The 57,233-nt window shown below is 62.5% G+C and carries 55 protein-coding genes (2 of these 55 cut by a window edge); 30 read left to right on the top strand and 25 right to left on the bottom strand.

Annotation, left to right across the window (positions count from 1 at the left end):
• On the top strand, nt 1-10,319 hold the 3' portion of the coding sequence (locus tag AC0L2V_RS08165) for a LysM peptidoglycan-binding domain-containing protein (RefSeq protein ID WP_473519856.1). The gene continues 1,045 nt to the left of window position 1, outside the view; 10,319 of the gene's 11,364 nt are visible here — the last part of the coding sequence; its start codon lies beyond the left edge, outside the window; its stop codon occupies nt 10,317-10,319.
• Here the strand turns inward: AC0L2V_RS08165 and AC0L2V_RS08170 are convergent.
• Nucleotides 10,292-11,254 (bottom strand): LysR family transcriptional regulator, encoded by a 963-nt coding sequence (locus AC0L2V_RS08170; RefSeq protein ID WP_473519857.1) that lies wholly within the window; start codon nt 11,252-11,254, stop codon nt 10,292-10,294. The genes AC0L2V_RS08165 and AC0L2V_RS08170 overlap by 28 nt on opposite strands.
• Before the next feature lie 39 nt (nt 11,255-11,293).
• Nucleotides 11,294-12,031 (bottom strand): L,D-transpeptidase, encoded by a 738-nt coding sequence (locus AC0L2V_RS08175; protein ID WP_473519858.1) that lies wholly within the window; start codon nt 12,029-12,031, stop codon nt 11,294-11,296.
• Nucleotides 12,032-12,404: 373 nt separating this feature from the next.
• On the opposite strand from AC0L2V_RS08175, the gene AC0L2V_RS08180 reads away from it, so the two are divergent.
• The 18 genes from AC0L2V_RS08180 to AC0L2V_RS08265 all read left to right on the top strand — a co-directional run bounded on the left by AC0L2V_RS08180 (nt 12,405) and on the right by AC0L2V_RS08265 (nt 30,427).
• On the top strand, nt 12,405-12,881 hold the full coding sequence (locus AC0L2V_RS08180; RefSeq protein WP_473519859.1) for a type III secretion protein: 477 nt from the start codon (nt 12,405-12,407) through the stop codon (nt 12,879-12,881).
• A gap of 20 nt (nt 12,882-12,901) precedes the next feature.
• Nucleotides 12,902-13,564, top strand: a complete 663-nt coding sequence (locus AC0L2V_RS08185; protein ID WP_473519860.1) for a hypothetical protein — start codon at nt 12,902-12,904, stop codon at nt 13,562-13,564.
• Between the two features lie 15 nt (nt 13,565-13,579).
• Complete coding sequence (gene sctJ / locus AC0L2V_RS08190; protein WP_473519861.1) at nt 13,580-14,413, top strand: type III secretion system inner membrane ring lipoprotein SctJ; 834 nt, start codon at nt 13,580-13,582, stop codon at nt 14,411-14,413.
• A gap of 47 nt (nt 14,414-14,460) precedes the next feature.
• Nucleotides 14,461-15,033, top strand: coding sequence for a SctK family type III secretion system sorting platform protein (locus tag AC0L2V_RS08195; protein WP_473519862.1), 573 nt, complete (start codon nt 14,461-14,463; stop codon nt 15,031-15,033).
• Between the two features lie 5 nt (nt 15,034-15,038).
• Complete coding sequence (sctL, locus tag AC0L2V_RS08200) at nt 15,039-15,659, top strand: type III secretion system stator protein SctL (protein ID WP_419696456.1); 621 nt, start codon at nt 15,039-15,041, stop codon at nt 15,657-15,659.
• Entirely contained in the window at nt 15,656-17,014 is a 1,359-nt protein-coding gene (locus tag AC0L2V_RS08205; RefSeq protein WP_473519863.1) for a FliI/YscN family ATPase, read from the top strand. The genes sctL and AC0L2V_RS08205 overlap by 4 nt, the downstream gene beginning before the upstream one ends.
• Nucleotides 17,015-17,027: 13 nt before the next feature.
• Complete coding sequence (locus AC0L2V_RS08210) at nt 17,028-17,489, top strand: hypothetical protein (protein ID WP_473519864.1); 462 nt, start codon at nt 17,028-17,030, stop codon at nt 17,487-17,489.
• 31 nt (nt 17,490-17,520) lie between these two features.
• Nucleotides 17,521-18,615: a type III secretion system cytoplasmic ring protein SctQ gene (gene sctQ / locus AC0L2V_RS08215; protein ID WP_473519865.1), complete on the top strand. Its 1,095-nt coding sequence runs from the start codon at nt 17,521-17,523 to the stop codon at nt 18,613-18,615.
• Complete coding sequence (sctR, locus tag AC0L2V_RS08220; RefSeq protein ID WP_473519866.1) at nt 18,608-19,261, top strand: type III secretion system export apparatus subunit SctR; 654 nt, start codon at nt 18,608-18,610, stop codon at nt 19,259-19,261. Before sctQ ends, sctR begins: the two co-directional genes overlap by 8 nt.
• An 18-nt stretch (nt 19,262-19,279) precedes the next feature.
• Nucleotides 19,280-19,549 carry an EscS/YscS/HrcS family type III secretion system export apparatus protein gene (locus AC0L2V_RS08225; protein WP_287205261.1) on the top strand — a complete coding sequence of 90 codons (270 nt, stop codon included), beginning with the start codon at nt 19,280-19,282 and terminating at the stop codon, nt 19,547-19,549.
• A 9-nt stretch (nt 19,550-19,558) separates the two neighbouring features.
• Nucleotides 19,559-20,371: a type III secretion system export apparatus subunit SctT gene (gene sctT, locus AC0L2V_RS08230; RefSeq protein WP_473519867.1), complete on the top strand. Its 813-nt coding sequence runs from the start codon at nt 19,559-19,561 to the stop codon at nt 20,369-20,371.
• Nucleotides 20,372-20,529: 158 nt separating this feature from the next.
• Nucleotides 20,530-21,351, top strand: a complete 822-nt coding sequence (locus tag AC0L2V_RS08235; RefSeq protein WP_287138848.1) for a D-glutamate cyclase family protein — start codon at nt 20,530-20,532, stop codon at nt 21,349-21,351.
• 267 nt (nt 21,352-21,618) lie between these two features.
• Nucleotides 21,619-23,010: an endo-1,3-1,4-beta-glycanase EglC gene (eglC, locus tag AC0L2V_RS08240; RefSeq protein ID WP_236388236.1), complete on the top strand. Its 1,392-nt coding sequence runs from the start codon at nt 21,619-21,621 to the stop codon at nt 23,008-23,010.
• An 84-nt stretch (nt 23,011-23,094) separates the two neighbouring features.
• Nucleotides 23,095-24,849 carry a type I secretion system permease/ATPase gene (locus AC0L2V_RS08245; protein ID WP_473519868.1) on the top strand — a complete coding sequence of 585 codons (1,755 nt, stop codon included), beginning with the start codon at nt 23,095-23,097 and terminating at the stop codon, nt 24,847-24,849.
• Nucleotides 24,849-26,159, top strand: a complete 1,311-nt coding sequence (locus tag AC0L2V_RS08250) for an HlyD family type I secretion periplasmic adaptor subunit (RefSeq protein ID WP_473509722.1) — start codon at nt 24,849-24,851, stop codon at nt 26,157-26,159. Before AC0L2V_RS08245 ends, AC0L2V_RS08250 begins: the two co-directional genes overlap by 1 nt.
• Nucleotides 26,160-26,241: 82 nt before the next feature.
• Nucleotides 26,242-26,535 carry a hypothetical protein gene (locus AC0L2V_RS08255; RefSeq protein WP_473509723.1) on the top strand — a complete coding sequence of 98 codons (294 nt, stop codon included), beginning with the start codon at nt 26,242-26,244 and terminating at the stop codon, nt 26,533-26,535.
• Nucleotides 26,536-27,095: 560 nt separating this feature from the next.
• The gene (locus tag AC0L2V_RS08260; protein WP_473519869.1) at nt 27,096-27,758 is read left to right on the top strand and encodes a dienelactone hydrolase family protein; all 663 of its coding nucleotides are present in this window, start codon (nt 27,096-27,098) and stop codon (nt 27,756-27,758) included.
• Between the two features lie 122 nt (nt 27,759-27,880).
• Nucleotides 27,881-30,427 carry an NAD-dependent epimerase/dehydratase family protein gene (locus tag AC0L2V_RS08265; RefSeq protein WP_473519870.1) on the top strand — a complete coding sequence of 849 codons (2,547 nt, stop codon included), beginning with the start codon at nt 27,881-27,883 and terminating at the stop codon, nt 30,425-30,427.
• A gap of 103 nt (nt 30,428-30,530) precedes the next feature.
• On the opposite strand, the gene AC0L2V_RS08270 is transcribed toward AC0L2V_RS08265, so the two are convergent.
• Nucleotides 30,531-30,785 carry a DUF982 domain-containing protein gene (locus AC0L2V_RS08270; protein ID WP_091590175.1) on the bottom strand — a complete coding sequence of 85 codons (255 nt, stop codon included), beginning with the start codon at nt 30,783-30,785 and terminating at the stop codon, nt 30,531-30,533.
• A 113-nt stretch (nt 30,786-30,898) separates the two neighbouring features.
• Between AC0L2V_RS08270 and AC0L2V_RS08275 the strand changes: the two genes are divergently transcribed.
• The 8 genes from AC0L2V_RS08275 to AC0L2V_RS08310 all read left to right on the top strand — a co-directional run bounded on the left by AC0L2V_RS08275 (nt 30,899) and on the right by AC0L2V_RS08310 (nt 36,280).
• Nucleotides 30,899-31,498, top strand: a complete 600-nt coding sequence (locus AC0L2V_RS08275; protein WP_473513140.1) for a metallophosphoesterase family protein — start codon at nt 30,899-30,901, stop codon at nt 31,496-31,498.
• Between the two features lie 384 nt (nt 31,499-31,882).
• Complete coding sequence (locus tag AC0L2V_RS08280; protein ID WP_473513138.1) at nt 31,883-33,037, top strand: DUF3182 family protein; 1,155 nt, start codon at nt 31,883-31,885, stop codon at nt 33,035-33,037.
• Between the two features lie 55 nt (nt 33,038-33,092).
• Complete coding sequence (locus AC0L2V_RS08285; protein WP_473519871.1) at nt 33,093-33,497, top strand: SpoIIAA family protein; 405 nt, start codon at nt 33,093-33,095, stop codon at nt 33,495-33,497.
• Between the two features lie 20 nt (nt 33,498-33,517).
• The gene (locus tag AC0L2V_RS08290; protein ID WP_473513137.1) at nt 33,518-33,739 is read left to right on the top strand and encodes a hypothetical protein; all 222 of its coding nucleotides are present in this window, start codon (nt 33,518-33,520) and stop codon (nt 33,737-33,739) included.
• Between the two features lie 118 nt (nt 33,740-33,857).
• A complete protein-coding gene (locus AC0L2V_RS08295; protein ID WP_245268652.1) occupies nt 33,858-34,031 on the top strand; it encodes a hypothetical protein in 174 nt (57 codons plus the stop codon).
• Between the two features lie 188 nt (nt 34,032-34,219).
• Nucleotides 34,220-34,747, top strand: coding sequence for a YciE/YciF ferroxidase family protein (locus AC0L2V_RS08300; RefSeq protein ID WP_023799488.1), 528 nt, complete (start codon nt 34,220-34,222; stop codon nt 34,745-34,747).
• 275 nt (nt 34,748-35,022) lie between these two features.
• Nucleotides 35,023-35,574, top strand: a complete 552-nt coding sequence (locus AC0L2V_RS08305; RefSeq protein WP_245268651.1) for a hypothetical protein — start codon at nt 35,023-35,025, stop codon at nt 35,572-35,574.
• Nucleotides 35,575-35,716: 142 nt separating this feature from the next.
• Nucleotides 35,717-36,280: a sigma-70 family RNA polymerase sigma factor gene (locus AC0L2V_RS08310; protein ID WP_027153520.1), complete on the top strand. Its 564-nt coding sequence runs from the start codon at nt 35,717-35,719 to the stop codon at nt 36,278-36,280.
• Here AC0L2V_RS08310 and AC0L2V_RS08315 read toward each other — a convergent pair whose 3' ends face one another.
• Nucleotides 36,281-36,463, bottom strand: a complete 183-nt coding sequence (locus AC0L2V_RS08315; protein ID WP_023801247.1) for a hypothetical protein — start codon at nt 36,461-36,463, stop codon at nt 36,281-36,283.
• A 269-nt stretch (nt 36,464-36,732) separates the two neighbouring features.
• On the opposite strand from AC0L2V_RS08315, the gene AC0L2V_RS08320 reads away from it, so the two are divergent.
• On the top strand, nt 36,733-36,948 hold the full coding sequence (locus tag AC0L2V_RS08320; RefSeq protein ID WP_473513135.1) for a hypothetical protein: 216 nt from the start codon (nt 36,733-36,735) through the stop codon (nt 36,946-36,948).
• Here AC0L2V_RS08320 and AC0L2V_RS08325 read toward each other — a convergent pair.
• From AC0L2V_RS08325 to AC0L2V_RS08415, 19 genes are all read right to left on the bottom strand, one after another.
• On the bottom strand, nt 36,945-37,979 hold the full coding sequence (locus tag AC0L2V_RS08325; protein WP_473519872.1) for a class I SAM-dependent methyltransferase: 1,035 nt from the start codon (nt 37,977-37,979) through the stop codon (nt 36,945-36,947). The genes AC0L2V_RS08320 and AC0L2V_RS08325 overlap by 4 nt on opposite strands.
• Nucleotides 37,976-38,965, bottom strand: coding sequence for a GNAT family N-acetyltransferase (locus tag AC0L2V_RS08330; protein WP_473513133.1), 990 nt, complete (start codon nt 38,963-38,965; stop codon nt 37,976-37,978). The genes AC0L2V_RS08325 and AC0L2V_RS08330 overlap by 4 nt, the downstream gene beginning before the upstream one ends.
• 9 nt (nt 38,966-38,974) lie before the next feature.
• Entirely contained in the window at nt 38,975-40,039 is a 1,065-nt protein-coding gene (locus AC0L2V_RS08335; RefSeq protein ID WP_473513131.1) for a glycosyltransferase, read from the bottom strand.
• A complete protein-coding gene (locus AC0L2V_RS08340) occupies nt 40,036-40,887 on the bottom strand; it encodes a PIG-L deacetylase family protein (protein WP_473513130.1) in 852 nt (283 codons plus the stop codon). Before AC0L2V_RS08340 ends, AC0L2V_RS08335 begins: the two co-directional genes overlap by 4 nt.
• Before the next feature lie 7 nt (nt 40,888-40,894).
• On the bottom strand, nt 40,895-41,827 hold the full coding sequence (locus AC0L2V_RS08345) for a glycoside hydrolase 5 family protein (RefSeq protein WP_287217076.1): 933 nt from the start codon (nt 41,825-41,827) through the stop codon (nt 40,895-40,897).
• Nucleotides 41,820-42,581, bottom strand: a complete 762-nt coding sequence (locus AC0L2V_RS08350; RefSeq protein ID WP_473513129.1) for a TIGR04290 family methyltransferase — start codon at nt 42,579-42,581, stop codon at nt 41,820-41,822. Before AC0L2V_RS08350 ends, AC0L2V_RS08345 begins: the two co-directional genes overlap by 8 nt.
• Nucleotides 42,582-42,583: 2 nt before the next feature.
• Nucleotides 42,584-43,387, bottom strand: a complete 804-nt coding sequence (locus AC0L2V_RS08355) for a sugar phosphate nucleotidyltransferase (protein WP_023801255.1) — start codon at nt 43,385-43,387, stop codon at nt 42,584-42,586.
• Nucleotides 43,387-44,502 carry a CgeB family protein gene (locus tag AC0L2V_RS08360; RefSeq protein WP_473513128.1) on the bottom strand — a complete coding sequence of 372 codons (1,116 nt, stop codon included), beginning with the start codon at nt 44,500-44,502 and terminating at the stop codon, nt 43,387-43,389. Before AC0L2V_RS08360 ends, AC0L2V_RS08355 begins: the two co-directional genes overlap by 1 nt.
• Nucleotides 44,503-44,515: 13 nt before the next feature.
• Nucleotides 44,516-45,112, bottom strand: a complete 597-nt coding sequence (locus AC0L2V_RS08365; protein WP_473513127.1) for a histidine phosphatase family protein — start codon at nt 45,110-45,112, stop codon at nt 44,516-44,518.
• Entirely contained in the window at nt 45,109-46,212 is a 1,104-nt protein-coding gene (locus AC0L2V_RS08370; RefSeq protein WP_473513126.1) for an inositol-3-phosphate synthase, read from the bottom strand. The genes AC0L2V_RS08365 and AC0L2V_RS08370 overlap by 4 nt, the downstream gene beginning before the upstream one ends.
• Before the next feature lie 161 nt (nt 46,213-46,373).
• A complete protein-coding gene (locus AC0L2V_RS08375; RefSeq protein WP_084646751.1) occupies nt 46,374-46,523 on the bottom strand; it encodes a hypothetical protein in 150 nt (49 codons plus the stop codon).
• A 161-nt stretch (nt 46,524-46,684) separates the two neighbouring features.
• Nucleotides 46,685-47,731, bottom strand: coding sequence for a UDP-glucuronic acid decarboxylase family protein (locus AC0L2V_RS08380; protein ID WP_473519873.1), 1,047 nt, complete (start codon nt 47,729-47,731; stop codon nt 46,685-46,687).
• A gap of 23 nt (nt 47,732-47,754) precedes the next feature.
• Nucleotides 47,755-48,864 (bottom strand): CgeB family protein, encoded by a 1,110-nt coding sequence (locus AC0L2V_RS08385; protein ID WP_473519874.1) that lies wholly within the window; start codon nt 48,862-48,864, stop codon nt 47,755-47,757.
• Nucleotides 48,861-49,955 carry a CgeB family protein gene (locus AC0L2V_RS08390; protein ID WP_473519875.1) on the bottom strand — a complete coding sequence of 365 codons (1,095 nt, stop codon included), beginning with the start codon at nt 49,953-49,955 and terminating at the stop codon, nt 48,861-48,863. Before AC0L2V_RS08390 ends, AC0L2V_RS08385 begins: the two co-directional genes overlap by 4 nt.
• Complete coding sequence (locus tag AC0L2V_RS08395) at nt 49,952-51,082, bottom strand: CgeB family protein (RefSeq protein WP_473519876.1); 1,131 nt, start codon at nt 51,080-51,082, stop codon at nt 49,952-49,954. The genes AC0L2V_RS08390 and AC0L2V_RS08395 overlap by 4 nt, the downstream gene beginning before the upstream one ends.
• Before the next feature lie 2 nt (nt 51,083-51,084).
• A complete protein-coding gene (locus tag AC0L2V_RS08400; protein WP_473519877.1) occupies nt 51,085-52,146 on the bottom strand; it encodes a glycosyltransferase family 4 protein in 1,062 nt (353 codons plus the stop codon).
• A 23-nt stretch (nt 52,147-52,169) separates the two neighbouring features.
• Entirely contained in the window at nt 52,170-53,462 is a 1,293-nt protein-coding gene (locus tag AC0L2V_RS08405; RefSeq protein WP_473519878.1) for a TIGR04295 family B12-binding domain-containing radical SAM protein, read from the bottom strand.
• Nucleotides 53,459-54,526 (bottom strand): NAD-dependent epimerase/dehydratase family protein, encoded by a 1,068-nt coding sequence (locus tag AC0L2V_RS08410; RefSeq protein WP_473519879.1) that lies wholly within the window; start codon nt 54,524-54,526, stop codon nt 53,459-53,461. Before AC0L2V_RS08410 ends, AC0L2V_RS08405 begins: the two co-directional genes overlap by 4 nt.
• Nucleotides 54,523-55,629, bottom strand: a complete 1,107-nt coding sequence (locus tag AC0L2V_RS08415; RefSeq protein WP_473519880.1) for an NAD-dependent epimerase/dehydratase family protein — start codon at nt 55,627-55,629, stop codon at nt 54,523-54,525. Before AC0L2V_RS08415 ends, AC0L2V_RS08410 begins: the two co-directional genes overlap by 4 nt.
• A gap of 245 nt (nt 55,630-55,874) precedes the next feature.
• On the opposite strand from AC0L2V_RS08415, the gene AC0L2V_RS08420 reads away from it, so the two are divergent.
• Complete coding sequence (locus AC0L2V_RS08420; RefSeq protein WP_027153502.1) at nt 55,875-56,144, top strand: hypothetical protein; 270 nt, start codon at nt 55,875-55,877, stop codon at nt 56,142-56,144.
• A gap of 115 nt (nt 56,145-56,259) precedes the next feature.
• On the opposite strand, the gene AC0L2V_RS08425 is transcribed toward AC0L2V_RS08420, so the two are convergent.
• Nucleotides 56,260-56,856, bottom strand: coding sequence for a response regulator (locus AC0L2V_RS08425; protein WP_473519881.1), 597 nt, complete (start codon nt 56,854-56,856; stop codon nt 56,260-56,262).
• A gap of 1 nt (nt 56,857) precedes the next feature.
• Nucleotides 56,858-57,055 (bottom strand): hypothetical protein, encoded by a 198-nt coding sequence (locus tag AC0L2V_RS08430; protein WP_288141940.1) that lies wholly within the window; start codon nt 57,053-57,055, stop codon nt 56,858-56,860.
• Between the two features lie 167 nt (nt 57,056-57,222).
• Here AC0L2V_RS08430 and AC0L2V_RS08435 point away from each other — a divergent pair, with 167 nt between their 5' ends.
• On the top strand, nt 57,223-57,233 hold the beginning of the coding sequence (locus tag AC0L2V_RS08435; protein ID WP_473519882.1) for a CheR family methyltransferase. It continues 3,088 nt past the right edge of the window; the window shows 11 of its 3,099 coding nt (coding positions 1-11); the start codon lies at nt 57,223-57,225; its stop codon lies off the right edge, out of view.

The following is a 57,233-nucleotide window of genomic DNA, read 5'->3' on the forward strand; positions in this document are numbered from 1 at the left end:
TCGCCGAGGCGAGCAAGCTCACGCCGGAGCAGGTGATCGCCGAAATGAACGCCGCCGGCCTCGAGGTGACGCAGGGCGGTGACCCTGGCGAGACCCTGCAGATCGTCGTCACGGATCCGAATACCGGCAGGACCGCCACCTACAACAACGACTACCACCACGGTTCGCGCTCGGCGACGGTCACCGAGGGAAGCACCGAGACGACCAACAAGGTCGACGGCAACGGCGTGACTACGCAGACCGAGCGCAACACCGAGACCGGCGAGGAAACCACCACCATCGTCGACCCCGTCAACAACACCGAGACGACGATCGTCGTGGACAAGGATGGCCGACGCACCGAGACCGTCGTCGAGACGCTGAACGACAGCGAGCCGATCGACTACGACGTCAAGCCGGGCGACAATCTGAGCGACATCGCCGAGGCCAACGGCGTGACGCTGGACGATCTCGCCAAAAGCAATCCGGAACTGTTCACCACGCCGCGCGACCCCGACCTTATTCGTCCAGGCGAGACGGTGGTGATCGACGGCGCCACCAGGACCACCGTCAATGTGACGTTTAACGGCTACACGATGACCACGTCGCCGGACGGCAAGATCACGCTGACCAACGCTGCGACCGGCGCTGTCACCGATATCGCGGCCGGCACCGCGCAACAGGCGCTGGCCGGGCTGCTGTTCGACATCAACCCGAACAGCAGTGACCTGCAACAGGCCAAGGAAGACCAGATAGTCAAGACGGCGCTGGATGGCATGTTCGGCGGGGCGACGCCGGAGCGGACCACAGACGCGCTTGAAAAACAGCAGGCCGTGGTCGCTGCGATGGAAGCCTATGGCAAGCCCGTCCCCGCCACGCCGCAGCTCGAGGGCACGCCGATCTCGGTCGGCCCGTTCGGCGAACCGCCGTCAGCAACCGCGCCTTCAGGCGGCAACTGGGTGCCGCTGATAGTGGACGGCACCTGGCAGTGGTTCGATCCGGAGGTGGCCAAGGCGATCGCGGCCGAGAACGTCGCTGTGTCGCGCCACGGCGAGGCGCAGGCAAATTCCGTGCAAAGCCAGGCGCAGCTCGATGTTTACGCCCTGGACCCCGCCTACAAGGGGGCCATGGAAGCCGCCGAAGCGGCGCTCGACGACACATTGGCGCCTTATGGGCTGGAGTTGAAGCCGACCGAACCCAAGGGTACGCTGGCCGAAGCGCAGGAACGGCTGAGCCTCGCCAACAGCGCGCTCGAAGCTGCCGCCACGGCCACGGACCAGTACGCGGCGGGTCAGCAGAGCCTTCTCGACGCCATCGACAAACAGGTCGACCTGCCGGCGATCAGCGATCCCAACCAGGATTCCGTCAGTAGCCCGGGTAGTCCCAGCCCGGAGGAAGCAAACCAGGACGCCAGGGCCGAGCATGCCGGGGTCGCCCAGCTGCTTATCGATTCGGCGCTGCACACCGCCAATGGCAACAAGGCCACCGTCGACCAGCTGGTCGCCTCGACCGAGCTCGAGCTGAAGCTGACCGATGCCAAGCCCGGAACCGCCGAATACACGGCCATCGAAGAGCGGCTTAAAGGTCTGCAGGCGCTCCAGGGGGGCGCGGCCAATCAGGTGACCTTGGCCGAGGCATATCAGCAGTATGGGATTGCGCAGAAAGCGGCGGCGGATCTTGCCGTGACCATGGAGCCTCTCAAGCAGCAACTGCTTGCGCAGGCGCGGGAACGAAACCCGCACCATTTCGACTGGAAAGGCTTTACCAATGGCCGCGGCGAGTTTACCGGCAAGATCCTGTCGCAGGACATCGTCGAGGAGAACGGCCAGCTCTTTGTCGTGACCGTCTATGAGAACGCCACGTTCACCGACGAGAACGGCGATGACACGAACGTCCATAAATCTGCCCTGACCTACGACCTCAACGACGACGGCATCAGGCAGGATTTCCGGAACGATCCGCTCAACAAGCAGTGGCAGGAGATGCTGGCCTCGACGGACACGTCGTCGGCGCCGGTATGCACACCCAATGCAAACGGATCGCAATCGGCGCTGGACGCGGCCAGGTCGAAGATTGTCGACGTCCAGGTCAACAATTTTGATGCCGCACTGAAAGACGCGAGGACTGCGCTCGTCGACGCGGCGGCGGCGCGCGACCAGGCGATCACCGACCACGGGCCGGGGACGGTCGAGGCGCCCGCTGGCACCCTAAAGCCGGGCGAGACGGCGGTGAAGGTCACGGTGGGCGGCCGCGACGTGTGGGTCGCGCCGGAGGTTGCCGCGGCCTACGAAGCGCAGGGGCCGGGCGCTATCGGCGAAAGCGGCAAGTCGGTCCAGATCGAGATGGACGGCCAGAAGCTGTGGGTGTCCCCCGAAGTCGCCGCCGCGGAAATCAATCGCGACCAGGCGGAAACCCAAAAGGACCGATTGGAGGACTGGGAACAAAACGTGCGGCCGGCGATGGTGGCGGGGCGCGACTGGTACGCTTTCTCGGCAAGCCAACCCAAGCTTCTCGAATATGGTTCGGAGGAGCACGAGGCGAAACTCAAAAACCAGTATTTTGAAGAACGCCAGGATCAGGCGATGGCTGGCTATCGGGTGCGGTTCGAGAACCTTTATGAATCCGGACTCACCGGTGAATACAAGCCCTATGCGCCCGGCGAACTCAGCGGTACGGTTGCGCAGACCCTTGGCCTCGATCCATCGAGCGAGGGAGTCGAGAAGGTCGTCGACGAAATCGCCGACCGCGCCGGCGACGACGCCGAGGTCAAGATCGTGCCGATCTTCTCGCTTGATGGCGGGGTGGAATCATCGACTGCCCTGTTCGCGATCAAGAGCGGAGGCAACGAGGCCGGCTATGTCGACAGTGCTGGTAAATACTACAGCAGCTTCGACGAATTCCAGCACGAGAATCGCCTGTTCAGCGACAAAGGCAACCTGGTCATGGCCAAGGGCGGCGACATGTCGCTCGGCAAGGATGGCTTTTCGCTCGACGAACTCGAAGTGGCCGACGCACGCAAAGTGGATTTCTGGGACAAGGCCAGCGACATAGGCTTGGGCCTTCTGGCGGGCGCCGCAACCATTGTCTCGTTCGTGCCGGGCGGCCAATGGGCCATTCCCATCGCCGTCGGCGCCGGTTCAATCCTTGGCGGCAAGGCTCTGATCAAAGAGGGTGATCACCTCCTGCAGGGCGGCGACTTCGACAGCCAGTCGGCCTGGAATGTCGCGACCGGCGTAACCGCATTCCTGCCCGTGGGCGCCGGCGCCCTGCGCACGTACGGCCTGGCAAAGACCGGCCTGTCCGGGCGCCAGGCTTTCGCGGGCGGCTTCGGGATGACCCACATGAAGGAGGTCAGCTGGGGCATCGGCAAATTCCAGGTGAAGGTAGACAAGGCCAAGTATGCCGATGAGGTCTCGGCGTTCATGCAAAGCGGCAGCAAGCTGCCCGCCGCAGCATGGGACCTCGATGCCGCCGCCGTGGCTACCGGTGTTCCGCTGCTCGGCAAATCGCTGCAAGATCTGGCGGCGCTGGTGCATGAGGGCGATATGAATATGCTCGAGCTCGCCAACGCAATCGTCGGCATAGGCGTCGGCACTGTCGGCACAGGCCTGGGCGGCCGCTCGCTGTTGTACAACATGCCAGGAGCGGGCGGAACTCGCAGTGGACCTCATACGTCGGCCAGTTTTCCTGGCGGACCGGAATCGGGGCCGCAACCGCGAGCCGTCTACGAGATGGGCAGTGACGGTGTCTACAAGCCGACCGGCGAGCAGGTCATGCCGGATCCGAACGAGATCATCATCGAGGGCGAAGTGGCCGGCGAAACGTCCGGCCAGCAGGGAGCCGGTTTCGGCGCCCGGGATGGGTTTGACAACACCGGTCCGGCTAACCGGCCAACCGGTCCGCGGGCGCTGCCGGCCGGTGAGTCCGACGGGCCGAATCCACCGCCCGGCGGCAATGGTGATCCATCAGGCGGCGGACAATCGTCGCGGCCGATGGTCGTGCATGAGCAAGGCGCCGACGGCGTCCATCGCCCGACCGACAAGCTGGTCTTCCACGATCCCAGCCACCCCGTTATCGAGGGGACGGTTGTCAACGCCCACGACGAAGGGCCGAGCGCCCCGGGCGAGCGCGGCGATCCCCAGAATCCCGGCAACCGAGACGCCCAGGGCGCACGTGAGCAGAATGTCCCCGCCGACGGCGATCCGATCGTGGTTCCGCCGGCCCGCGGCGACGCAACGACGCACCCGGCCGACAGCGGCTCGCGGCTCGTCTGGGACCCGGCGACCAAGACGTTCACCGGCACGCCGAGCCCTTCCGGAGCGAAGCCGTCGGAAGGTGGCGCCGAAGGCACCCGCCCGTTGATGCGCTACACTGTTGGCAACCGCCATACCGGCGAGATGCTCGTCGATTTCAACCTGCCGGAAGGGCAGCGTGTTGTCGCCATACCCGAACCCAAGGCGATCACGGCCACGCCGGAGTCGGTGCCGGCTCCAGTCGAGCTCGACCCTTCCTTGCCGGTGCTTTATCTCGGCGCCGATGGCCGCTGGACAGCCGATCCGAACGCCCGCACCGAGCCACCGGCCGTGACGGACACCGGTCACCCCAGCCCGGTTCGCCACGACGGCACGCCGGTCATCAATCGTTTCTCGTCAAACCCGTACAGTCTCGGCCAGACGTTCAACGCCGTCAAAGCCGGCCTGCGGCGCATCGGCACGCGTTACGCGAATACCGAACCCCGCTATGACTATCCGAAGCTCGGCGAACTGGTCGACAGCATCTATCACCGGCCGGTTGCGCAGGACGGCGTCACCGCCGGACAGGACATCTACGTCGAGGCCGACGGCAAATACCGGCCGGCCAAGGTCGTCGTCGCCGGCCCGCAGGCGAACATGACCCGCGACATCGTCCCCGAAATCGTCCCATTGGGCGAGCATGCCACGGAGGCCGGCTATTTGGGTTCCGGCAAGACCGTCGAGCGCGCCAAGCGCGGTTCGATAACCACGCCGAACGGCCAGCTCAGGGTCAACACCCCGGCACGGGAAGTCCATACGTTCAAACCTGCCGACAATCCGGAAGTCAGCCGTCGCTCGGCGCTCGGCGAAACCCTGGCCACGACCTTGCCGGCGCTTCCCGACGATGCGGCGACGCCCGCGCCGACATGGACGCCCGAGCAGCTGGAGCTCGTCGGCGACTACCTCAATTCCCTCGAACGTTCCAGCGATCCTGTCGTCCGCGATGCGGTGACCATGACCAGGGTGCAGCTCGGCGGCAGGAGCCTGCCTCAGTCCGGCACGGAGATGACGCCGGCTCAGCATCATGCGCTTGGCGAAATGCTCAACGCCGACCGCAACAGCCTGTTCACCGGCTCCAAGCCGGCCGGCCAGCTTTCGAAGAACGGCCTGACGACCCTCCAGGTGTTCAGCGCGCAGGGCAAGCTGCCGCATCTGTCGCCGGGAGAAGTGATCGACCAACTCGGCCTGTCGTCCGACGCCAGGCTGCCCGGCGGCGAGCGGTTCCTTACCGCCGGGGCGCTGCCGGGAGAAGCCGGCTGGACCGATGCCGGCCGTGGCATCGTCGGCGATTACCTCAAGGCGGCGTCACGCTCCACCGATCCGAACCTTGCCGCCGCGGCAAATGCCGCCTCGCCGTTTTTCAAGGGGCGCGCCACCAAGCCCGGCAAGGCGGTGACCGCCGCGCAGCAGGATGCGCTCATGCAGGTTCTGCAGGCCGACAGTGGCAGCACGTGGGTCTACGGTCCGAAGCTCCAGCCGGAGACTTCGTTCAAACTCGCCGGCGACCTTTCGCCGGAAGGCCGCTACAATGAGAAGGTTCTGTCCGGCCACGACACCTGGACGCCATATCTTTGGCGAGAGATGCGCGGCTACGCCGGCAACCAGCAGAAATCCGCGGACCCCGCGGTGCAGTCGCTCGCTAGCGCACTGGAGAACGCGCTGCCCGTAAGCAAGCCCAAGGCCGGGACCGAGATCAACAGCGAGGTGCCCGTCCTGCTGGAACGGTTGCTGGACGCCGACAAGGCGAGTTCGTGGCGTGCCCCGACATTCTTCACCGATGCGCAAGGGGTCTGGCGGTCCGACCGCGCCACTGTTTCCTGGTTCCTGCAGGAACACGAAGCCAATGTCCTGGGCGGCCCCGTGCTGAACGACGCGGCGACCAACGGCGCCTTGCTGGCTGCCGGGGCGATCCTCGGCCCCGACGGCCGCACGATCACTCTCGGCGGATCGATACTCGGCATCGGCCTCAAAGTGCCGCTGCCCAGCCGGCAGGTCTATGGCGAGCTCAGCCTGAAGAACAATGGCCCGGACGGCACCGGTTTCCTGCTCCCGGTCCACCCCAACGACGCGAACGGCCAGAAACTTTTCGCCAATGGATACCGGCCGAATTTCGCTTATGACGAGGCGGCGGCTCCCTCCGCCCAGTGGGTCGCATCGGCGCCGATGCTGTCGAAGAACACGTTCCAGAGCGAAAAAGCCACTGGCGTTTCACTATCCATCGCTGGCTTCTCTGTGAGTGGGACCTACGTCAATCGCACGCTGCGCTATCTCGGCGGCGAAGGCGGCCGGCCGGGATATACCCAGAGGGAGCCTGGCCCGCTCAGCCAACGAGCAGCCTCTTTCTGGGAGGAGGCGGCGAGAGGTGGCGCCAGCCACTATAGCTCCGAAGGCAAGGTGCCTGGTTTCGAGGATCGTCTCCTCTTCCGCAACTACAACGTCATTGCGCCCTTGGGAGGCGGCAAGGAACCCTGGCGCCGCAGCCCCGCCTTCGAGGGCGTTCCGCGCGAGACGGGCGCCGGGCCGCTCAACCGCCTGGACCGCACGGACCACGGCGCCGGTCTCGCCGTGAACTATGGGCCATTGCCGCTAACGACGGTGGAACTCGGCTCGGTGAGGAAGGATGTTGTCCCGCATGCCCGTACCGCCCGCGCCCATCCCGGATCCTCCGAAGGCGCGCAAAAGGTTTTCTCGGCGCTGGAGACTTCGGGGGGGCAACTGACGCCGGACGTTCTGCAGCATCTCGACGCCTATCTCGCCGAGGTTGCGGCATCGCCGCACGGCGATTTGAGGTTCGCTGGTCAGCGCGTGCTGGATGTGTTCCCGGAACTGGGCGTGGCGCCATATCCGGACCAACTCTCCGGCGGACGGCCAGACGGCATGAGCCGGCCAGCATGGAAAGCGTTGCGGCAACAGCTGGACCAGCAGGCCCGCAGCGAACTGACGCCCACGCAGGCGCATTACCTCAACCGGCTGCTCGAGCAGGACGTGAAGCACAATTCGCCGCCCCCGGACATCGCGCCGGCCCCGGCGGGCGACGGCCCGATTGTGCCCAGGAGTCCGGCGCCGCGACGGGAACAGGGCCTGGCGGCTGAAGGGTCGTGGGGACTGTCTACGGCAAAACCGCTGACACAAGCTGAGATTGCGGCCAACCGCCAGGAAGCATCGAGCATGCTGGACGATATGATCCAGCAGGATCTTGGCATGCCCGAGATGACCGCGATGAGGGCCGATCTTGCCGATCAGGTCAGCCGGTCGCCCGAGATGATGGAACTCTTGCGGAATGCCCACGCGAAAGGCGTGCGCATCGTCAATCCGGCGCGGCGCGATCTGCGGATTTTCGATCCGAGCCTGGAACAGGATCTGACTGCAACCGGATCAGGGTTGGACCGATCGCTCGACGTGATTTCCGTGGATGCCGATATGTTCCGCACGCCGGCCGCGGACAATGACGCGGTCGTCGCCGGATTCGTCGATGCGCTCAGCCATGAACTGTCGCATGTGACCGACGCCCCGATCGACGTGCTGCCCCAGGATTTCGCGAACCGCCAAGCCCATCGGGACGCAAACGTAGACGCTCGCTTGAAGTCGGAGGGCGAAGCGGCGCTGGTTCAATACATCGTAGGCGATGAGCTTGCTGCCAACGGCGGCAAGCCGAATCTCGCGCTGCGAGCCGACCAGGCGCAAGCCGATATCTATGACCGCTTCACCGCCGGCGAGATCGACCGCACCCAGGCTGTCCACGAGATGGCGGCGCTCTACGGGAGTATGGAGCCGAGCATTGCGGACGGCGGCACCTACGCAGACTACTACGGACATTTCGCGGACGCGGCATATCAGGCAGCGAATGTCGCGCCGGGCCACGAAGGCGATGTTGCATCCAACGCATCGCACGTCGTGGGTGAACCGCGCGCTGCCGCACCAGCAAACAAGGGCCAACCCGCTCCGAACAATGGACCGCTCACCCGAGATGGCGTCAGAGCGACCCCGCTTGACCAGGTGCCAGATGTCGTCATGGGCGATTTCCAGCCGACCCAGATTCCATGGCTCAAGCGCGAGCAGGTGGCCGAGCTGACGGAACAGCAGTTCCGCGACATGGATCAGGCCGGCTTGCTGCCCTATCTGACCAAAAGCCAATTGCGCGGTATCCCGAAGGCAAAGATAGGCCAGGTCAATATTGCTGGCCTCGACGGGAAACAGATTCCTTGGCTGACCGAGGGCCACATCCGGAATGTGACGGACCAGCAGTTCCGGGATTTCGGCAAGACCGGTTTGACGCCTCACCTGACGAAACCACAGTTGCAGGCGATAAAAGGAGACATGGTCGAGCTGGTCAACATGTCGAAGTTGGAAGCGCGTCAGGGTCCATGGTTCAAGCCCAGCCAGGTCGCGAAGTTCACGTCACAGCAATTCAAGGATCTGGGCGAGGCCGGATTGCTGAAGACCCTCACCGAGCGCCAGGTTCCGGCGATCTCCGAAACAGTGATCGATTCCGTGGACGTGGCCAAGCTCGATCCCAAGCAGGTGCCGTGGCTGACCGAGAAGCAGATTCCGGTGCTGACCCGCGATCAATGGGGTGCCTTCACGATCCACCACACTGAAGCCATGACCCAGCTGCAGATCGAAGCGGTGACACCAAAACAGTACGGGGAAATGAGTCCCGGCCAGTTCCGCAAGTTCACGCTTGAGCAGTTCGAGTGGATGAGCGTGGATCAGACCAATGCGCTCTCGGTGCTGCAGCTGACGACATTTCGGGCAACCCACAAAAATTCGATGACGCCGGATCAGCGGACACTTGTGGAAGGCGCGCTGGTTTATTCGCGGACCAATGAATATCAGGCTGCGCTGGACATCTTCGGCACCATGGCGGGCACGTCCTACATGCTGTGGAGCTCGCTGCCGCCAACCTGGACCGCCACCGCCGGAGCGGTGGCATTTGGCGTGCGAGGCGTCGTTTTCGGTGCGCAGGCGCTCTTCCCCAACGCAACCGCAACCCACAAGCCGTTCGGGCGGTTCCTCAACGCGCTCGGCGGAGCCACATTCATCGCCGCAGCGCCAGGTGCCGCGACCGGGATGATCCAGGGTAAGGATCTTGTCGTCAACAGCACGTTCACGCTCGGCAACATCGTCTATGGCACGAAGTCGATGCTGCAGTCGTTCACCGGCAGACCGGTGATCCGAAACCTGGCCGAATATCTGGCTGGACCCGGCTATGTGCTTGGCTGCGCCTTCTATACGGTGCAGTCCTGGCCGGCGCCGATCGCCACAGTCGCCGGCACCATGTTCACGTTCGGCTGCGCGGAATTCTATGCGTCGGCCAGAAGGACGGACCGGATGAATAGCCGTTCAGTGCCGCGAACCGATGCTGATATCGCGGCGGCGGAAAAGTCCGACAAAAAATGGGCTGCATGGGATCGGTGGACTCTGGGCATCACCTTCGGCGTTGGAATGCTTCTCTTCTCGCTGGACGCCCTGCTCGCGGAGCCTTGGGAGGCCGCGAAGCCGACCCCTCCAGCCGATCCAAAAAAGCCGGATGGCGATGCCTCGTCCCAGCAACCCGATGATCCTTCGGATGTGCCAGACGCGCCGCAGATCCCGCCGGAAGATTTCCCACAACTTGTCGTGCTGGCCGATGACGGCCTGAACTTGCGGACCCAGCCTGACGTGGATTCGACCGTGGTGACGGTTCTGCAAGCCGGCACCTTCGTCGAGCAGACCGCCGGGCCTTCGACCGATCAGTCAGGGGAGGCCTGGATACCGGTCGAAGGTTTCGGGCCGGACGGCGAAATGCATAGCGGCTGGGTTTCCGGCGACCATGTCGAGGCGCATGCCGACGGCAGCAGCAATCCTGCGGGCCGCACCAATCCAACGCTGGAGCAAGACGGCTACCAGTGGGTCGAGGTCAAGAACGGCGACAGCATTCGCCTGATCGCCAGGACCCATTCCGCGGATGTGGCCGAGACGGTGGTGCTCAACATGGATCATATACTGAGCCCGGATGTGATCTTCTCGGGCGACCGCATCTATCTGCCGGCCACCCTGGTCGGCTGAGAAACCGCGGGCCTAAGCTTGTCGGTTCTCGCGGCATAGGCATGCGCAACGCAGCCGGCCAGCTTAGCCGCCCGCTCCGCTATCGGATTGGAGGGTTCGGAAGAGTAGGAGGCGGTAAACTGCAGGTCGGACGGGTGCCATTCGCAATCGACGATGCGCAGTTTTCCGCTTGCGAGATAGTCCTGGACGACTCCCTCGGGCAGCGAGGCTATGCCGATCCCGTTGAGTGTCATCGTGATCGAAGCGGCCAGCGAATTGGCCGGAAAGATGCGCGGCGTCTCTTCGAATTCGCCGGTGAGCTTGCGGTAGAGTTCGCTGTAGGGTCGCGTGGTGCGGGCGTAGCTGATGATCGGAAACTGCATCAGGTCGTTCAGCGTCACCTTGCGCCGGTCGGGCAATTCCAATTGCGGCGAGCAGACCCAGACAAGCGGAAAGGACGGCATCTCGATATTCTCGATGCTGTACTCCAGGACAGGGCCCATCAGCACCGCAAGATCGAGCCGGTGTGACATGAGTTCGTTGCGAAGGGTCGTCGTCGCATCGACGACGATGTCGGTATCGACAAGCGGAAAGTTTGCCTTCAGTGCCGTGAGGAAATCCGGCAGCCAGGTGTGCACGATCGTTTCGGCGACCCCAAGCCTCAGCACCCTGGTCGTCTCTGAAGTCTCTGACAGAGAGCTGGCCATCAGTTGCAGCCGCTCGGCGACGCGCAGGACCCGTTGGGCAGGCGGCAGCAGCCGTTGTCCCTCGGCGGTCAGCCTGACCGTGCTGCTCTGCCGCTCGAACAGCTTGGCGCCAAGCGCTTCCTCCAGCCCGGCAATTCGGGTGGACACCGCCGGCTGTGTGGTATTCAGGCGTTCAGCCGCCCTGCGAAAGCTTCCGAAGGTCGCCACCAGGAGAAAGGTTTCGAGCTGCTTGATGTTGAAAGGTATCACGACTGGGAATCACTCATTTGCGGCTTTCGGGAACGGCCATCAATGCCGCACAATGATCTGGCTGCCGATCTTCACGCGGTCATAAAGATCGATGACGTCATCATTGGTCATGCGAATGCAACCGGAGGAGTTGGCCTGTCCGACGGTCCATGGCTGGTTGGTGCCGTGGACGCGATAAAGCGTGTTGCCGATATACAATGCGCGCGCGCCCAACGGATTGTTCGGTCCTCCCTCGACATGGGCAGGCAGGAAGCGGCCATTTGACGCTTCCCTGGATCGCATTTCGGCCGGCGGCCGCCAATCCGGCCAGGTCTTCTTGCTCGAAATCGTGTCGCGGCCGGACCACTCCAAACCCTCCTTTCCAACCCCAACCGCGTATCGCAACGCCCTGCCGTTGCCCAAAATGTAATAAAGCCGCCGCTCCGTGGTGCTGATGACGATCGATCCTTTCGGTTGAGCCTCGCTGAAATGCACGATCTCCCTCGGGATTGCCGACCAATCGCGCCGGGTTTCTGCATCGGAAGGCTGGTCGGGAGCGGAAGGGGAGACCAGCACATTTCTTGCCGGATCGTAAGTCCAGCTTCGTGGGTCATAACCGCTATTCGATTGGGCCTGCGCCGGCGCCATCGCGGCAATCGATAGGACAGCGATCAGAAATGCACGCAATCTCTGGATGAGGCGCCGGGTGACCCGGACTTTGCCTCCTGCAACCTTGACGGGAACAGGCAGGTTCGCAAGCAGGATCATGATTGCCGCCAAGACCGATCTCTTCTGCATCCAGGCGTCCATCTGGCGATCACCTGATTCCAGCGCGCACCATATCGCTTTGCAGGCGGTTCGCAACGTTTGGCACCAAATGCTCGTGCGCATTCCAATTGGACTTCCAATTCAGCAATGTGCACGATAGAGTGAATCGGCGGGTAAACCATTCAACCAGCGACGCGGGCCATCGCTCGTGCGTCCCTTTGCGATAGGACCAATGTTGACGGGACGCGACACCTGCCATGCGGATCGGTTGGGAGCCAGGGCTGCTTTCGCCGCCTGCGGTCTTGCGATGATCCTGGCGTTCGGCCCTGCCTCGTCGCCGGCCAACGCCGCCGAACCGCGCTGGCCCGCCGGCCCATACAAATACATCACCGTCGATCAGTCGGTGACCGACGCGCTGGTCGAGCTGGGCCGCAACATGCGGGTGCCGATGCGTGTCAGCAAACTCGTAAAGGGTCGTTTAAGCGTCGGCATGCCGGTTGGGACGGCGCGCGAGTTCCTGCAAGAGATCTGCGATCGTTACGGCTTGGTCTGGCATTTCGATGGCATCGTCATGAACGTTGCGACCGAAGCCGAGGTCCGGACGGAAATGATCGCGCTTGATGCCAACACGGCTGCCGGCGTGGAAGATCGGCTTTCGCGGCTGGGGGTCGTCGACCCGAAGTTTCCGATCAAGGTGTCCAGGCAGGACGATGTTGTCTCGGTATCGGGGCCGCCGTCCTATGTCGAACTTGTCAGGAAAACACTGGGAGTTCCTGCGGCGCCGAGCGCGAAGCAGGATGTTGGCAAAGTTGTTCCGGTCCGCGTTTTCCGCGGCAGGCAGGCGGAGGCGCAGAATGTTCCCTCCGGCAAACCGAACTAAGCAAGCAGGAGGGCAGGTTCATGCAAATCGCGCCGATTGGAGCCCTGGAAGCCACACTGGCAAACTTGACCACCAGCATGGCTTCGCAGCAGCAGATCACCGCCGGCACGACAGCGCAGCCGGGTAACCGGATGGTGGGTGCCAATCAGGAAAAACATGATGCCGCGAAGGTCAGTATGCCTGAACGCGGTGATGTCGCCGCGCGGGCAGGCCAGCAGGTGGCGCAGTCGTCTTCGGGAGCCAATCCGGCGATGGCCGGACAATCGTCCAAACTGGAAAAGACGGAGCCGATCGCCGAACACAAGCTGTTCGACTATCTGGCCGCGGTGGAGAAGGCTGGGGGCGGGGCGCTCACGGATCCGTCTGCATTGTTCGGTTCTGCGGTTCAGTCGTTGGAAGGAACCATGCAGCAGGTCCAGAGGGCCCTTGGCCAGGCAAATGCCCCCCAGGCAAATGCCCTTGGGAATGCTGAAACGGCCGCCATGCAGGATGGCGCCGGCAAGACCGCCCCGTCAGGCAAGGCCCCGTCAGGCAAGGAAGACGAAAACGCCACTGCAAAAAATGCCGAGCAATTGCTCGAACGATCCATTTCGGTGATGTGGGCAGCCGCCAATCTCGAAGTGGTCACGAGCAGCGTAACGGCCGTTACGTCGTCCACCAGCACGCTGATCAAGCAACAGTAAGCCTACGGAGTGTTCGTGCACACGATAACCTTGCCGCGGCGGTCGACACTATTGAATCGATGCGGCGTCCGGTGCCGCGTCGCGCTCGTCGTGGTGAGCATGCTTGTGCTCCAGGCGTGCTCGGTTGAGCTGTATTCCGACCTCAACCAGCGGCAGGCCAACGAGATCGTGGCCACGCTGATGCGTCATGGCATCCCGGCCCAGCGCGAGGCGGCCAAGGACGGCAAAATGACGGTTTCCGTACAGAAGGACCGTTTCGCCGAGGCCATGGCGATTCTCGACGAAAGCGGGTTGCCCAAACAGGAATTCCAGACGCTCGGCGAGGTGTTCAAGCGAGACGGGCTTGTATCCTCGCCGGTCGAAGAGCGTGCGACGATGATTTATGGCCTGAGCCAGGAACTGTCGCAGACGATTTCGGACATCGACGGCGTGCTTTCCGCGCGCGTTCATCTCGTCCTGCCCGAAAACGATCCGCTGAGACAGCGGCTGGTGCCATCGTCCGCCTCCGTTTTCATCCGGCATCGCGCATCCGTTCCGATGAATGAGCTGATCCCGCAGGTCAAGATGCTGGTGGCCAAAGGCATCGCCGGGCTGACTTATGACAATGTATCGGTCACGCTCATTCCGGTGACTGCGGCAGTTCCCGAGCACGCAACCGGCGAGCCAGGTTTCACAACGTTCCTCGGCCTCTGGCTGCATCGCGACAGCGTCGCCGCCGCGATGTGGCTGTTTTACGGCATGATGGCGGCTATAGCGGCGCTGGCTGCCCGCCTGGCTTACGTCCAGTGGTATCGACGACCCGGCGTTTATGCGCTCGACGCTTCGGCAATGCCGGTGAAGAAGACATGATCCAGACCGGCTCGAAGCAAACTGCCAGCCCGGAATGGCAGACATTCATGTCCAATCCCGCAGGCTATGCGGATGCGGCCCGGCTGGCACAATGCTTTGGCGGCACGATCGGCGAGGCCGCCTGCGAGCGTATGTTGCGGTCGCAGCGCCTGCATCAGCGATTGTCAGTGCTTCTGCTCGACCGTTACGGCCTCAGCGGCGCCGTCTCCAACGAGCCAGCCGATGAGACAGACCTGGCGATTGCCTTGTCGTCGGGTGAGGAGTTGGAGGAACTTGCGCTTCGCGCCGGCGCGATCTACTGGGCCGGCAGTCTGGCCGCCGTCATTGATGGACGCCAAGCCGCTGCGTTGCAGGCAGCACTCGGCGCGGAAGTCTGCGCTTTCGCGGTCGCCAACCGCGATCTGGCCGGCCCAATGCAGCCGTTGGAGCCCCTGGATGACATTGATCGTCGTGTCCATGCCGACGGCCTGCGTTGCCTTGGCGCCTGGTGTCAGGCGATGCCGGGCGAAACGAGCATGCGGGTCCGCCTCAAGCTGATGCCGCATGCGCTTGTCGACCAGCCGACAGCCGAACCATTTGCCGAAGCTGGTCCGGCAATCGTTCGACGGGCGATGGGTTAGGCGATATGGTCGAACCGGACAAAGTGACCACTGCCGTGCCGAGGCGTCCCGTCGCCCGCATCCTGCGCGCTGCCGAGGCACGCGCCTGGCAGGATGGGCACGCTTTTCTCGACGAAGCCAGGCGTGATGCGCAGCAGTTGCGTGACGCCGCTCGGCGAGCCTATGCGGCCGAATATGCGCAGGGTTATGAAGATGGCAAGGCGCGAGGCGACGCGGATGCCGCGCGTTTGGTGAGCGAGACCGCGGTCAAGGTAGATCGCTATCTCGGTGGGCTGGAAGCCGAAATCATCACTCTGGCTCTCGATGTGGTCAGGCGCGTGCTGGGAGAATTCGACGCGAGCATGCTGGTCGCCAAGGCGGCCGCGCAGGCAGTCACTGAAATTCGCCGCGCCAAATATCTAAAAGTCCGACTTCATCCTGCTTCCGTTAACAGGGTTCGCGACGAACTGAACGCGGTCCTGCGCGAGAGTGACCTGGGCATGACGATCGAGATCGACGCCGATGATACGCTGGCGACGGACGCCTGCATCCTCTCGACCGACATTGCCGTCATCGACGCCAGCATCGAGGCACAGCTCAACGCCATTGCCGCCGCGATTTCATCAAAGGCCGAGGCGGCGGCATGACAAGTCCCGCCACCAAGCTCGAGAGCCGCCTCGCATCGATCGTTCCGAACCTGCGTTCCGGCCTGCGTGAAGATGCCAGCCGGCCCAGGAAAGGGCGTGTACGGCGGGTCACCGGCACGGTCATTCACGCGACGGTGGAGGAGGTTCGGATCGGCGAGATCTGCGAACTCGTCGATCCCAGGAACGGCACGGCGACCAAGGCGGAAGTCGTTGGGCTCATGGACGAGATGGCGATCCTTGTGCCGCTTGGCGATCTCACCGGCCTTTCAAGCCTCACCGAGGTCATTGCGACCGGAAAGACCCAGACGGTGTCCGTCGGGCCCGGCCTGCTTGGTCGGGTGATCAGCGCGTTCGGCGAGCCATTGGATGGCAAGCCGCTTTCGCCGGATGGCATTACCGGCAGCTATCCCGTCAATGCCTATCCGCCGTCGCCGCTGGAGCGCAGTTTGATTTCCGAGCCTATCCAGCTCGGAATCCGCGCCCTCGATGGGCTTCTCACCTGCGCGCGTGGGCAGCGCGTCGGCATCTTCGGCGAGCCTGGCGTCGGCAAGTCGATCCTGCTTTCGGATATCGTCAGCGGCACCGACGCAGATGTTGCCGTGGTTGCGCTTGTCGGTGAACGCGGACGTGAAGTGCGCGAATTCATCGAGCATCAGCTCGGGCCGGAAGGGCTGGCGCGCGCAGTCATCGTCGTCGCGACGTCCGACCGGCCGGCGATCGAGCGCGTCAAGGCCGCTTATGTGGCAACCAGCATTGCCGAATATTTTCGCGACCAGGGCAAGCATGTGCTGCTGGCAATGGACAACATCACGCGGTTTGCCCGTGCGCAGCGCGAGATTGGCCTCGCTTCAGGCGAGCCGCCGACGCGTCGCGGTTTCCCGTCTTCGCTTTTTGCAGTTCTGCCCCGATTGCTCGAGCGCTCAGGGCCTGGCCGCGTCGGCTCCATTACAAGCCTCTACAGCGTTCTTCTGGAGGGCGATGGCACGCTGGATCCGGTTGCCGAAGAAATCCAGGCGCTTCTCGACGGCCACGTCTTTCTGTCGAACGAGCTTGCACAGCGCAACCATTTCCCGGCCATCGACGTGCTGCGCAGCCGCAGCCGCCTCATGGACACGGTGGTGCCGGCGGAACATCGGTCGGACGCCGGCCGCTTGCGGGAGCTGCTCGCCCGCTACGCCGACGTCGAATTGCTGCTGCGCGTCGGCGAATACGAAAAGGGCAGCGATGCGGTGGCGGACGAGGCGGTGGCGAAGATCGACGCCATCAACGCCTTCCTGCGACAGCCGTCCGCCACCCACGAGACAATCGAGCAGACACGCGAACGCATGCGGGGGATCGTCAATGAAAGATCGTGACACGATCGCACGATTGCGCGACCTCAGGCGCCACAGTGAACAGCGCGCAAACGAAGCGGTCACAAGGCGATACGCCGCTGCGCAGCGGGCCGCCGGGGCGGTTCGGGAGGCAGCCGCCGCGGTCAGCGAACACTTGCAGCAGACAGCCGACGCTGAGGATGCAGCGTTCGCTTCGCTTGTTGGACAACCGGTGAAGGCCGTCAGCCTTTATCGGCTTCAGGGGCAATTCGAGAACGCCGCCAGGCAAACCGAGCAGCTCCGGGAAAACGAGAAGATGGCCGGCGTCACCGAGCAACGACGCAAAACCGAGTTATCGGCCGCCCGCAACGATCATCGCGCCAGCATGAAGGCGGTGACGAAGCTGGACGGGCTGTTGCAGCATCTGACCAAACGCACTGCGCGTCGCAGCCTCGCGCTTGCCGAGCTTTCCGAGGAAGACGAGCGCAGTCCACTGCGCTTGCCCACAGAACGATAGTCCAATCCGTGATCGTGAATATGGAAGTGTGATGCCTCAGGCCTTGGCGTCGGCAAAAAAGAAAGCGCGCGCAGAACCGGTGAGACGCACACGCTCGAGCGTTGGCGAGCCGCTGGCATTGGAATCTGTTGCGGCTGGAGAGGTTGAGGCATTGAATGCCTTCTACCGCCGCCGTTCTCCCGCGCAGATCACGATTGCCGGGAAAACCATGGCGCTCGCCGCCGTCTGGCCGGCGCCGAACCCTGTGGACCAGCCAACATGCACGATTGCGTTCACTCTCGGAGACATGGCGGGCAAGTTGCGCCTGCCGTTATCTGTTGTCGAACGAGGTCTTGCCAAGGCTGACGAGTTGATCGACCTGAAACGACTGGCGCCCGCTCACGCCGCACTGCTGCTGGAGTCCGAATTCGAAAAGGATCTCGAATGGATCGAGAGCAAGCTGGGCGAGACGATCGCTATTAAGTCGATCGAACAAGAAGACAGCGTTCTGGACCAAACCGCTTTGGCTTTCGTCCTGGCCGGTAAGGACGAAACCATAGGTTGCGCCTTGCACACCGACAGCGTCGGTCTGGCGGTGCGGGCCGGGGGCTTTCTCGACGCGATCGGCAAAGCAAGACCTCCGGTTCCTGCCGAATTCCCGTTGCTGGTCTGCCTTTGGCGTCACGCGCTTACAATCAGCCACGGTGATCTTGAAAGCCTGCAACCTGGCGATGTGGTGCTCTTCGATGACGAAGAGGAAGACGCGGCATTGGTCATTGCCGAGCGGCTTTATGCCCCGGCGGTGCTGACTGCCAGCGGGCCGCAACTGCTTGCCGCGCCGACTGCAATCGCTGGATCGAAATGGGAGTGGACCATGAACCAAGACACGCCGCCGCACGCCGATCAGGCATTGGAGGAGGCAACTCTGGACGAGCTGCCGGTTGCGCTTGCCTTCGAACTCGGCCGCACGGCGATGCCTCTCGGCGAGGTAAGGCAGCTTGCGCCCGGTGCCATCGTTCCGCTCGCCAATGTGACGAAGGAGACGGTCGACATCATCGCCAATGGCAAACGCGTCGGCCGTGGCGAGATCGTCCGGATTGGGGAGAGCCTGGGCGTGCGGATCGCCCGCATGTTCGACAATGCTTGACAATTCGCCCAACCTGCTTGGGATCCTGATTGCCGTCGGCTTTGTCGGTCTGCTGCCGCTGGCAGTCGTCACCATGACCGGATTCCTGAAAATCTCGGTCGTGCTGTTCCTCATCCGCAACGCGCTCGGCGTCCAGCAGATGCCGCCCAATCTGGTGCTCTACGGCATAGCGCTCGTGCTCACGGTCTATGTCACGACGCCGTTGCTGAGCGAGATGTCGGGACGGCTTCAGGAAGGGCAGGTTCAGTTCCAGACGACCGACGACCTCGCCAGGGCGGCGCAACTGATGAGGGAACCATTGCAGCAGCACCTGATCAAGTTCACCCAGCCGGAAGAGCGGCAGTTCTTTCTCGATGGGACGAACCGCCTGTGGCCGGAACAGGCACGACAAGATCTGAAGGACGACGATCTTTCGATACTCGTCCCTGCCTTTGTCGCGTCCGAGCTTACGCGGGCGTTTGAAATCGGCTTTCTGCTTTATCTTCCGTTCCTCATCATCGACATCGTCGTTGCCAACATCCTGATGACGCTCGGCATGATCATGGTCTCGCCGGTCCTCATTTCGGTCCCGCTGAAACTGTTCCTTTTCGTCGCCATAGATGGCTGGTCGCGGCTGATGCACGGCCTGATCCTGAGTTACGTCTGACGCCGCTGGGAGGTTTGCATGAGCAATGACTTCATCCTGGCGAAGGTCCAGGGCGCGCTCCTGACGGTGCTGTTCGCGTCGGGCCCGGCGATCATCGCGGCGCTGGCCGTTGGCATCCTGGTCGGGCTGGCCCAGGCGCTGACGCAAATTCAGGACCAGTCCCTGCCGCAGACGATCAAGCTTGTCGTGATCCTGCTGGTCATCATCGTCTTCGGCCCGCTGCTTGGCCAGCAGATCGCCGAGCAGGCCTCGACGGCGCTGGACGAATTCCCCGTCGTCACGCGTTGAGGCGCGCGGATGCCGGTCGAACCCTTCTTCGCGTCGATCAAGGAGCTACAGTTGTTTCTTTTGGCGGGAGCTTTCGCGCTCGCCCGCATGACCGGGTTCATGCTGCTGATGCCGCTCTTTTCGCGCGTGCCGCTGTCGGGCCTTCTGCGCAACGGCGTTGCCTTGGCGCTGACGGTTCCGGTCTTTCCGATGATCGTCGACAAGCTGACAAACACCGACATCGCAACGACGATGATCGTCGCCTACATGCTCAAGGAGGTCGTCGTCGGGGTAACGCTCGGGCTGGCGATGGGCATTCCGTTCTGGGCGGCCGAGGCTGCGGGCGATATCCTGGACCTGCAGCGCGGCTCGACGATGGGGACGCTGATCGATCCGATGATGACCCATGAGACGAGCGCCACCGGCACCTTGCTCGCCGTCATCATGGTCACGGTCTACCTGGCCGCCGGCGGCCTCGAGCTTTCCCTGACCAGCCTCTACGACAGCTATGGCCTGTGGCCGATCGACCAACTTCTGCCGGTGTTCAGCAAGGATGCAGCCGGCATCTTCCTCGATCTCTTGAACCGCATTCTGATGATGGCATTGACCCTGGTTTTCCCGCTCATCATCAGCATGCTGTTGTCCGACCTTGTGCTGGCTTTTTTGGCGCGCGCCTCGCCGCACCTCAATGTTTTTGCGCTTTCGCTGATCGTGAAGACGCTGGTGTTTAGCCTGGTCTTTGTCCTCTATTCGGCTTTCCTGCTCTTCTACATGGAGCGCGACCTTGGCTTCCTGCACGAGGCGGGCCGACAGATAGAAGCGATCGGCTGCCGCAGCTGTTAATGACACCAGGAAGGTTTGCGCAGGCGTCGGTCGCAAGATGAAGCTCGTTGGCCGGCCAATAAATACAATTTATCGTTGAGGAAAGATTCTGACAATTTGACAAGCAGCCGAGCCGCCAACGATCTTACGCCTCCCGACCTGTCTCTGAACCGGAAGCCATGGCTCGCCTGACCACTTCACCGATCTTCGAGGACCTGCGACTGGTCGATGCGGACAGGCTGCGCAGGCTTGTCAGAATGGGCGCCTATGAGGGGCATACAGGGGGGCTGGCGCACGGTAAGCTCCAGGCCAATGTTGTGATCGTGCCGCGCAGCTTTGCCTGCGATTTCCACCAGTACTGCATCCGCAACCCGAAACCCTGTCCATTGGTCGGCGTTAATCGCGCCGGCAGCCCATTGATCCCGGCGCTGGGCGACATCGACATCCGCACCGATGCCCCCCAGTACAACATCTATCATTTCGGCGAGCTGACCCGTCGCAGGACGGACATCATCGACCTGTGGCAGGATGATTTTGCCGCTTTCGCGCTCGGCAGTTCGCTGACCGTAGAAGCTGCACTTGCCGAAAAGAAACTGAGCCGCATCGGCTGCGGCAAGGCCTCACCCAAGTTCCGAACCAGGATCCAGACTTGCCGCGTCGGACCGTTTGGTGGCGAAATGGTCGTCTCGATGCGTCCGATAAGCCGTTGCGATGTCGACAGGGTTCGCGCTCTCACCGCACGCTTCCCGCATGCCCACGGCTCTCCCATCCATGTCGGAGATCCCACGGTCATCGGAATAGCCGATTTGATGGCTCCCGACTGGGGCGATGCGGTCAAAATCATCGACGGCGAGGTCCCTGTATTCTGGGCCAGCAGCATCACCGCACAGGATGCACTTGCTCGTGCCGAGCTGGCGACCTCGATCACGGTATCGCCGGGGCACATGCTGATCACCGATGTCGATGCACGAGCCGACGCGGGCGCTTTCAAGGTCTTTTAGCAGTTCTTCATCACCGGTCAGCGGTAATGCTATTCGAGATGCGAAATGCGGTGAGGTCGGTCTCGATCTGCCTCACCACATCTTCGATCATGTTGCAGTTGGCCCAACCTTATGCACTCGAGGCAGTGAAGCTCCCCGGCAAGTGCTCCCACTACGTGATAACCATTTGGTAACCTTCCGAACTGGAAAGTGAAAAAGTACTGGCTACTTTTGCCCTCGATAGATGTTAGGGCTGCTATCGAGCGAGACAAAGGAGAAAACACCGGGATGGCCACGGTTCTGAACGCCAAGGGCGTTCCACTTGCCTACAGCGGCTCCTCCGCAAGGTGGTATTCGGCGACGAATTCCGGCCCGACCCTTTATGGCAGCACATACAACGACTCGATGTATGGCGACGCTGCCGTCACCGTCACAATGCGTGGCGGCAAGGGCGACGACATCTATTATCTGTATGCCGCGAAAAACAAGGCGGTCGAGCTGTCCGGCGAGGGCGTGGACACCATCTCTACCTGGATGAGCTACAAGCTCCCGGCGAATTTCGAGAACCTGACGGTCACCGGCGACAAACGCTATGCTTTCGGAAACGAGCTGAACAACATCGTTACCGGCGGCTCCGGCCAACAGACGCTCGACGGCTTGCAGGGCGATGACGTGCTCAAGGGCGGATCCGGGGCGGACATTTTCGTCGTCAACCCCGGCAACGGCAGTGACCTGATCCTGGACCTTGGCGCGACGGATACGGTTCGCGTCGGGAGCTACGGCTTCACCTCCTTCGAAGAGGTGCGCGCCAACATGGTGCAGTCGGGAGCCAACGTCCGGCTAAATCTGTCCGACGGCGAGTTTCTCGTCTTCGCCAACAAGACCATCGGCGATTTCACTGCAAGCCAGTTCAAGCTGGCCGTGGACAGGTCTGCCCTGGAACTGACCTTTTCGGACGAGTTCGATACGTTGGACCTGTGGAACGGCTCGAGCGGCACCTGGGATTCGAATTACTGGTGGGGGGCCGAGAACGGCAGCACGCTCACGAGCAACAATGATCTTCAATGGTACATCGATACCGACTACGCCCCGACACGCTCCGTCAATCCGTTCAGCATCGAGGACGGCGTTCTCACCATTACCGCCGCCCGGGCTCCTGAGGCGATCCGTCCCTACATAAATAACTACGAATACACGTCAGGGTTGCTGACGACCTACGAATCCTTCGCGCAGACCTACGGCTATTTTGAAATTCGCGCCGACATGCCCGAAACACAAGGGGCATGGCCGGCCTTCTGGCTTCTCCCGGCGGACGGCTCCTGGCCACCGGAACTGGACGTCATCGAGATGTTCGGTAAAGATCCAAACAAGCTCATCCTGACAGGCCACTCGAACGCGACGGGAACGCATACAACAGTAGGCACGACGGCCTATGCCGCGGATACCGAAGGGTTCCACACGTATGGCGTGCTTTGGACAGAAGACGAACTCGTCTGGTATTTCGACGACGTCGAAGTCGCTCGTGCCGCAACGCCTGCCGACATGCATGACCCGATGTATATGCTGGTGAATATGGGGATTGGTGGCCAGGCGGGAGAGCCCGCCGACGAGCTTGCGACGCCTGCCGAAATGCAGATCGACTACATCCATGCCTATGCGTTGCAAGACTGGGTTATCTGACATTTGACAGATGGACTCGGCACCGACACGTTCGTCATCATTTCGGGCGCGGCCATTGCCGCCTGAGACCGAACTGGAACTGATGTGAAGCCGACGTCGCATCCCATTCCACCCGAGCCGCCGCGAACGACACTCGCGGCGGTTTTGGCTTCCTTCCGGCGAGCGTTGGGCGGAATTGCGTTGATGAGCGGCGTCGTCAATGTCCTGGCGCTGACCGGCTCGTTCTTCATGCTGCAGGTCTATGATCGTGTCATACCCGGCCGCAGCGTGCCGACGCTCGTCGGGCTCGCCGTGTTTGCCGGCACACTTTTCGTTTTTCAGGGCGTTCTCGAACTCATCCGGTCGCGTTTGCTGGTGCGCATCGGGATGGCGCTGGACGCGCGCTTGAGCGGACAGGTCTATGCCGCCCTCATGCGTCTGCCGCTGCGAACCAAGCTCGCAGGCGACGGCCTTCAATCGTTGCGCGACCTTGACCAGGTGCGATCGTTCATGTCGAGCGCCGGCCCGACCGCGCTTTTCGACCTGCCGTGGATGCCGCTCTACCTGGCAATCTGCTTCCTGTTCCATTTCTGGATCGGCATGACGGCGCTGGCCGGCGTGGTCATTCTGTTCAGCCTGGCATTGCTTGCCGAAATTCGCACGAGAGAGCCCGCCAGAAAGGCAAACAGTCAAGCGGCAGCGCGCAATACACTTGCCGAAGCGACACGTCGCAATGCCGAGGTTCTGCAGGCCATGGGCTTTGGCTCGCGCATCGCCGAGCGCTGGTCAGGGATCAATGCCGGCTATCTCGACACCAATGCAACGGCCAGCGACCTTGCCGGGACGCTCGCAACGATCGCGAAGATCCTGCGCATGATGCTGCAATCGGGCATCCTGGCGATCGGCGCTTATCTGGTCATCCATCAGGAAGCGACCGGCGGCATCATGATCGCCAGTTCGATCATGATGAGCCGGGCGCTCGCACCGATCGAACTGGCTATCGCCCACTGGAAGGGCTTCGTCACCGCCCGCCAGGCCTGGGCCCGCTTGACCCAGCTTTTGGTCCTGCTTCCCGAAACTGCGACAAGTATCTCGCTGCCTGCTCCGAGATCTGCTCTTTCGGTCGAAAGTATCAGTGTCGCACCGCCGGGTGAGCGCCGGATGGTCGTGCAGGACGCCACCTTTGCACTGGGACAGGGCGTCGGCCTCGGCATCGTCGGGCCGAGCGCTTCGGGCAAGTCATCGCTCGTGCGCGCGATTGCCGGCATATGGCTCCCGGTTCGCGGCACCGTCAGGCTGGATGGCGCAACACTCGACCAATGGTCGCCGGAAGAACTGGGCAAGCATGTCGGCTATCTGCCGCAGGATGTGCAACTGTTCGACGGCACCATTGCCGAGAACATCGCGCGCTTCGAGCCGCAAGCGCCTTCCGACAAGATATTGGCGGCTGCGCGCGCGGCCGGCGTTCATGAACTCGTCATCCACCTGGCGGAAGGCTACGAGACACGCATCGGCGAGGCCGGTTCGGCGCTTTCGGCTGGCCAGAGGCAGCGGGTGGCGCTTGCCCGGGCTCTCTACGGTGACCCGTTTCTGGTTGTTCTCGACGAGCCTAACTCCAACCTCGACGCGGAAGGCGAGGCCGCGTTGACGGTGGCGATTCAAGCTGTTCGCGCGCGAGGCGGTATTGCCATCGTGGTCGCACATCGGCCCAGCGCGCTGGCCAGCCTGGATCAGGTTCTTGTGATGGCGAACGGCCGTATTCAGGCCTTTGGCCCGAAGAATGAGATCTTGAACAAGATAACCCGCCCAGCGGGCGTTCCCTTGAAGGTCGTTTCCGGACTTGAAGAGACGGCATCCTGATGGCGCAACGCACGATATTCGCAGCCGATCGCACCATTCGACGCTATCTGCTTGGCGGTGTCGCAACCTGCATCCTGCTGGTTGGCGGGGCGGGGAGCTTGGCCGCCGTCACCGAGATTTCCGGAGCCGTCATCGCTTCGGGAAAGCTGGTTGTCGATTCCAGCGTCAAGAAGGTGCAGCATCCGACGGGTGGCGTTGTCGGTCAAATCTTCGTCCGGGAAGGCGATGCCGTGCAATCGGGCAAGGTCTTGATCCGCCTCGATGAGACCATCACCCGGGCCAATTTGGCGATCGTCTCGAAGAGCCTGGACGAATTCGAGGCGCGGCTGGCTCGCCTTGAGGCCGAGCGCGACGGCAAGGCAAGCATCGTCTTTCCAGCTTCGCTTGTGTCACGCCAGGATGCCCCCGAGATTGGTCGGGCGATGGCCGGCGAGCAATCTCTGTTCGAATTTCGCCGACAGGCACGCGCCGGTCAGAAGGCTCAGTTGCAGGAGCGCATTGCGCAGCTTGCCGAAGAGGTTTCCGGCTTGACCGAGCAAAGAGATGCCAAGAGCCAGGAAATCAAGTTGATCGGCTTTGAACTCGAAGGCATGCGCAGACTTTGGCAACGCAAGCTGGTTTCGATCGATCGTATTACTGCGCTTGAACGCGATGCCGTGCGGCTTAAAGGCGAGCACGGGCAACTGACTGCGGCCATAGCGCAATCGAAGGGTCGTACCTCCGAAATCCGTTTGCAGATCATCCAGATCGACCAGGATTTGCGCAGCGAAGTGGCAAGCGAACTGCGAGACGTCCAGGCAAAGATCTCCGAGTCCGTCGAGCGCAAGGTTTCGGCCGAAGATCAGCTCAAACGCATCGACATACGCAGTCCGCAGAACGGTGTCGTTCATCAGCTCGGCGTGCACACGGTCGGTGGCGTTATATCTCCAGGCGAGCTCATCATGCTGATTGTCCCGGTGACGGACGACCTGACCGTCGAGGCGCGTGTGGCTCCGCAAGACATCGATCAGTTGACGCCAGGGCAAGGCGCGACCCTGCGGCTGTCTGCATTCAATCAGCAAACGACGCCGGAACTGAATGGTGCCGTCAGCAAGATTTCCGCCGACCTCAATGTCGATGAGAAAACCGGCACCGGCTTTTACACCGTGCATGTTGCTTTACCGCGCACAGAGCTTGGCCGGCTCAAGGGCGTGGCCCTGGCGCCAGGCATGCCTGTCGAGGTGTTCTTTTCGACCGGCAACCGCACCATGCTGTCCTATCTCGTAAAACCTTTGGCGGATCAGATCCAGCGAGCTTTCAGGGAGCAGTAGGCCCTCTCTGCGAGCCGACGAGCTGAATTCCGGAACAAGGATGCGATTTTGCCGTTTCGCCTGAAACCGGAAGCGATCCCACATGTCCGAGTTGACGAATGAAGAGATCGAGGGTCGGCTCAATGCCCAGCGAGAGACTCTGGCGCTGGTCGTCGCGCTGCTTGCCGGCCCCGACAAGTCAGAGCGAATATGGGCCGAACTGGAAGCCCGCTTTCAATTCCAGAACAATCAGGAAGACCCCGGCGCCGTGCCAAGCCGTGCATTCGCCATTGAGAGCGCGATGATGCGGGAATTCAAGCTGATCTTCGAGGAAGCGCGAGCACGCAAGGCGGAATGGAATGCCGACAAGCCATCCACAAGCGCCGCCAGTTCCTGACGGGGACTGCCGCCCGGCCTGCAGCATCTCTCACGCTGGGGATTAGCTACAGCCACCACGCCTTCGTCATCCCAGGGCGGAGCAGGAGCGAAGCGACGTCGCGTAGACCCTGGGATCCATGCCGTGACATCAGAGCGTCATGACGGTGCAGAACCTTTGATGGCGGAGCGAGGCGCCCCCCTCTGTCCTGCCGGAAATCTCCCCCACTTGGGGGGAGATCGGCCTTCATCAATGATTTCGCCAACCACCAACCTTGCAAAAAGGACGCTGCCTCGAAGCTGCCGATCTCCCCCCTCGTGGGGGAGATGCCGAGTCTTGGGCAAAGAGGGCAGGACAGAGGGGGGCGCGAAGGATCGCTACGGAGCGCTTTTGTTCTGGTCCGCTGCATTCCTCGGCTGAGGTAACGGCATGCATCCCAAGGTCTGCGCCGCGTCGCTCCGGATGGAGGCCATATTTTTTCTGACCTTCCCCGGAAACATTTCCGCCATGCCAGTGTTTAACGCACTGAGTGGGCGCGAGGCGCAGTTCCTCTGCTGCGATCCTCCCTTTGGAGTGTAACGATGCCGGCAACCGCCATGACAGAGGTCGAGGAGGTCAGGATCGAGCCCGGCGGGCTCGTCGGGCTGCTGGGCGTGCCGCACGGTGCGCAAGGCATCGTCATCTTCGCTCATGGCAGCGGAAGTGGACGGCTCAGTCCGCGCAACAATCACGTGGCCGCTGCACTTCGGCAGGCCGGACTGGCGACCCTTCTCGTCGACCTGTTGACGTCGATCGAGGAAGGCGACAGGCGAAACGTCTTCGACATTGACCTGCTCGCATCGCGGCTCGCGCTGGCCACGCATTGGGCGGCTGCCGAAGCCCGTACCAGAAGGCTTGTTCCGCTCTATTTCGGGGCAAGCACTGGCGCCGCAGCCGCGCTGGCCGCCGCACGCCCGGATGCAGCTATCGCGGCTGTCGTCTCGCGCGGCGGCCGGCCCGATCTGGCGATGGACGTGTTGCCGGCCGTGCGTGCCCCGACACTGCTTCTGGTCGGCAGCCTGGACGGGCCGGTGATCGGGATGAACCAGCGGGCCCTTGCAGCGCTGAAGGGCGAGAAACAGTTGATCATTATCGACGGTGCCGGCCACCTCTTCGAGGAGCCGGGCACAATGGATGAAGTGATCAGGCACGCCACGCGATGGTTCCTCGATCATCTCGCGCCTCCGGAAAGGCCGAGGCAATGATCCTGGGCAGGTCAAAGCGCGAGAAACAAAATGAATCCAGTTCCAAGTTGCCGGGCGAGCCGAGCAAGGCCAAAGCGCATCGCGCCATCGGGCCGCTCTTCCAACACGGTCGGGCCTGAGCCATGGCAAATCACGGCACGACCCTTCCGACGGTTCTTGTCACCGGCAGCAGCGGCTTCCTGGGGCAGGCGATCGCGCGAGGCTTGATCGACCGCTATCGCGTCATCGGCCTCGACGTCGCAAAACCCAAGCATGCCCCCGCCGGCATGGAGACGATCGAGATCGATCTCACCTCCGATGAGGGCGTGAGCAGGGCTGTGCAGGCGGCACGGGAGCGCAGCGGCGGCCGCATCGCTTCGGTCGTCCATCTTGCCGCCTATTATGACACGACCGGCGAGGACAACCCAAAATATGACGCCGTCACCGTGCAGGGCACGCGCCGGCTGCTGAAGGCGCTGACGGCGGTCGAGAGCGAACAGTTCGTGTTCTCCAGCACGCTTCTCGTCCATGCGCCAAGCCCGGAGAAGGGCGCGAAAATCAATGAGGACTCGCCGCTTGACCCGGCCTGGGCCTACCCAAGATCGAAAGCCGAAACCGAGGCGCTGATTTCGCGGGAGCGCGGCCAGATCAAGACGGTGACCCTGCGGCTCGCCGGCGTCTATGACGAAGACTGCCGGGCCGCCTTTATTGCCCAGCAGATCGCCCGCATCTTCGAACGCTTGCCGACCGCGTATCTGTTCGCCGGCGATATCACCGCCGGCCAGCCCTATCTGCACAAGGACGATCTCGTCGATGCAGTGGTGCGCACCGTCGACCGGCGCGCCGAACTTCCGGCCGAGACCGTGCTTCTGATCGGCGAAGAAGACACACCGTCATACGAGGAGATGCAGAAGCGCATCGGCCGGCTCATCCATGGCGAGGACTGGCGCACCCTGGCGCTGCCGAAGCAACTGACGAAGCTCGGCGCGTGGGTGCAGACGGAGGTGCTCGACCAGGACACCGACATCAAACCGTGGATGATCGAGAACTCGGACGATCATTACGAGATCGACATTTCGCGGGCCAAAACCCTGCTGGGCTGGGCGCCCAAACACAATCTGCTGGACACTCTACCGGAGATGATCCGCCGGCTGAAGCAGGACCCCACGGACTGGTATGCGGCCAACAAGCTCGATCCGCCCGTTGTCGCGGCTTCTGACCCCGAGATCGAGCAGGCCGAAAGGCGCCTCAAGGGACCGCTCGAGCGAAGCAAGGAAGAGGTCGAAGCGGCGATAAAACGGCATCGGTCGAGGACGCTCTGGGCGCCGATGACCAACGCTGCGCTTGGGCTGTGGCTGGTCACCTCGCCAATGACAATTGGCCTGTTCGATCCCGTCACAGCCGCAATGCCACCCGCTCTGGGGCACGCTGTCGCGGAGCCGCAATTGCGCAACGCAGGCCTCGGCGTCAGCGAGATCGTTTCCGGCCTGCTGGTGACGGCCTTTGCGTTGATGGGCATGTCCCGACGCTGGCGCTGGGTGCAGTGGATCACGGCGTCGCTCGGCGTTTGGGTGATGCTGGCGCCGTTGCTGTTCTGGACGACCAGCGCCGCCGCCTATGCCATCGACACGCTCGTCGGCATGCTGATCGTCGCCTTTGCGGTGATGATCCCGCCGACCCCTGGCATCAGCCGCCGCGCGCTGGCGGCCGACGACGACATTCCGCTGGGCTGGACCTATTCGCCATCGACCTTCACGCAGCGGATACCGATCGTGGCGCTGGCCTTCGTCGGCCTGTTCGTCTCGCGCTATCTCGCCGCCTTCCAAATGGGCCACGCGGATGGGCTGTGGGATCCGTTCTTCGGCCCCGGTGGCGCGCCGGTGCGCAACGGCAGCGAGGCGGTGGTGACGTCATGGGTCTCGAAGGGTTTTCCAGTCGCCGATGCCGGGCTCGGCGCCTTCGCCTATTGCCTCGATATCCTCGCCGGTGCGATCGGCGACCGACGGCGCTGGCGCACCATGCCGTGGATGGTGCTCCTGTTCGGCCTGCTGATCGTTCCGCTTGGCGTGGTCAGTGTGTCCTTCATCATCATCCAGCCACCGCTGATTGGCGCGCTGTGCACGCTCTGCATTCTCCAGGCCGCCGTCACGGTGGTGCTGATCCCTTACTCCGTCGACGAGGTGCTGGCGACCATCCAGTATCTCTGGGGCGCCACGAGGGCAGGCGAGCCGTTCTGGCGTACCTTCTGGATGGGCGGACCGGCGCTGTCGGAGAACCAGACGCCTGGCGCCGATCTCGACCGTCCGGTTTTCGAGGTGCTGAAGGAATTTGTCACCGGCGGCGTCAACTTCCCGTGGACGCTGGCAGCAAGTACGCTGCTCGGCGCCTTGCTGATGACCACGCCATTGATCTTCGGCACGCAGCCACCGCTTTACTTCAGCGATCATGTCGTCGGCTGTCTCATTATCATGGTCGCAGTCACGGCCATGGCCGAAGTGGTCCGGCCGCTACGCTTCCTCAATGTCGTGCTTGGCGCATGGGTCGCGGTGTCCCCCTTCGTGCTTGCCGGCGGTGAAACCCCGGCGATGGTGGCGGACGTTGCGATCGGTCTGGCGCTGATCGTGCTCAGCCTGCCGCGCGGCACGCGCAGTGACCAGCACTATGGCGGTTGGGATCGAGCGATTGTCTGAGCAACTCGACCTCAGCGCCTGGCAAGGCGAAGCGCGCGTGACGATCTGCAGGAGCAGGTCAAGGAAGAGATCGGATGGCCTGACAAGGCTCTGCCTGACGGGGCTAGATTTGTTCGCCGAGCAGGATCCTCGCGTCCTTGGCCGCGACGATGAACGCCTGGCGTGCGACCCTTGGCGGCTTTTCGCCGCGGATAACAGCAAGGCAGGCTGCGATTGCAGCCAGTCGCGTCTTGGACGCTGGCGTCGGCCAGTCCTTCAGCAGCACTTCAGCCGCATCGGAGACAGACAAGACAACCCTGTCACGATCGATCCGACCGGGTTGAACGACAATTGGCTTTCTGAAACGTCTCGTGCGCACGACACTCTCCAAAGCGAGGAGTATGTTAGCCGCGTCTGATCTTGTTGGCCACCTCAAATGTTAATTGCGGGAAGGCGAGGTTCGGACAACGTCCGCAAAGGCTGTGAACGACCATGATCTATTTCACGGCCGACACACATTTCAGCGATCCCCGCATTCTGCGCATCGATCGCCGCCCGTTCGGCTCGCTGGCCGAACACGATCGAGCGCTGATTTCGCTCTGGAACGAAACCGTCAGCCCGAGTGACCAGATCTGGCATCTCGGCGACTTTGCCAAGGGATCGGCCGAATTCGTTGCATCGCTGCTGTCGTCTCTTCATGGCGAGAAGCATCTTATTATCGGCAACAACGATGGCGCGGCGACCATAGAGGCTGCGGGTTGGGCCAGCACACAGCATTACAAGGAACTGACGATAGACGGCAGGTTGCTGATCCTTTGCCACTATCCTTTTCGCACCTGGAATCAGATCGGCAAGAAATCGATCAATCTGCATGGCCATTCCCACGGCAGGCTGAGCCCGGTCACACGCCAGTACGACGCCGGCGTCGACAGCTGGGATTTCCGCCCGGTCACCCTTTCCGCCATCCTTGCAAGCCGACGGCGGCACCCCTCCACTTCGTCATCCCAGGGCGGAGCAAGGAGCGAAGCGACGCGCGCAGACCCTGGGATCCATTCCGTGACGTCAGCCGAAGAATGCAGCGGGTCAGAATAAAAGCGCTCCGCAGCGATCCTTCGCGCCCCCCCTCTGTCCTGCCGGACATCTCCCCCACGAGGGGGGAGATTGGCCTTCATCACTGATTTCGCCAACCACCAACCGTGCAAAAAAGGGACGCTGTCCGCGAAGCTGCCGATCTCCCCCCGTGTGAGGGAGATGTCCGGCAGGACAGAGGGGGGCGCTGTCCGTCGGCGATCAAAGGTTCTGCACCGCAGCGCGCTCCAAGGTCACGGCTGGATACCAGCGTCTGCGCCCGCGCGGCGAGCCTGCCAATCCGGGCTGAACGTTCTGCCATCTGCTGCGTTCTCCCGGGGACAGGGCGCGTAGGACCGCAACATCGGCGCCCAATGCCCATAACGAGGAAGCACCGGAACGACCGATATGACCGAGCACAGAGGCACTCAGCCGAGCCAGCCAAAAGGCACCGTGATCGCATTCTCCGAGCCGGGCTGCGAGCCTCTCTACGCTCACGAGCGGGAAGCCATAGCTGCCGTCGCCCGCACCATTGCCACCCTCAAGGGGTTTGCCTTCCGGCAGGGTCTAGGCCACAGCAGCGGCAATGGCGGGCGCTTGTACTTCGTGCCGGACGACAGCTTGCTTGCCAGCGATGCGGCACGGCTGGGTATCAACGGGCCGCAAGACCTCTTCGGCGGCGTGGTGCCTTGGCGATTCGCGACCACCAAGGCCATAACCCACGAACTGGTCGACGACCTGGCCGAACGACCGAAGGAATGGTCAACCGGCTTCGGCAGAACTGTCGCCGCCGCAGTATTGCCTGGCTACACCGTGTTTTCGCGGCACGATGCGCTGCGAGCAGCGCAACGCCTGCTGAGGCATGGGCTGGCCCGGCTCAAGCCACCGCTTGCCTCGCGAGGCCAGGACCAGCACATCGTTCGCACGGTTGCTGACGTCGAGAGACTGCTCGAGCGATACCGCTCCCCCGACTTGAACGAGTACGGTCTGGTGCTCGAAGCTGACCTTCGTGACGTCGTCACTTTGAGTGTTGGCAGAACCGAGATCGACGAAACCATGGTCGCCTACTACGGCACTCAAACGACGACGACTGATAATGCGGGACAATCCGTTTATGGCGGGTCGGACCTCATTGTCGTGCGCGGCGGATGGGAAGCTCTCGAAGACCTTCAGCTTCCCCGCGCACTGGGTTCGGCAATTGCGCAGGCGAGGGCCTATGACGCGGCGATGGCTGAGTATCCTGGATTTTTCGCCTCGCGGCGTAACTACGATATCGGCCAGGGTGTCGATTCGTCGGGTATCTGGCGATCCGGTGTGCTCGAGGCCAGCTGGCGCATTGGCGGCAGCAGCACGGCCGAGCTTGCGGCAATAAAGATCATGAAGCAGGACCCGGACATCCAACTGGTGCGTGCGTCCGCGGTCAAGACGTTCGGCAATACCAGCCGGTTGCCTGACAACGCCGACGTTCACTTTCAGGGAGAAGACCCCGATGAGGGTCCGATCACGCGCTATACCGTCGTCACGAATGCGACCCGGGAGCCGCCAAGGAAAGCGGTGGTTTAGTGTCTAAAAACGCTTAGGACCAGGGAACATCCGTCGGCGGCTTGAGTTGTTCGGCATGATCCCGAAAACCAATCCGAAGGAGGAAAAAGTGATCGAGGTTATTTCTGCTCCTGAGAATGTCGCCGCATTTCGCGTTGCCGGTACCGTGACCGCGGAGGACTACGACAAGATCATCCCGACCATCGAAGAGAAACTGAGCGAACATGAAGAGATCGGCATCCTGGCCGACCTTACCGATCTGGAGGACATGACGGGCGACGCGTTGCGCCGCGATCTGCAGTACGGCTTGAGCAAACTTGGCGAACTCCACCGCTTCCAGCGTGCCGCAGTGGTGTCCGAAAAACAGTGGATCAAGGCAGCTACCGAAATGACGGGCGCACTGTTCCCGCAGATCGAGGCGCGGGTGTTCCCGGCGGACGAAAAGACCCAGGCTCTGCAGTGGGTAGCACGCGTTCAATAGCGGTATCTAGGGGAGCGGCCATGCCAACCATCTACAACAAACGACAGAATTCGGACGGGCTGTGGGAAGTCTACGACGACGAGAGTGAGGAAGCCGTCGTGGTTGACGGCATGCCGCTTTCCGGCCTCGATGAATTCGAAGCCAATGAGGCCATTCGAAAACTCAAGCGGGGTGAGGTGACTTCCGACAACATTCCGCCGACTGCCCAGTCTGGCTGGCCTCCGACCAAAGACGGCATATAATCAATGCAAGCGTCCTGCCCCGGCGCGAGCAGGTTGCAGGGGCGACGTTTCCAGTGCATTCTTGCTGTCGTCGATGACCACACAGTATCTTAACCACCAGTTGGAATGCCCTTATTGCTTGACGATAAGGCTGAGGATTCCGGCCGACGCCGGTCCTGACGACCGGATCTTTTGCGACGACTGTGGCGAATTCCTCGGGACCTGGGACGATCTGCTTACCGATTTTGAGAGGCAGGGCGGCCAGGATGGAGTGTTCCGTCTCGACAAGGGCCGTATCAAGCGGATCGATTGAGCCGATTGCTGGCGAAGCCATTTGCTCGCACCGCCGTCTCGCCAGCGTAAGCCTTGCAGCACCTGCGCGGCCTGAGGCGAAAAATTTCCAGCGGCTCGAATCATCAGGGAACTTGTTGCCGGCCGGCGGGGTTATCGGTCGCCTTCCCAGTTAGGGAGGCTAGCTCCAAACCTCAGCGGGAGACGACCATGGCAACTGCGAAAAAAGCTGCGAAAGCGACAACCAAGGGCCTTGAGGACCTGTTCCTCGACGGGCTGAAAGATCTTTACTACGCCGAAAAGAAAATACTGAGGGCGCTGCCGAAAATGGCCAAAAGCGCGGAGTCGGAAAAAGTGACTGCTGCCTTCGAAAAACATCGCATGGAGACGGAAGTTCACGTCGACCGGCTCGAGGAGGTGTTCGAGAAATTTGGCAAGGCGGCACGCGGCAAGACCTGCCCGGCGATCGACGGCATCATTGAAGAAGGCTCCGAGATCCTCGAAGACTATGACGGTGCTCCTGCGCTCGATGCCGGACTGGTCGCAGCGGCGCAAGCCGTCGAACATTACGAGATCGCCCGGTACGGCACTCTTGTCGCCTGGGCGGAACAGATGGGAAAGGCCGACGTCGCCGCCCTTCTCAAGGCAACGCTCAAGGAAGAGGTCGCGACAGACGAAGCGCTGACCGGGTTGGGCGAGGGTGGTGTCAACCAACGTGCCCTCCAAGCCGCCGCCTGATTCCTGGTGGTGACAGGCTTGCGGAGCCCAGGCGAAGATCGCCAGGCTCCGCTCGCAAGATGCAGGTAGTGCCTTGCCGTCCGGGATTCTTGAACCGGCGTGGCCGACTGGCCATTGCCAGGCTTGAATTAGCTTGAACCGGAATCTTCAAGAAGACCAATGGGTCAAAGACATTGCGCAGATGCCAGGTGAGAGAGCCCGCTATCGTTGGCGTTGGCGTTCGGCATGGCGTTGAGTGGCCGAGCGACCCGTTTAGCGAGCCCGGTCGCGGGTGATTGGAACATCTGCCGACCAACGCCGTTGATATGCTCGGCAGGCGAAAGGGGCTGCATATGTCAAAACTTCAGGCGGTGACTCCAGAGCATCTGCAGCGGCTCAAGCTCGAGGCGTCTGCTTATTTTGGTCCGAAAGTACTCCACGAAGCATTGTTGCGTCTTTGCCAGGCTTGCGGACGCGATAGCCTTGACCGGTTCGAGAAGACCATGGTCGATAAGATCGAGGCAATGCGCGATGAGAGGGCCGATTTCGAGACAATGAAGGAATTTGCCATCGAACAGCTTTACGCCTGCGTTCGCGAGGTCAGTAGTTCGCCTGACATGAAACAGCCGCTGGAGGGAGCAGAAGCCCGAAGGACGCCTGGTCGGTCGGAAGAGCCGAAGACCCTGGAAGACCAGTTGCAGGCCGGGCTTGAGGATTCTTTTCCCGCGAGCGACCCGCCGGCGGTGGTGTCAACAGCGATATCCGGCGGGGCGAAAAAGCTGGTCGGGACTGACGAAGTCCTGAAAAAGCAGCGGGAAGAGGCGGCCAAGAACAACGACCGGTCATAGACGGCCGCCCGCCCAATCCGAGATTTTCCAGCACCTTATTTCGATGTCCGGAACGATCCAAACCTTCATGCATTTAGCTAGGTCTGCGTTCATCAACTCTTTCTTGCTGGGAGCTGGACCATTGTCCTCCAGGGGCTACCCCTTGGCCAACCAGGAAACGGACGACGTTTCCATCGTTGACCTGATACCTGCCTTGCGAGCCTTCGCCCGCACCTTCTGCCGGGTTCCCGACGATGCCGACGACCTGGTCCAGGAGACATTGACCAAAGGGCTCGCCAACATCGACAAATTTGAGCCTGGAACGCGTATGAAGTCATGGCTCTTCACCATCATGCGCAATAGCTATTATACGCGCATCAAGGCCGCCGACAGGGAAAAGCCAGGCCTGCTCGACTGCGCCTCCGCAATCCCGATTACGGAAGCGACGCAGGAGTGGTCCGTTCAGAGCAAGGAAGTCTCCAACGCGGTCCAGAGGTTGCCGGAGCATCAGCGCGAGGTCCTGATGCTGATCGGGGTCCTTGGCGTCAGCTATGAAGAAACTGCCGAAATATGCGGTTGCGCGGTTGGAACGGTAAAAAGCCGCCTTAACCGAGCGCGTGCCAGCGTGCTGGAATACCTCGGCGAAAGTTCCTTGCAGACATTGGTGGAACGACGCAATCACCTGTCAGCAGCACAGGGAAACTTCGCAGTCGACAGGCGCCGATAGCTAGTCCTGTTTCTTTGCTTTGCATCGACGCTTCTCGACAAGCGCATTCTGCAATTGAACCGCAAGGTCGGTCAGCTGGTCGGGGACCTTTTCCTGCTCGATAGCAGTCAGCAGAGATGCAATCTTCCGGTCTATTGCCAGCCGGAGTTTCGGGCTGATGCTATCGTCGCTCGAGCGAGACATAGTGTTCTCTTAACGAATCAGTCCCTTCACCAGTGTGGTGACGGCAATCAGAGTTTGCAAGGATTCGCGCGGCCTCACAGTCAGCGCCGTCCCTTGCACAGCCCGTCCTTTGCACAGCATTGTATCGAAGCTGCCGATCTCGTCGGGGAAGCCTATGCTTTCCCCTCGGGTCTTCCCGGCGCTGTTGCCGGGTGCGCTCGACATTTCGACTCTCGTGACCTCGACTGGCCACTGGTCATGATTGGCGTTTGCGGTTGCAGCAGTCAGTCTTGGGAGAGACGATCTGCGGCGTGATACTGATCGGAGTTGATCCGATTGCCATCGAGCCGGCGTTGCTCGGTGTGCTGCTTCTCAGGCTCTGCTGGACAAAGCAAAGCCGCGTTTCCTTGACCTTGTCCTTGGCCAAATCGGTCATCGCGCCGGCCGCCGGAGCCTTTATCTTGACGGCAGAGGTGATGTCTATCTTGCCGCCGGATGCCTTCTAGTCCTCCTTCGGATTGTCGGCACTCACAGGTGCCCTGTCTGTTTGGTGCGCGTGTCTCATTGACGCCCTCGTCTCTTTGACTCCCGAACAATCATTGCGCCGTAATGTTCCCTCGGATGCCACAAGAAGAAAGGCATTGCCGTCCCACAGCCGGAACGGCTTCGCGCCGTCAGCCACGACCTGCATGCCATGGGCTTCGGCGAGGCGGTGAACATCGGCACGATCCAGCGCCGTCGATCCGCGATAGGAGTAATTCAGAAGTGCTGCCACGCCTGACGGTTTCAGAACACGCGCAATTTCCTCGAAATACCGCTCCGCCAGGCCAGCCAGCACCAGATAGGGGAAGCTGTCGACAGCCAGCACGCAATCGAAGCTTGCGTTGGTAAAATCGGCGAGATCGAGACCAAAGGTCTGCCGCAGATCCACATTGCGCAGCCCGGCACATCGCCGACGAGCGACCGAAATCATCTCCAGGGATATGTCGATGCCGACGATCCGGTGCGCGGCATCCGAGAGCGCGCTTTCGAAGCGGCCGATGCCACAACCAATGTCCAGTATGTCCTGGTCGCGGCCGGTGAAGCCTTGCCGCTGCAACCATGCGACGATCTCGTCGGTGGCGGCGGTGAGTTTCTCCTCGTCTCCCAGCGAAGACAGTTGAACGCTCGCCGCCTGGGAAATCGTCGCCGCGGCATCAAAGCCGGCGGCCAGCCGCCTGACGACCGCGGCGTCAGTTTCCCATTCATCGCGTTCGTGGCGGACGGCGGCACCTGTTTGGCGCAGCGTGGTGAAGATGTCAGGCCTGTGACGAAGCAGATCGGCGATCCGCTCCAGTCTGTCGCGTTTTCGCAGGTCGGCTGAACGCATCTCCAGCGCCACATCGGCCAATTCTGCGGCATCGACCCCGGTCTCGAAGCGCAGCGCCAGTCTGGCAATGATGGCGTCGACGCAGGCGCCGTCGGCCATGCACTCCTCGATCAGCATTTTTGCGGTCGATGCCGCCTGGGGCGATGGCTTTCGTCCGGTGGCGCTCATCGAGCCATGCTCCGCGTCCAGACCTTTCGCATTGTCCATTGGTCGACGGCCCCCCAGCCATACTTGTAGCTCTCCTGGCCGCGCAGAAAATCGAACTCCCGCGCCCCTTCACGAGCCGCTTCGGCAATCGCGTGACCGATCAGGATTGCGCCGGGACTTTCCTCGGCATAGGCCGGATCAAAACCGCCAAGGTAGGCGTAGGCGCGGTGGCGATGATGAAATCCGTAATAGGCGCCGACGACCGCATCGTCGATGGCAACAAGCCAGCATCGGACAAGACCCTGTGCGGCAAGCATGGGAAGCGCCTGCCGATGGAATTCTTCTGCAGCCGGATCGGCCAGGACGCCGTCGCCGCGCCCGGCCCAACGCGCGCCGTGAAGGCGGATCAGGTGATCGAAAAACGCTTTGAGATCGGCCTGCGCCGGTATGATGGAGACGCAGCCGCGCCGGCGTGCGGCATTGTGCGCGCGGCGCAACTGGCGTCTTCGCCGCGCCGGAATGCAGACCGCGAGCGCATTGTCGCCAGCGATCGGCAGCACGGGACAAGCGGCGTGGTCGACGGGTTGATCCGCCTCCAGCGCAGGGTGCGCGATAGTGAGACCGGCAGCACCGGCCGGCAGGTCCGGTAAGATCCATTGCGACCAATTGATCGCCAGAACCCGGTCGGCGATGACGGCGGCGACAGCCGCTTCGATGCCGGGGCAACACAGGACATCCAGGTAGTCGCTCAACGAAATCCCAACCGGAAGCAGTCTCGACCCGCAAGTTGCGTGTTCCAGGTAAAGCGGTGCCAATCCCACCAGATCGTCGCCTCGCCAGACGGCGATCGTCGCCAGCTCTCCGGGCGCGAATGCGCGCCACCACGGCACCAGCCAGGCGGGGCTTTGGAACGGCGTCGCTGTCCGGCTGTGCGCCCACAGCTCCCGCCAGCGCGGCGCCAGCGCCTCAAAGGCGGCCGGATCGTCGATGATCTCGGAGCGGAGCATGAAAGCCGCTCACTGCACCGCCGCCAGGCGCCTGCGGCCGGCACCAAGCCCTGCCAGCGCCTGGTAGGCGTCCATGTAAGACGAAATCATTTGGTCGAGCGAAAAGCGCCGCCGCGCCTCGGCCCGGCATGTCTCGGCATCCAGGCCGGAGGCTGCGACGATGGCCTCCGCCATCTCATGGATGTCGTTGACCAGAAAGCCCGTCTTGCCGTGTTCGACCACATCCGGCAGCGCACCGTTTGGAAAGGCGACGACCGGCGTGCCGCAGGCGAGAGCCTCCATCGCGACAAGCGAGCTGGTTTCCGCGGCAAGGCTGGGAATGACCAGGCAGCGGGCGGCGTTGAGAAAGTGCCGCTTTGCGACGAAGCCGAGCGGACCGAGGAAGCGGCGGCGCTGGTCGAGGCGCGGCTGGACTTCGTCACGAAAGTACAGCGTGTGCGTTTCGTAAGGGTAGACCTTGCCGCCGATGATCAGCCGCACGCCAGCCTGTTTGGCCGCGTCCAGTGCCAGGTGGATGCCCTTTTCCGGGCAAATGCGGCTGAGCACCAGCGCGAAGTTGCGCTTGAACTGCCGACCGCTCAGCGCATCGATATCCACGCCGTTTGGAATGGGTGCCAGCAGCCTGGCACCCGGCGGCGCGGTCCTCTGTTGGGCCATCGAGACGGCGTGAAGCCATAGATCGTCGCGGACCGTGCGCAAGGCATCGGTGGGATACCAGTCGAGCGGCAGGTGCAGGCTTACCAGGGTCGGGCCATCATCAGGTAGATAGGCATCAAAATCGATGCCGTGCAGATGAACCACGTCGATCGGCCAACGGGCGCGTGCGACTTCTATCGCGGTGCGGTGAGAGCGCTGTGCCCGTTTCTTCGCCGCATCGTCGAGCACACCTGGTTCAGCAGGCGTCTCGATGAGCACGCCCGCCGCTTTCGAGCCCTGGCAACCGATCACGATGGAAGCGTGTCCCGCGCGCACGAGCGCCTGGTCGAGCATCGACAGCACCTGCTCGGCACCGCCAACCGCATCCGGGCCGACTGGCGCGAGAGGGTAGGCGACGTTCAGGACGGTGAGGGTCATGGCCGGTCGAGCCCAAGCTCCTCATGCGCAGCGGCCGCGGCGTGAAGCCAAACCGCCGGCTCGAAGCCGAGCGGCAGCGCCTCGTAATAAAGCCTGCCGCTGTTCGGCAGCGCCAGGAAATCATAGGCAGGCGCCACCCGGAAACGTTCGATGCGCGCCGTGAACGGCGCCAGCGTCCGTTGCTGTGTCCGGTGGCAGGCCAGCATGCACTGCTTCCGTTCGAAAGCCGCTTCCGTAAGGTGCAATTCGATGCGCTCGCTGCCGGAATGACTGTTGAAATCCTGAAGGATCGTACCCTCAGGCCCGGCCGAATAGAACGCCATTTCGACGATGGCCGGTGCCTGGCGTCCGTCGCGGCGCAGCAAATGGCAGGCCGCATGGACGGCAAAGGCGGTCGCGTCATGATCGGGGTGACCACCTTCATAAGGATGCGTGCAGACGAAGCTGACATCGCGCTCGGCCAAAAGGCCGGTCAGTTCCCGTGCGAGCGAGCCAAGATTTCCGGCCGCCTGCTTGTCGGGATAACCGAGGCTGATCAGGGCCGTCGACGGCAATCCCGCTGCCGCCAGCACCGCCTCCAACTCCCGATGGCGGGCCTCGGCATAGTCCTGCCACGTCTCGAAGCCGTATGCTCGCGCGTCTTCAAGGTCTCGCGGCGCGCCATCGGTGACATGAACGATGCGAGATCCGCGCAAGCCGGCAAGATGCCCGCCGATGCCGATGGTTTCGTCGTCCGGATGCGCGACAACGATCATGATCTCAGCACCGTCCGAGCGGTGCGGAGCAGCACTTAGCAACAAGGCCGCGAATTCGGCAAGCGGTCCGGACCTGTCAGCTGCGTGTTGCATGACACACTCATGCTGCCGAAGCCCGCACCGCTCTGACCGGCGAGGCAGCCATGGCGGGAGCATAGCGGCGGGTCATCGTCGCGCAAAACTCCGCAAATTCCTCCGGCACCAGCGGCGGACTGGTGTGGTGCGGCATCACTCCGCGGTGCTCCGGCGTGAAGCAGAAGGTGATGGTCACGTCGAAATCGGCAAGTGCTTCCATCTGCCGGTCGTACCAATCCAGCGCATTCGGCCTGAAACTGTCGGCCCAGGAAAGCCCGGTGCGCAGATTGGTGACGCCCAGCCGTTTCATCCAGGCGACGGCGTCGTCCAGCCGGGGATCTTCAAAGTGGAACCATTGCACCAGCCCCATCCCGGGTGCGTAACGCAGGAATTCCTCGAGCGCGGGTTTGGGCGTGCCATCTTCGCGGAGCAGGCCCATGTAGAAGTGGCGATAGTAGGAGGAGCCTTCGGCCTCGCGATGACGCGTCGTTGCCCCCCATTCGCGCGGAAGATCGTAGAGGCTGTACCATTGCACGCGCGAGGCATTGCCGAGCAGCAGTTCGGCGCTCCGACGCAAACCCCAGAGCTGGACCTCCTCCGCCCCGAAGCTCGACACACCAACTTCGCTGACCCACACGGGAAGATCGGTGACGGTCGAAATCTCGCCGATCTTCTGGGGCCATTCCTGAATCTGCCAGAGATTCCAGTCGAGTGGGAAGCCATGCACACCGACGGCATCGACATGATCGAGCACCCCGTATTGCTTCATGAGCGCCATGAAATCGGCATCGATCGGCGAAATGCCCCCCAGTATCCTGGTCACGGCCGGGTTTGCCGATGCGATCGCATCGGCGGCCAGTATTGCCATGTTGGCGAAGCGGCTCCAGTCGGGGTCGAGTTCGGGATCCCAATGGGATTTGTTGTTCGGCTCGTTCCAGATCATCGCGGCTTCAATCATGAAGTTGTCCTTTCGACGGGTAGACGGCGCTGCCGCCGGCCGGCTCACCGGCGGCGCGGCAGAAATAAACCTCTTGCTCCGGGTGCAGCACGATCTCGAAGCCGGCGCTGCGCAGTATCGCTTCGGTGCAGGCGCGATTGGGAATCCACCAGTTGGTCGGGTCGTCGGCATAGCGATGCTCGACGAAATGCAGCTTCGGAAACTCCGGCCGGTCGAACAGATCGTGGGTCCAGAAAGGATAATTCTCATCGAGCGCAGGCAGTTCGATGCTGCCCCGCTGCATGGACTGGAAGATCATCAAGTCGCCGGCAACGTGCTCCCGGATCAGATCGAGAGCGAGCAGCGGGTGGCGCAGGTGATACAGCACGCCCATGAACAGGACGATGTCGAATTTCTCCCGCAAGGCGCCAACGTCGTAGACCGACAGCAGCTGGAATTCGATGTCGCAGTCCGCGATTTCGGCGGCGAAGCGCGCCTGCGCCAGATAGGCTTCATCGAAATCGATGCCGAGGACGCGGCCGGCGCCGCGTCGCTTCATCTCGATCGAGTAGAAGCCGGCGTTGCAGCCTATGTCGAGGACGGCCTTGCCGGACAGATCGGCAGGAATGGCGTCGGCGAACTTGCGCCATTTGATCAGCGGGTAGTTGCCGAGGAAATGGTCGGGGGCGGTTTCGACGCCCGCCAGCTCCATGTTGTGGAACCACGGGCCAAGGGCATCGATGCGGCGGCGTATTTCGGCGCTCGAATGCAGCATGGCTAGCCTCCTTCGCCTGGATGGCTTGGTATTGCTTGCCCCGGCAGCACGAACATGAGGTTTTTCGGGTCCTCCAACGTAGTGTCGTTGTTCTCGAGCAGCCGAAGCGCCGTGCGGTAGCCGTTGAACGTGCCGACGTCGACATAGGCGGTGCCTGCCTTGACGCCGCAAGCCTCACCGCCTGCCGCCAGATAGGCGTTGATCAGGGTGCCGACATATTCGTCGCTTTGATCCCGCTCGCGCCAAAGCGCGGCAAGCTGGTGAAGTATGCAGCCCGGCATCTTGAACGCCCCCCAGATCCAGTTCGATGCGGCGCCTTGTTGCTTGACCTGGATCTCTTTCACCCGGTCATCCCCGTCGAGAACGACGGCATCGAAGAGTTCCGGGTGATCCACTGGGAAGAGCAAAAACGACAGCCGGTCGTCCGGCAGGCGGCAAAAGCCATCTTCCGGAAACCAGATCGTGTCCGGCAGGCCGACCAGAACCGTCTCGTCCGCCGCGACCAGCGGCGCGGCGCGGAAGATCGCGTCGCAAAGACCGACGGGGTTGGGCTGCACGACAAACAATGCGGCGGCGTCGCCGTAGCCGGCGGCGTAGTATTCGAGAATGTCCGATTTTCCCGATCCGATGACAAAGCAGATCTTGTCGACCCCGTTGCGCACCATGCGACGCACCAGATACTCGCTCACCGCGCAAGGACGCTCGGTCTGGCCGTCGATTCGGCTGCCGACCGGCAGGAGCTCCTTCGAGAAGCCGAGCGGTTGAATGCGGCTGCCGCGGCCGGCGGCGGGCACGATGCCCAACATCAGATTGCTTCCTTCAACGGCTCGCCCGCCGCCAAGCCCTGCCCCAAGCCCGGCAATGAATCGGACAGGAGGCGGTCCAGTTCCCTGGCGCGCTGCGCAGAGGTGTGTTCGTCCAACACCCGCTCGCGCGCCCGGCGCCGGATGGCGTCGACTTCGCTGTCAGGCAAGCCGACTGCCGCGACCACGTCGTCGGTGCTGTCCGCCAGGATGATCTCGCTGCCGGGCTGGAAAAAACTGCTCAGCCCGGGCCAGGTGTCGCTCACGATCGCCGCGCCGCAGGCTGCCGCCTCGAACAGCCTGCCCGAAGGACACCAGCCCCTCTTGGCCATCGCCTCGCGCGTCACGTTCAGCGTCAGGCGCGATGAGCAGAAGAAGGCCGGATGATCCGCAGGCGGAAGGTGCCTGACAAAGAAGATGTTTTCGCTCCACGGAAATTCATGCGGATATTGGGCGCCGCCGATGACGAAACGGCGGTCCGGCATGCGCGCTGCCGTGCGGACCAGCAGCTTTTCGACGCCGGCCTGGCGATCGGCCGCATACGTTCCGAGATAGGACAAATCCCCGGCGAATTCAGCCCGGGGCTGGGCCGGCCGGTGTCGGTCGGGATCGACATGGCCGTAGAGAGGCAAGACTCGGCGGGCGCCCAGCAGCGTTTTCAGCGCATCGATTGCGGTTCCCCCCGTATAACTGAGGGCGAGGTCGAAATCGTGAAGGCCCTCGGGCCCGTAATAGGCCGGTCGTAGACCTTGTTCTATCCGGGCGAGCGTGACCGGGGTGTCGAGATCGTAGAAAACCTTCAGCCCGCGACAGGCCTGCTGCGCCAGGCGCGATGCCTCCACGGCGTCGGGGCAATAGGACGTGACGATGACGACGTCGGATTCCCCGATAGCCTGTTCCGCGACACGGCGAATGTCCTCCCACTCCGGATAGAGAACGACATCGCCGCCATCGAGATGGTCAAGATCGCGTGCGCCGGCATAGTACGGGGTATTGCGTTCGAAAAAGCTGACCGACCAGCCCAGGCGACCGAGCGCACGGATCAGCCCGCGCCACAGCGTCGCGTGTCCGTTTCCCCACGAGGAGGTGACGGTGAGACCGAAAATGACCATACGCATCCGGCAGTCCTCGTCAGGCGGCTTCGTTCAGTCGGATCAGCTTGGAGCCCCAGTCACCGGACACGACCGTGGTGATCGAAGCGGGGTCGATATCGAAGCGAAAACAGTCTCCCAGCGGCAAGCCGAGCACCTTGCAGACGGCGGCTTTGATCACGTCGGCATGGCTGACCAGTGCCACGGACTGGTTTTGGTAGCGTTTGCGAAGCTGCTGCATCAGCGAGACGACACGTTGCTGGACGTCCAGCATTGTCTCGCCGCCGGGCGTCCTCGCCTGCTGGCGTTGACTGTTCCACGTCAGCCAGTCGGCGTCCTGGCTCAACTCTTCGAAGGTCTTGCCCGACCACGCGCCGAAGTCGATCTCATCGAGTTCCTGGCGGATTGTAATCTTCTCGCGATTGCAGGCGATTGCGATCGGTTTTGCGGTTTCCAGTGTTCGTTCGCGCGGGCTGCAACTGATGGCCGCCAGCGGCCGCGCCGCCATGTGGCTGGCCAGGCGCGAGGCTTGTGCCCTGCCGGTTTCGCCAAGGCAAACTCCAGCCATGCGTCCGGCAAGATAGTCGCCGACATTGTCGTGCGCCGCATGGCGGATCAAGAAGAACGTCGTCGTCATTCCGCGGCATCAAGCATCGGCTCGTCCCTCCCGGCGATGAAAGACAGCGTGCGCAGGCGTGCCTCGGCATCGGTGAACTGCTCGGGCGGCGACTTCATGAAATAGCTGCAAGGGCCGGTCAGCGCCCCCGCGATGCCGCGGTCAAGCGCCAGTTTGGCGCAGCGGACAGCGTCGATAACGACTCCGGCCGAGTTGGGCGAATCCCATACTTCCAGTTTGAGCTCTGCATTCAGCGGCACGCCGCCGAACGTCGTGCCTTCAACGCGGATGTAGGCCCATTTTCGATCGGTAAGCCAGGGCACATGGTCGCTGGGGCCGACATGGATGTTGCCGGCCTCCAGGGGGACGTCGAACTGGCTGGCTACGGACTGTGTCTTGGAGATTTTCTTCGATTCCAGCCGCTCCCGTTCCAGCATGTTGAGGAAATCGGTGTTGCCGCCGAAGTTCAGCTGGTAGGTGCGATCGAGGCGGACGCCGCGCTCGCGGAACAGATTGGCGAGCAACCGGTGCACGATCGTCGCGCCGACCTGGCTTTTGATATCGTCGCCGACCAGCGGCAGGCCGCGCTGTTCAAAGCGCCGGCGCCATTCCGGCCGCGATGCGATAAAGACCGGTATGCAGTTGACGAAGGCGCAGCCGGCCTCGAGCGCGCACTCGGCATAAAAACGCGTGGCTTCTTCGGAGCCGACCGGCAGATATGAGACCAGTACGTCCGCGCCGCTTTCCCGAAGCAGCGCGCTGACATTCGCGACCGGCTCTTCTGCCTCCTCGATCGCATCGCGCAGATATTTGCCGATGCCGTCAAGCGTCGGTCCGCGCTCGACGCGAACGCCGGTTGCCGAAACATCGGCAAAGCGGAAGGTATTGTTGGGCGCATTGTATATGGCTTCGGCCACATCACGCCCAACTTTGCCCTTGGCGACGTCGAAAGCACAAACCACCTCGATCTCGGCGACATGATAGCCGCCAAGATCAGCATGCATCAGGCCCGGTATCGGCTCATTGCCTCTGGCGTCCCGATAATATGAGAGGCCCTGGACAAGGGAGGATGCGCAATTGCCGACGCCGGCTATTCCAATCCGTACCTTTTTTGATCCCACGAAACTGCCGCCATCGCTGTTGAAGGTAAGTTCCTCGCGCCGAACTGTCAGCTGCCAGGAATGTTCCTTGCGACCTGGAAAAATCACCAACCTCTTCGGATCAAAGTTGCGCCCTGTATTTTACGTTGCCTAGGCCGATCGAAGCCTGAGCGACGCGAGCCTCAATCGAGCGTTCGCAGCATATCCGCTTCTTTTTCCAGGATGGTGGCCACTTCCTCGCGCTCAAGATGCGTCATCATCAGGCTCACACAGCATTCGAGGTAGGTGATCGAGGCACGTCTCAGAAAGGCAGCCGCTTCCCGTTCTGCCATTTGCTCGATGTCCCTGGCGGATCGTTTTCGATGCACGGGTCCGTTCTCCCTGCCGATATTCGCCCAACGGCGAGCTAGACCGGATGTTCCCACAACGAGAAAAAGTGAAGACGCCTGTCGGGATGGTCTCACCATGCCCGAGGGCATAGCTCTCCCCGACTTCAGGCCGGCAGGTTTTGCAGTCGGCCTGAAACGGACCTCACGCTTGTCGCAGTTGGGGAGATTCGATCCTCGTTACGGCTGGCCTCGAGCTCCATGAAATAGCTGATCGTCTGCATCAGGCCTTGCTTGAGTGGCACCTTTGGCGACCAGTCGAGAAGGGCTTTTGCACGGGAAATGTCCGGTTGCCTCCGGCGAGGATCGTCTTGCGGCAGTGGCAGGAATTTGAAGGCCGAGTTGCTGTGGGTCATATCCCTCACCAATCCGGCCAGTTGAAGAACGGTGAATTCCCCGGGATTGCCCAAATTGACCGGTTGGTTCGGATTGGGATCGACATCCATGAGGCGGACCAGACCCTCGACCAGATCGGAGACGTAGCAGAACGACCTGGTCTGCAGCCCGTCGCCGAAAATCGTCAGCGGTCTCTTCTCGAGCGCCTGCATCACCAGGTTCGAGACGATCCGGCCGTCGGCAGGATCCATCCGCGGACCATAGGTGTTGAAGATGCGCGCGACCCGGATGTCGGCCGTTTCGGTTCTCAAATAGTCGAAGCACAAGGTTTCGGCGGTTCGCTTGCCCTCGTCATAGCAGGCACGAGGGCCGGTGCAGTTCACGTGACCTACATAGTCTTCCGTTTGCGGGTGCTGTTCCGGATCGCCATACACTTCGCTTGTCGATGCCTGCAGGAGGCGCGCATTGTTTCGGGCGGCAAGCTCAAGTAGATTGAGGGTTCCGATCACGCAGGTCCGCGTGGTGTGAATCGGGTCAGCCTGGTAGCGCGGCGGCGATGCGGCGCACGCCAGGTTGAAAATGCGGTCGACCGGCTCAGCAAGGTCCAATGGTCGGCAAATATCCTGCTCGATCAGCCGGAAACGAGGACTGCCCAGCATCGAGACGATGTTTTCCATCCGACCGGTAAGAAAATTGTCGACACAGATCACACGGCACCCGGCCTGAAGCAGTGTCTCGCAAAGATGCGAACCGAGGAAACCCGCGCCGCCGGCGACAAGCGCCGTTCTGGTCCGTTGTGTCCTTCTTGATTGCCGCATCTCTATTTTCTCCTGTCTGCCAGTCATGCTGCACTTTCGATGTTCAGATCGAGCGCTGGACGTGCCGATCTTGGCCGCGCCAGCAGCGAAACGAATTCGCGGGCTCTCGCGGCGCTTGTATGTGCCGCCAGGATCGTTGCACGCGCTCGCTTGGCCAAAGCAAGCCTGACGCGGTCGGATTGGCTGGACAGGATATCGATCACGTCTTCGGCTTGGCTCGCCGTGTTGATCGTGGCTGTCGGAAAGAAGCTGTCCAGACCGGTCCAGCGATCGCTGATGATCGCTGTGCCACAGGCAGCCGCCTCGAAGAGGCGTACGCTGGGAGACCACCCAGCCGCTATCATGGAGCTGCGCGTGACGTTCAACGTATAGCGCTGGCGGCTGTAGAACGAGGCGTGGTCCGCCGGCGGCAGGTGCTCGATGCGATCGACGTTGCTTGGCCAGACGGTCTCGGACGGGAATTGCGAGCCGGCCACGACGAAGCGACGGTCCGGCATGCGTCTTGCCGGTTCGAGCAGGAGAGCATCCAGCGTCGCCTGCCGGTCCGAGCTGTAAGTGCCGAGATAGCCAAGGTCCCAGCAGATCGGATCGGCCGTTCGGCGATGCCGCTCCGGGTCGACGGAGCAGTAGAGCGGCTCGGCGCACCGTGCACCGAAGTCCGCCGCCAATCGGGCGAGTGTTGGCCCGCCGGTGAACGAGAAATAGACGTCGAAATACGGGATCTGCCGCCGGCATAGGTAGTCGCAATCATCCGCGGCGAACTTGGCCAGCGTGACCGGCGTGTCGATGTCGTAGAAGCAGAACTGGCCCGTGCACAGGGACGCGACGATGTCGATGACGGCTCGCCCCTCCGGAACGAACGACCCGACCACTACGACATCGGCCTGTTGCAGACAGCCGGCATAGGTCCGACGAAGATCGTTCGTCGTTTCGTAGTAGCGCAACGTGCAGAAATCCGGGTCGCGCAGATCGCGATGGTTCGCATACCACGGCACGTCGCGCTCCAGGAAGGTGACGCGATGGCCGAGCTCGTGCAGGCCCTTCAGCAACCCCCTAAAGGTCGTGGCATGGCCGTTTCCCCATGAAGAGGACAACGACAGGCCAAGAAAGACGATGTCGAGCCGCTGGGTCATTCCGCTGCCTCCACGGTGGGGCGCTCGAACTGACGCCTGAAGACAGCGTCGGCGACAGCGGCCCTTAACGCATAGGTATGCTCGGCGAGAACACGCCGAAGCGCAGATGCGCCGATCGCCCTTGCCCGCTGGGGGGTGAGGGTGCGCAAGATCTCAGTGACATCATTGCCATCGCGCGCCACCAGGATCTCTTCCCCGGGGGCCAGGAACAATTCGACGCCGAGCCAGGCATCGGTGATGAGGCATGCGCCGGCACCGGCAGCCTCGAAGACGCGCGTGGCAGGCGAAAAGCCGTTGGCGGCCATGCTGTCGCGGCTGATGTTCAGCACCGCCTTGGGGGTGACGTTGAACGCATTATGGTCCCGCGTCCCGACGTGGCCGAGCCATGCGACATTTGCCGGCAGCTGCTTGTCACCCCAACCAGATCCGCCGAGCAGGAAACGCTGACCGCCCGAACGGTTGGCCGGATCGAGGAAGAAGGCTTCGACGCGTGCTTCACGGTCCGGCAGGCGGTTGCCGAGAAAGGCGAGGTCGCAGGCGAAACGCTTGTCCTTCGCGACCGGATGGTGCGTTTCGGGATCGAGCGCGTTGTAGATCGGCACGCACTCGGCAGCCCCCAGCGCACGATAGGCCCAGACGACCGGATCGCCGCCGCCATAGGTGAGGACAAGGTCGATCTCCCGCAACGCGCGGTGCAGGGGGTGATCCGGCTCGTCGCGCAATTGGCCCAGAGTGGCCGGTGCGTCGACGTCCCAGAACACCGTCAGCGCATCCGTCCGGGCGTGGTCGAGTACGGCGCGCAGCAGCACCTCGTCTTCGAAGCCGACTCCGCTGGCCTTGACGACGATATCAGCTTCGCCTGCGCTTGCTGCCACCTGCATCAGCGCATGCGGGGTCGCCTCGTAGATGACGACGTTGCACCAGTCCGGTGCCTCGATATCGCGGTTCTTCTGCCGGTCGTAAACGTCCGGTTCATAGAACGTGATCTCGTAGCCGAGCTGAGAAAGAGCCTTCAGCAATCCGCGGTAATAAGTCGCCGCGCCGTTCCAATAGGACGACAGCAGGCTCGATCCATAAAATGCAATCTTCATGCGACTGTCTCCTCTATGGCGATGCGATCGATGGCCTGGCGGTTGCCGCATTCGGCGAGCACGTCGAACAACTCGTCCGCCCGGTGGCGGCAAGTGTGTCGCCTCCCGATGGTTTCGAGGCCCGATTTCACCAGAGAGGCGGCCAGGTCGGCATCGTCCAGCACGTCGCGAAGATGACGGCACATCTCGGACCCGTCGCACGCGAAAAGAAAGTCGATACCTGGCCTGAAGAGTTGTTCGACATCGGCCCAAGGCGCCGACACGAGCGGGATGCCACAGGCGAGCGCCTCGAACATGCGGATCGTCGGGATGCCGGGCAGGTTCTCCCGATACGGGCGCCGCGGGATGTGGACGGTAACGCGGTGGGCCGCGAATGCCTTGGGCACGTCGGCATTGGCAATCCAGCCTTCGTATTCCAGGCCGGCGGCAGCAAGATCGGCGAGCGCTTCGCGTGGATAGCGCACGCCATGAACAGTGCCACGCAGGCGAAGTTCTTCCACCGGATCGATCAGGAATTCCTTGATTTCGGCACTGCGCTCGTCATCGCCCCAGTTGCCGATCCAGATCAGATCGGCAGTCGGGTCGATCTCCGGGTGCGGCTTGAACAGGCGCTCATCCGCCGCCTCGTGCCAGGTGAAGGCACGTTTGCCCCAGCCGGCGCGAAGATAGCTTTCCCGCAACGCCTCGCCGAAGGCGAGCACGCCGTCATAATGCTCCAGCCGCAGGGCCGAGATCGCCTGCGTCGCCGACACGGCGCGATGGTGGGTGTCATGGAACAGAAGCGTGAAACCGCCTCCATTCGCCTTGGCCCCGCCGATGCGCTCGACAAGTTCCGGGTCAGTCCATTCGTGGACGATCACCACATCGGCGTCGGCAATCCAGCTTTCATGGTCGAAGGACGCGTCGTAGGTCACCGGCATCAGCTCCGGAAAATCTTTTCTGAAGCGCTCGACCGCGTAGGGCCCTTTCTCTGCCAGCAGGTTCGAACGGCTCCAGCCATCTGCTGGCTCCAGCGCGATCGCCTGGTGCCCGCGTGCAACAAGCTCCCGCATGATGCCGCGCAGGAAATGTGCGTTGCCGTGGTTCCAGTCCGAAACGACCGAATGGGTATAGAACAGGAACCGCATTGTCAGCGTTCCGCAACGGCCAGGGCGGCCCGATCGTAGATGTCGTGCATGGCCGCCGCCTGCCTTGCTGGTGAAAACTTGCGCGCTCGGCGTGCGGCGGCTTCGCCGAGCCGGCGCCTGTGTTGGGCATCGTCAGAGAGACAATCGACGCACCTGGCGAGATCGCCTGGATCGTGGACGTCGTAGAACAAAGCCGCGCCATTCCACAATTCGCGATAGTTCGGGATGTCGGCAAGCACCAAAGGTGTCGCCGACGTCGCTGCCTCCAGTGCGGCAAGGCCAAATGGTTCATAAATGGAGGGCGATACGAAGATGCCGGCCCGCGCCATCAAGCGACGCACCTCGTCGTGGCAGACCGGGCCCAGAGCAACGACATTGCTGAAATTGACACGTTGGCCATCGCCGCCCTCGATCGGCCCGGCAGCGAAGACTGGCCATTTCGTCAGCGCTGCTGCCTGGTCCAGCGTAGCTGCGTTCTTTCCTTCGTCCCACCAGCGCGCGGCGGCGAGAACCACCGGTTCGCGTCGCTCTGCCTCTGGACCCGGCCGTGTGCCGTTGCTGACAACGCTCAGGCGGGCGATCGGCCCGTAGCAGGCCTCGAGCATGTCGGCATGGCTGCGGCTGGGTGCGACTACCGCATTGGCCCAATCGAAGCCGCGTCTGTTGCGGTCCTTCTGCCAGGCCCATTCGCCGTCCGCAGCCCGCCCCCTGACGGCGTGGAGCCAGGTCACGACGCATGAGTGCGAGACCGCCACGACCGGGCAGGGCAGATCAAGTCCCACCGCCTGCGTCGGCGCGTTGAGATGGACGAGGTCGATCGCGTAATCGCCAACGAGCGCGCGCAGTTCCTGCGGCAACATTTCCAGATCGTCCTCATTGCGGGTCATCCAGTCCGGCGGTGTCTTGAGCCACGCCAGGCCGGCGAAAGCCTGTGCCTCCTTCGCCTGCTCCTCCGACGGTTCCGGGCCCAGCCCGGCGAGCACGATGCTGTCGCCGCCATGAGCCAACTCCCGCGCCAGATCAAGCGCGTAGCGCCAGACGCCGCCGACGGCATCGACGGTCATCAGGATTCGCCGCGGTCGGCGGATCAGTGACTGCAACATGTCGCCTCCAACTCGGCCAGCGCGCGGGGGCGCTTCTCCTGGATATCGCTGAACGTCCGGAACGAGGCCAGATAATGCTCGTGGGCGCGCTCCCAGGCGAGATCGTCGGGCTCGCCCCAAAGCTCGCGATAGCTGGGCGAACTGGGATAGGGATAGAGCGGCACCGGCTCGTTGGCCCACACGCCGCGGTCGATGAGGTGCTTGCGCCAGTGGTCGACCAGAGCCGGATCGTCCTCGACGACGCCGATCAGATTGGCTTGGACGAACGGAACGTGACGTCGTGCATCGACCAGCAAAGCGGCCAGTTCCTCGGTGCCCAGCCGGCAACGCTTTGCCAGCATGGCCCGGCCTTCCACCGTCAGGCTTTCAAGGCCGGCTTCGATCGAAACGCAGCCGGCCGCACCAAGCAATTCCAGGAGCTCCGGCTTCCAAAGATCGATGCGGGTCTGCACGCCGAACTTGACGTCGCGATCGACCAGTGCCTCCAGCAGCGCCTTCTGCGGCAGGAATATCTCGTCGATAAAATAGATGTAGCCGACGCCTTGCCAGATCAGCCGATCGATTTCAGCGATGATCGCATCGTGGCTCCTGCGGCGGTAGGCGTCGCGGAAATCCATCTTGGCGCAGAAGCTGCAATTGTAGGGGCAGCCGCGAGATGCCTCGACCTCCGCGCCGAAACCCAGCTGATTGTCATCGAATCGGTGGTGATGGTGCGAATGCGCGGCTATCCAATCGGACGGCCAGCTGAGCGGCGGATGATCGACAAACGAACTGGTGTTGACGCCGCCATTGCCGACAAGTTTTCCCTCGTCGAGGTGGGCGGTGTGGGGCACGGCGCTCCAATCGTCACCGCGGGCGAGTTCTGCGACGACCTCTTCGCATTCGCCGCGCACGACGACATCGACGCCCAGCTTGCGCAGCGTCGGCGCCGGCGTTGCCGAGCCGTGCGGCCCGACAGCCACTGTGCGGCCGCCGTGCCCGGCGAGGCGGTTGAGGAAGTCGGCGGGTACACGCAGCTCGGGCGGCGCGCAGCGCCAAAACAAATAGGTCGGCGCCGTGCTGACGACGGTCATGGCCGGTGCGAAAGCGGCGACGCGATCGGCAAGTGCCGCGTTGTCGAGCTTCTGGATTTGCCCGTCCAGCATCAGCACCTGATGGCCGTCGGCCTCCAGCGAGGCTTTCGAGTAGCCCAATTCCAGCGGCAGATGTGGCTGGCGGCAGCCGAAATAGATGCTGTCCTCGTAGGTCCAGAACGGATTGACCAGGGCGACTTTCATGCCACGTACCTCGCTGGTTCAGGCTCGAGGCGATGACGCCGGAGCCAGTCGGCGAGATCGCGGACGCCGTCGCGCCAGGAGACATGCGCTTTCCAGTCGAGCGTCGCTTCTAACTTGCGGGTATCGGCGACAAAGAAAGGTTGGTCGCCGGTGCGTTCCCGGTCGTAGCGGATCGCGAGGTTCCGCCCGGTCAGCTCGCCGATCTCCTCGATCAGCATGCGCAGGCTGACGGCGTTGCCCGGTCCGCCACCGAGATTGAATGCCTGGCCCTTGATGTCGTCGATCCGGGCAAGTACCCCGCGATAGGCCGCAACGGCGTCGCTGACATGAAGGATATCGCGCACCTGCTTGCCGTTGCCGTAGATCGTGATCGGCCGGCCGGAAAGCGCGCTGAGCAGAAAATGGGCGACCCAGCCCTGGTCCTCCGTGCCGAACTGGCGCGGCCCGTAGATGCAGCTCATGCGCAGGACCGCGGTCGGCAGATTGTACGACTTGGCATAATCGAGCACATATTGGTCGGCCGCGCCTTTGGAGCAGCCATAGGGGGTGCAGAAATCCAGGCCGCAGGCCTCGTCTATGCCGTTGGCGCTGATGCCGGCATCGCAGGGCACGCACCGATCGTCCTCTTCGCGCACTGTGACGTCGGGCAGGCCGCCATAGACCTTGTTGGTGCTGGCGAAGATCACGGGAATGCGTCTGCCGCTGCGGCGAGCCGCTTCCAGGACGTTGAAGGTTCCGCGAAGATTGATGTCGAAATCTTCGCTTGGCTGGACGAGGCTCGTGGTGACGGCGGTCTGCGCGGCGAGATGGAATATCGCCCTGGCATGCACCAAAAGCGGCGCCAGCACGTCTGCGTCCCGGACATCGGCGGTTTCCACGGCAAGTTGATTGCCGTGCTTCTGCGCCAGCCAGGCCAGGTTCTGATCGACGCCCGGGCGGCTGAGATTGTCGATGACCAGCACTGGCACCCCATCCGACAACAGGCTGTCGGCGAGGTTAGAGCCGATGAAGCCGCTGCCGCCGACGATAGCCACCGGCGCTTCACGAAAACCGTCCGGCCTCATGACACCAGTCCTCGCTCTTCGAGTTCCCGTTTCATGTCGGCGCCGCGGTCGATGGCGACCGTGTTGCGCACCCATGCGACGAACTCGTCGAGTGAATCCTCCAGCCGGTGCAGGGGCTCGAAACCGAGCAGTTCGCGCGCCTTCGAGATATCGGCGAAGCAATTGCGGATATCGCCGGCGCGCGCCTTGCCGAGGATATCAGGCCGATGGTCCGGCACACCCATGGCGTCGGCGAGCAGCCGGGCGACCTCGCTGATCGCATAGGCGCGTCCGCTGCCGATGTTGATGACGTGGCCGCGCGCCTGGCGTTGTTCCAGCGCCAGGCGGAAAGCGCGGGCGACGTCGCGCACATGCACGAAATCGCGTTTCTGCTCGCCATCTTCGAAAATCATCGGCCGCTGGCCGTTGGCGAGGCGGGAAGCGAAATTCGCCAGAACGCCGGTGTAAGGATTTGACAGCGCCTGTCCGGCGCCGAACACGTTGAACAGGCGCAGCGCCACCGCATCGACGCCATAGGCATCGCCGAAGATCAGCACGGCGCGCTCCTGGGCATATTTCGTCAGCGCATAGATCGAGGCGAGGTCGACCGGCTTTTCCTCGTCTGTCGGCAGCGGCGACAGGCTTTCATCCGCCGCCGACAGCGGATTCCATTGGCCGCTCTTGACGTCGCTGGCCTGCCGCCGTGCATTGTCGACGCGCCGACCGCCTGGCGTGGCGTAGAGACCCTCGCCGTAGACGCTCATCGAGGAGGCGACGACGATCCTCTCGACCGGATGCTTGATCAGTGCCTCGAGCAGGGTGGCGGTGCCGAGGTCGTTGGCGCCGACATAGCGGGCGATCTCGTACATGGACTGGCCGACGCCGACCTCGGCGGCGAGATGAACGGTGGCGTCGACGCCCTGCAGCGCCTCGGCGACGGCGGCGCCATCGCGAACGTCGCCTTTGATCAGTTCGGCTCCTGCCGGCAGGCTGATCGCCTCGCTGCCGTGCACCTGTTCCAGCAGCGCATCGAGAATGCAGACAGAGTAACCATGTTCAATGAGTTCCTGGACGACGTGGCGGCCGATGAAACCGCACCCTCCTGTAACCAGTATGCGTTTCACGACAACTCCTTACGCAGTTGGCCTTGGCGCCCCGAACTGTTTGGCAAAAGGTTTGTTCCCTCTGCTTCAACAAAGATGGTTTTGGCGAGGCTGCAACCTGAGGTGAACGCATGGCGAACGAGCCTTGGGCGATGCGCTGGAACATTGCAGCTTCTTTGGTGTTAGGGGCGGTCATCCGGTCCGTGGGCGGCCCGTGGGCGCAAGCCAGCCACACGCCTGCAAGGTCTGGATCAAAGGAGGTTCCAATGTCTGAATCGAAGACAACCACCAATCATGACGAGATCCGCCAATGGGCCGAAGATCGTGGTGGCCGACCGGCGGTTGTACGAACCAGGGGCGAGGGCGGCATCTTGCGGATCGATTTTGGCGAGCCCGAGGAGAAGCTCGAACCCATCGAATGGGATGAGTTCTTCCGGATCTTCGACGAGAACGATCTGACTTTCCTTTACCAGGACGAAACCGGCTCCGGAAAAAACAGCCGGTTCAACAAATTCATCGACCGCAAGAACGGCTGAGGAAGCTGCTACTCAGCGCTGTCGGGTAGCTCTTAGGCGCGCCTCTCGTTCTGATAGAGGACTTAACTATAGATGGCTGTTTTCGCCTACTTTTCAGACTGTTAGAAAACCAATCTCAGTGCAGCAGGCTGGTTCCGCCCGATCCGGCAATGTTTCGCATGATGCCGTTCAGCCAGTCTTCGGTCGATACACCGGGCCGCCGCCTGTCGATGTCGCCGATGGCGCGCTCCAGTGTTCGCTCGACCAGCCGATCGGAAGCACCGACGTCGCCCAGAAGCAGCCGCGCCGCGAGCCTGAGCTTCGGCAGAAGTGAAAACACGTTGTCCGACAAGTTCACGGCAGGGCGACCGGCAAAGGCGGATTTTTCCGGAGGGAACAAGGCGTCGAAGACGGCGTAGCTATCCGACGATTTTCGAAGATTGCTGGCGTGGCGGAGACGTTCGGGAATGACGATGTCCTCGTCACCGCTGAAAAAGACGAAGGGAACGCCGCGGCGCATCAGTTCGTCGGCGATCGGAAACACCCGCCGGCCGTTGAGATTGACGTCGAGGATCGCGGCCTCAGCCACCTCGGTATGCATGGAGGCGTGTTCGACCGTCGCCGCAGGGCCAAGGACGACCGCGCCCATATTGCCGAAATATCTCGCAAGATCGCCGGCCAATACCCAATCGTCTTCGACAATCAGGATGCGCACTCCTCGGAGATCGCGCACCTCATCGCCCTTTCTTCGAGCGGGATTTGCAAGTGTCCGCACGGGCCTGTTCGGAATCTTCCTGCAAGGCTGCCTGCAATCGCTTCGCCAAAACAAGCATGCGCGGCGGAATGGATTCGTTTCCCGGCAAACTCAGCAGATCCTCGAAGCGCAACGACGCTCGTCTTGTCAGCTTCAGCTCAGGTGTGCGCTTTGACATTGGAGTTCCACAATAATCCCGACTTTAACGCCGTCTGCACGGACTTGTTCCGGCCCACGCGCACGTTATATGCTGGGCGTTGCGTTCAGCCCGGTCGTGGGCTTTGGGTCGATTTGGCGGCCTTGTCGTCTAGGCTGTTCAACCGAGGGCTTGCGGTGACATCTCAGGTGAAGAGATT

Source organism: Mesorhizobium sp. WSM4814, assembly GCF_055811595.1.

Excerpts from the sequence above, each read along its gene's own strand:
- AC0L2V_RS08175 (WP_473519858.1), bottom strand. The coding sequence starts at position 12,031 with ATGCAGAAGAGATCGGTCTTGGCGGCAATCATGATCCTGCTTGCGAAC.
- AC0L2V_RS08185 (WP_473519860.1), top strand. The coding sequence starts at position 12,902 with ATGCAAATCGCGCCGATTGGAGCCCTGGAAGCCACACTGGCAAACTTG.
- AC0L2V_RS08195 (WP_473519862.1), top strand. The coding sequence starts at position 14,461 with ATGTCCAATCCCGCAGGCTATGCGGATGCGGCCCGGCTGGCACAATGC.
- sctL (WP_419696456.1), top strand. The coding sequence starts at position 15,039 with ATGGTCGAACCGGACAAAGTGACCACTGCCGTGCCGAGGCGTCCCGTC.
- AC0L2V_RS08205 (WP_473519863.1), top strand. The coding sequence starts at position 15,656 with ATGACAAGTCCCGCCACCAAGCTCGAGAGCCGCCTCGCATCGATCGTT.
- sctQ (WP_473519865.1), top strand. The coding sequence starts at position 17,521 with ATGCCTCAGGCCTTGGCGTCGGCAAAAAAGAAAGCGCGCGCAGAACCG.
- sctR (WP_473519866.1), top strand. The coding sequence starts at position 18,608 with ATGCTTGACAATTCGCCCAACCTGCTTGGGATCCTGATTGCCGTCGGC.
- AC0L2V_RS08225 (WP_287205261.1), top strand. The coding sequence starts at position 19,280 with ATGAGCAATGACTTCATCCTGGCGAAGGTCCAGGGCGCGCTCCTGACG.
- sctT (WP_473519867.1), top strand. The coding sequence starts at position 19,559 with ATGCCGGTCGAACCCTTCTTCGCGTCGATCAAGGAGCTACAGTTGTTT.
- AC0L2V_RS08235 (WP_287138848.1), top strand. The coding sequence starts at position 20,530 with ATGGCTCGCCTGACCACTTCACCGATCTTCGAGGACCTGCGACTGGTC.
- eglC (WP_236388236.1), top strand. The coding sequence starts at position 21,619 with ATGGCCACGGTTCTGAACGCCAAGGGCGTTCCACTTGCCTACAGCGGC.
- AC0L2V_RS08250 (WP_473509722.1), top strand. The coding sequence starts at position 24,849 with ATGGCGCAACGCACGATATTCGCAGCCGATCGCACCATTCGACGCTAT.
- AC0L2V_RS08255 (WP_473509723.1), top strand. The coding sequence starts at position 26,242 with ATGTCCGAGTTGACGAATGAAGAGATCGAGGGTCGGCTCAATGCCCAG.
- AC0L2V_RS08260 (WP_473519869.1), top strand. The coding sequence starts at position 27,096 with ATGCCGGCAACCGCCATGACAGAGGTCGAGGAGGTCAGGATCGAGCCC.
- AC0L2V_RS08265 (WP_473519870.1), top strand. The coding sequence starts at position 27,881 with ATGGCAAATCACGGCACGACCCTTCCGACGGTTCTTGTCACCGGCAGC.
- AC0L2V_RS08275 (WP_473513140.1), top strand. The coding sequence starts at position 30,899 with ATGATCTATTTCACGGCCGACACACATTTCAGCGATCCCCGCATTCTG.
- AC0L2V_RS08280 (WP_473513138.1), top strand. The coding sequence starts at position 31,883 with ATGACCGAGCACAGAGGCACTCAGCCGAGCCAGCCAAAAGGCACCGTG.
- AC0L2V_RS08285 (WP_473519871.1), top strand. The coding sequence starts at position 33,093 with ATGATCCCGAAAACCAATCCGAAGGAGGAAAAAGTGATCGAGGTTATT.
- AC0L2V_RS08290 (WP_473513137.1), top strand. The coding sequence starts at position 33,518 with ATGCCAACCATCTACAACAAACGACAGAATTCGGACGGGCTGTGGGAA.
- AC0L2V_RS08300 (WP_023799488.1), top strand. The coding sequence starts at position 34,220 with ATGGCAACTGCGAAAAAAGCTGCGAAAGCGACAACCAAGGGCCTTGAG.
- AC0L2V_RS08315 (WP_023801247.1), bottom strand. The coding sequence starts at position 36,463 with ATGTCTCGCTCGAGCGACGATAGCATCAGCCCGAAACTCCGGCTGGCA.
- AC0L2V_RS08325 (WP_473519872.1), bottom strand. The coding sequence starts at position 37,979 with ATGAGCGCCACCGGACGAAAGCCATCGCCCCAGGCGGCATCGACCGCA.
- AC0L2V_RS08330 (WP_473513133.1), bottom strand. The coding sequence starts at position 38,965 with ATGCTCCGCTCCGAGATCATCGACGATCCGGCCGCCTTTGAGGCGCTG.
- AC0L2V_RS08335 (WP_473513131.1), bottom strand. The coding sequence starts at position 40,039 with ATGACCCTCACCGTCCTGAACGTCGCCTACCCTCTCGCGCCAGTCGGC.
- AC0L2V_RS08340 (WP_473513130.1), bottom strand. The coding sequence starts at position 40,887 with ATGCAACACGCAGCTGACAGGTCCGGACCGCTTGCCGAATTCGCGGCC.
- AC0L2V_RS08345 (WP_287217076.1), bottom strand. The coding sequence starts at position 41,827 with ATGATTGAAGCCGCGATGATCTGGAACGAGCCGAACAACAAATCCCAT.
- AC0L2V_RS08350 (WP_473513129.1), bottom strand. The coding sequence starts at position 42,581 with ATGCTGCATTCGAGCGCCGAAATACGCCGCCGCATCGATGCCCTTGGC.
- AC0L2V_RS08355 (WP_023801255.1), bottom strand. The coding sequence starts at position 43,387 with ATGTTGGGCATCGTGCCCGCCGCCGGCCGCGGCAGCCGCATTCAACCG.
- AC0L2V_RS08360 (WP_473513128.1), bottom strand. The coding sequence starts at position 44,502 with ATGCGTATGGTCATTTTCGGTCTCACCGTCACCTCCTCGTGGGGAAAC.
- AC0L2V_RS08365 (WP_473513127.1), bottom strand. The coding sequence starts at position 45,112 with ATGACGACGACGTTCTTCTTGATCCGCCATGCGGCGCACGACAATGTC.
- AC0L2V_RS08375 (WP_084646751.1), bottom strand. The coding sequence starts at position 46,523 with ATGGCAGAACGGGAAGCGGCTGCCTTTCTGAGACGTGCCTCGATCACC.
- AC0L2V_RS08380 (WP_473519873.1), bottom strand. The coding sequence starts at position 47,731 with ATGCGGCAATCAAGAAGGACACAACGGACCAGAACGGCGCTTGTCGCC.
- AC0L2V_RS08385 (WP_473519874.1), bottom strand. The coding sequence starts at position 48,864 with ATGACCCAGCGGCTCGACATCGTCTTTCTTGGCCTGTCGTTGTCCTCT.
- AC0L2V_RS08390 (WP_473519875.1), bottom strand. The coding sequence starts at position 49,955 with ATGAAGATTGCATTTTATGGATCGAGCCTGCTGTCGTCCTATTGGAAC.
- AC0L2V_RS08395 (WP_473519876.1), bottom strand. The coding sequence starts at position 51,082 with ATGCGGTTCCTGTTCTATACCCATTCGGTCGTTTCGGACTGGAACCAC.
- AC0L2V_RS08400 (WP_473519877.1), bottom strand. The coding sequence starts at position 52,146 with ATGACCGTCGATGCCGTCGGCGGCGTCTGGCGCTACGCGCTTGATCTG.
- AC0L2V_RS08405 (WP_473519878.1), bottom strand. The coding sequence starts at position 53,462 with ATGAAAGTCGCCCTGGTCAATCCGTTCTGGACCTACGAGGACAGCATC.
- AC0L2V_RS08410 (WP_473519879.1), bottom strand. The coding sequence starts at position 54,526 with ATGAGGCCGGACGGTTTTCGTGAAGCGCCGGTGGCTATCGTCGGCGGC.
- AC0L2V_RS08420 (WP_027153502.1), top strand. The coding sequence starts at position 55,875 with ATGTCTGAATCGAAGACAACCACCAATCATGACGAGATCCGCCAATGG.
- AC0L2V_RS08430 (WP_288141940.1), bottom strand. The coding sequence starts at position 57,055 with ATGTCAAAGCGCACACCTGAGCTGAAGCTGACAAGACGAGCGTCGTTG.